The sequence below is a fragment of the Anaeromassilibacillus sp. An200 genome (assembly GCF_002160025.1).
GTDB classification, from domain to species: Bacteria; Bacillota; Clostridia; order Oscillospirales; family Acutalibacteraceae; genus Caccousia; species Caccousia stercoris.
In genome coordinates this window covers 1-57,671 of sequence record NZ_NFJU01000017.1, presented here as the reverse complement: position 1 = coordinate 57,671, position 57,671 = coordinate 1, and the positions used below count along the sequence as shown (strand labels likewise).

At 49.9% G+C, this 57,671-nt stretch carries 51 protein-coding genes and 1 tRNA gene (1 of these 52 running past the window's edge); 32 read left to right on the top strand and 20 right to left on the bottom strand.

The window, feature by feature from the left end; all coding sequences use genetic code 11:
• Together B5F35_RS09985 and B5F35_RS09980 are read left to right on the top strand one after the other, a co-directional pair.
• Positions 1 to 44, top strand: the 3' end of a protein-coding gene (locus tag B5F35_RS09985) for a hypothetical protein (RefSeq protein WP_087240510.1). The gene continues 223 nt to the left of window position 1, outside the view; the window shows 44 of its 267 coding nt (coding positions 224-267); its start codon lies off the left edge, out of view; it ends in the stop codon at positions 42 to 44.
• Between the two features lie 149 nt (positions 45 to 193).
• Complete coding sequence (locus B5F35_RS09980) at positions 194 to 1,156, top strand: ComEC/Rec2 family competence protein (protein WP_087240508.1); 963 nt, start codon at positions 194 to 196, stop codon at positions 1,154 to 1,156.
• Between the two features lie 74 nt (positions 1,157 to 1,230).
• Here the strand turns inward: B5F35_RS09980 and B5F35_RS09975 are convergent, their stop codons facing one another.
• Positions 1,231 to 1,914 (bottom strand): YjjG family noncanonical pyrimidine nucleotidase, encoded by a 684-nt coding sequence (locus tag B5F35_RS09975; RefSeq protein WP_087240506.1) that lies wholly within the window; start codon positions 1,912 to 1,914, stop codon positions 1,231 to 1,233.
• A 15-nt stretch (positions 1,915 to 1,929) separates the two neighbouring features.
• Positions 1,930 to 3,279: a D-alanyl-D-alanine carboxypeptidase family protein gene (locus B5F35_RS09970; protein WP_087240504.1), complete on the bottom strand. Its 1,350-nt coding sequence runs from the start codon at positions 3,277 to 3,279 to the stop codon at positions 1,930 to 1,932.
• Between the two features lie 309 nt (positions 3,280 to 3,588).
• Between B5F35_RS09970 and B5F35_RS09965 the strand changes: the two genes are divergently transcribed.
• The 3 genes from B5F35_RS09965 to B5F35_RS09955 all read left to right on the top strand — a co-directional run bounded on the left by B5F35_RS09965 (position 3,589) and on the right by B5F35_RS09955 (position 7,823).
• Positions 3,589 to 4,236 carry a metallophosphoesterase family protein gene (locus tag B5F35_RS09965; RefSeq protein ID WP_242969471.1) on the top strand — a complete coding sequence of 216 codons (648 nt, stop codon included), beginning with the start codon at positions 3,589 to 3,591 and terminating at the stop codon, positions 4,234 to 4,236.
• 75 nt (positions 4,237 to 4,311) lie between these two features.
• A complete protein-coding gene (locus B5F35_RS09960; protein WP_162611397.1) occupies positions 4,312 to 5,457 on the top strand; it encodes an exonuclease SbcCD subunit D in 1,146 nt (381 codons plus the stop codon).
• On the top strand, positions 5,454 to 7,823 hold the full coding sequence (locus tag B5F35_RS09955) for an AAA family ATPase (protein WP_087240500.1): 2,370 nt from the start codon (positions 5,454 to 5,456) through the stop codon (positions 7,821 to 7,823). Before B5F35_RS09960 ends, B5F35_RS09955 begins: the two co-directional genes overlap by 4 nt.
• A gap of 275 nt (positions 7,824 to 8,098) precedes the next feature.
• Here the strand turns inward: B5F35_RS09955 and B5F35_RS09950 are convergent, their stop codons facing one another.
• The 3 genes from B5F35_RS09950 to B5F35_RS09940 are packed head-to-tail and all read right to left on the bottom strand — an operon-like array spanning position 8,099 to position 10,960.
• Positions 8,099 to 9,799, bottom strand: coding sequence for a sensor histidine kinase (locus B5F35_RS09950; protein ID WP_087240498.1), 1,701 nt, complete (start codon positions 9,797 to 9,799; stop codon positions 8,099 to 8,101).
• The gene (locus B5F35_RS09945; RefSeq protein ID WP_087240548.1) at positions 9,792 to 10,232 is read right to left on the bottom strand and encodes a helix-turn-helix transcriptional regulator; all 441 of its coding nucleotides are present in this window, start codon (positions 10,230 to 10,232) and stop codon (positions 9,792 to 9,794) included. The genes B5F35_RS09950 and B5F35_RS09945 overlap by 8 nt, the downstream gene beginning before the upstream one ends.
• Positions 10,220 to 10,960, bottom strand: a complete 741-nt coding sequence (locus tag B5F35_RS09940; RefSeq protein ID WP_087240496.1) for a response regulator — start codon at positions 10,958 to 10,960, stop codon at positions 10,220 to 10,222. Before B5F35_RS09940 ends, B5F35_RS09945 begins: the two co-directional genes overlap by 13 nt.
• Positions 10,961 to 11,169: 209 nt before the next feature.
• Here B5F35_RS09940 and B5F35_RS09935 point away from each other — a divergent pair, with 209 nt between their 5' ends.
• From B5F35_RS09935 to B5F35_RS09925, 3 genes are all read left to right on the top strand, one after another.
• The gene (locus B5F35_RS09935; RefSeq protein WP_087240494.1) at positions 11,170 to 12,879 is read left to right on the top strand and encodes an extracellular solute-binding protein; all 1,710 of its coding nucleotides are present in this window, start codon (positions 11,170 to 11,172) and stop codon (positions 12,877 to 12,879) included.
• Positions 12,880 to 12,967: 88 nt separating this feature from the next.
• Positions 12,968 to 13,894 carry an ABC transporter permease gene (locus B5F35_RS09930; protein WP_206424037.1) on the top strand — a complete coding sequence of 309 codons (927 nt, stop codon included), beginning with the start codon at positions 12,968 to 12,970 and terminating at the stop codon, positions 13,892 to 13,894.
• 20 nt (positions 13,895 to 13,914) lie between these two features.
• Positions 13,915 to 14,796 (top strand): carbohydrate ABC transporter permease, encoded by an 882-nt coding sequence (locus B5F35_RS09925; protein WP_087240492.1) that lies wholly within the window; start codon positions 13,915 to 13,917, stop codon positions 14,794 to 14,796.
• Positions 14,797 to 14,943: 147 nt separating this feature from the next.
• Here the strand turns inward: B5F35_RS09925 and B5F35_RS09920 are convergent, their stop codons facing one another.
• The gene (locus B5F35_RS09920) at positions 14,944 to 16,314 is read right to left on the bottom strand and encodes a TrpB-like pyridoxal phosphate-dependent enzyme (protein ID WP_087240490.1); all 1,371 of its coding nucleotides are present in this window, start codon (positions 16,312 to 16,314) and stop codon (positions 14,944 to 14,946) included.
• A gap of 648 nt (positions 16,315 to 16,962) precedes the next feature.
• On the opposite strand from B5F35_RS09920, the gene rlmD reads away from it, so the two are divergent.
• The 6 genes from rlmD (at position 16,963) to B5F35_RS09890 (ending at position 25,789) form a co-directional block, all read left to right on the top strand.
• Entirely contained in the window at positions 16,963 to 18,630 is a 1,668-nt protein-coding gene (gene rlmD / locus B5F35_RS09915) for a 23S rRNA (uracil(1939)-C(5))-methyltransferase RlmD (protein ID WP_242969470.1), read from the top strand.
• A gap of 126 nt (positions 18,631 to 18,756) precedes the next feature.
• Positions 18,757 to 18,969 (top strand): helix-turn-helix domain-containing protein, encoded by a 213-nt coding sequence (locus B5F35_RS09910; protein WP_087240488.1) that lies wholly within the window; start codon positions 18,757 to 18,759, stop codon positions 18,967 to 18,969.
• 30 nt (positions 18,970 to 18,999) lie between these two features.
• Positions 19,000 to 19,959 carry a restriction endonuclease subunit M gene (locus B5F35_RS09905; RefSeq protein ID WP_242969469.1) on the top strand — a complete coding sequence of 320 codons (960 nt, stop codon included), beginning with the start codon at positions 19,000 to 19,002 and terminating at the stop codon, positions 19,957 to 19,959.
• On the top strand, positions 19,959 to 23,969 hold the full coding sequence (locus tag B5F35_RS09900) for an Eco57I restriction-modification methylase domain-containing protein (protein WP_087240484.1): 4,011 nt from the start codon (positions 19,959 to 19,961) through the stop codon (positions 23,967 to 23,969). The genes B5F35_RS09905 and B5F35_RS09900 overlap by 1 nt, the downstream gene beginning before the upstream one ends.
• A 52-nt stretch (positions 23,970 to 24,021) precedes the next feature.
• Positions 24,022 to 24,891, top strand: a complete 870-nt coding sequence (locus B5F35_RS09895) for a DUF4238 domain-containing protein (RefSeq protein ID WP_162611396.1) — start codon at positions 24,022 to 24,024, stop codon at positions 24,889 to 24,891.
• Between the two features lie 37 nt (positions 24,892 to 24,928).
• Positions 24,929 to 25,789, top strand: a complete 861-nt coding sequence (locus B5F35_RS09890) for a DUF2971 domain-containing protein (RefSeq protein WP_087240480.1) — start codon at positions 24,929 to 24,931, stop codon at positions 25,787 to 25,789.
• Positions 25,790 to 26,218: 429 nt separating this feature from the next.
• Here the strand turns inward: B5F35_RS09890 and B5F35_RS09885 are convergent, their stop codons facing one another.
• Together B5F35_RS09885 and B5F35_RS09880 are read right to left on the bottom strand one after the other, a co-directional pair.
• The gene (locus B5F35_RS09885; RefSeq protein WP_087240478.1) at positions 26,219 to 26,881 is read right to left on the bottom strand and encodes a sigma-70 family RNA polymerase sigma factor; all 663 of its coding nucleotides are present in this window, start codon (positions 26,879 to 26,881) and stop codon (positions 26,219 to 26,221) included.
• The gene (locus B5F35_RS09880; RefSeq protein ID WP_015534243.1) at positions 26,862 to 27,701 is read right to left on the bottom strand and encodes a helix-turn-helix domain-containing protein; all 840 of its coding nucleotides are present in this window, start codon (positions 27,699 to 27,701) and stop codon (positions 26,862 to 26,864) included. Before B5F35_RS09880 ends, B5F35_RS09885 begins: the two co-directional genes overlap by 20 nt.
• Before the next feature lie 233 nt (positions 27,702 to 27,934).
• Here B5F35_RS09880 and B5F35_RS09875 point away from each other — a divergent pair, with 233 nt between their 5' ends.
• Together B5F35_RS09875 and B5F35_RS09870 are read left to right on the top strand one after the other, a co-directional pair.
• Positions 27,935 to 28,555, top strand: coding sequence for a CHC2 zinc finger domain-containing protein (locus B5F35_RS09875; protein ID WP_015534242.1), 621 nt, complete (start codon positions 27,935 to 27,937; stop codon positions 28,553 to 28,555).
• The gene (locus B5F35_RS09870; RefSeq protein WP_087240476.1) at positions 28,530 to 29,903 is read left to right on the top strand and encodes a DNA primase family protein; all 1,374 of its coding nucleotides are present in this window, start codon (positions 28,530 to 28,532) and stop codon (positions 29,901 to 29,903) included. The genes B5F35_RS09875 and B5F35_RS09870 overlap by 26 nt, the downstream gene beginning before the upstream one ends.
• Before the next feature lie 155 nt (positions 29,904 to 30,058).
• On the opposite strand, the gene B5F35_RS18445 is transcribed toward B5F35_RS09870, so the two are convergent.
• Positions 30,059 to 30,427 (bottom strand): hypothetical protein, encoded by a 369-nt coding sequence (locus tag B5F35_RS18445; RefSeq protein WP_140401192.1) that lies wholly within the window; start codon positions 30,425 to 30,427, stop codon positions 30,059 to 30,061.
• A 63-nt stretch (positions 30,428 to 30,490) separates the two neighbouring features.
• On the opposite strand from B5F35_RS18445, the gene B5F35_RS09865 reads away from it, so the two are divergent.
• Genes B5F35_RS09865 through B5F35_RS09845 form a run of 5 tightly spaced genes read left to right on the top strand, consistent with a single transcriptional unit; the run spans position 30,491 to position 34,146 of the window.
• A complete protein-coding gene (locus B5F35_RS09865; protein WP_015534241.1) occupies positions 30,491 to 30,709 on the top strand; it encodes a hypothetical protein in 219 nt (72 codons plus the stop codon).
• Positions 30,710 to 30,711: 2 nt separating this feature from the next.
• A complete protein-coding gene (gene mobV / locus B5F35_RS09860; RefSeq protein ID WP_087240474.1) occupies positions 30,712 to 31,698 on the top strand; it encodes a MobV family relaxase in 987 nt (328 codons plus the stop codon).
• Complete coding sequence (locus B5F35_RS09855) at positions 31,682 to 31,879, top strand: hypothetical protein (RefSeq protein WP_087240472.1); 198 nt, start codon at positions 31,682 to 31,684, stop codon at positions 31,877 to 31,879. Before mobV ends, B5F35_RS09855 begins: the two co-directional genes overlap by 17 nt.
• Positions 31,863 to 32,213, top strand: coding sequence for a helix-turn-helix domain-containing protein (locus B5F35_RS09850; protein WP_347562491.1), 351 nt, complete (start codon positions 31,863 to 31,865; stop codon positions 32,211 to 32,213). Before B5F35_RS09855 ends, B5F35_RS09850 begins: the two co-directional genes overlap by 17 nt.
• Positions 32,200 to 34,146, top strand: a complete 1,947-nt coding sequence (locus B5F35_RS09845; RefSeq protein WP_087240470.1) for a recombinase family protein — start codon at positions 32,200 to 32,202, stop codon at positions 34,144 to 34,146. Before B5F35_RS09850 ends, B5F35_RS09845 begins: the two co-directional genes overlap by 14 nt.
• Positions 34,147 to 34,207: 61 nt before the next feature.
• On the opposite strand, the gene B5F35_RS09840 is transcribed toward B5F35_RS09845, so the two are convergent.
• From B5F35_RS09840 to B5F35_RS09800, 9 genes are all read right to left on the bottom strand, one after another.
• Entirely contained in the window at positions 34,208 to 35,254 is a 1,047-nt protein-coding gene (locus B5F35_RS09840) for a DUF2971 domain-containing protein (protein ID WP_087240468.1), read from the bottom strand.
• Between the two features lie 37 nt (positions 35,255 to 35,291).
• Complete coding sequence (locus tag B5F35_RS09835; RefSeq protein WP_087240466.1) at positions 35,292 to 36,440, bottom strand: hypothetical protein; 1,149 nt, start codon at positions 36,438 to 36,440, stop codon at positions 35,292 to 35,294.
• A 4-nt stretch (positions 36,441 to 36,444) separates the two neighbouring features.
• Complete coding sequence (locus B5F35_RS09830; RefSeq protein ID WP_087240464.1) at positions 36,445 to 38,901, bottom strand: N-6 DNA methylase; 2,457 nt, start codon at positions 38,899 to 38,901, stop codon at positions 36,445 to 36,447.
• Between the two features lie 11 nt (positions 38,902 to 38,912).
• Positions 38,913 to 41,441: a DEAD/DEAH box helicase family protein gene (locus tag B5F35_RS09825; protein ID WP_087240462.1), complete on the bottom strand. Its 2,529-nt coding sequence runs from the start codon at positions 41,439 to 41,441 to the stop codon at positions 38,913 to 38,915.
• A 39-nt stretch (positions 41,442 to 41,480) separates the two neighbouring features.
• Entirely contained in the window at positions 41,481 to 41,666 is a 186-nt protein-coding gene (locus B5F35_RS09820; protein WP_442856459.1) for a helix-turn-helix domain-containing protein, read from the bottom strand.
• 89 nt (positions 41,667 to 41,755) lie between these two features.
• Complete coding sequence (locus tag B5F35_RS09815) at positions 41,756 to 42,943, bottom strand: hypothetical protein (RefSeq protein WP_087240460.1); 1,188 nt, start codon at positions 42,941 to 42,943, stop codon at positions 41,756 to 41,758.
• A 35-nt stretch (positions 42,944 to 42,978) separates the two neighbouring features.
• Positions 42,979 to 43,356 carry a hypothetical protein gene (locus B5F35_RS09810; protein WP_087240458.1) on the bottom strand — a complete coding sequence of 126 codons (378 nt, stop codon included), beginning with the start codon at positions 43,354 to 43,356 and terminating at the stop codon, positions 42,979 to 42,981.
• A 20-nt stretch (positions 43,357 to 43,376) separates the two neighbouring features.
• Complete coding sequence (locus B5F35_RS09805) at positions 43,377 to 43,907, bottom strand: hypothetical protein (protein ID WP_087240456.1); 531 nt, start codon at positions 43,905 to 43,907, stop codon at positions 43,377 to 43,379.
• Between the two features lie 25 nt (positions 43,908 to 43,932).
• Positions 43,933 to 44,994: a DUF6076 domain-containing protein gene (locus tag B5F35_RS09800; RefSeq protein WP_442856457.1), complete on the bottom strand. Its 1,062-nt coding sequence runs from the start codon at positions 44,992 to 44,994 to the stop codon at positions 43,933 to 43,935.
• 33 nt (positions 44,995 to 45,027) lie between these two features.
• Between B5F35_RS09800 and B5F35_RS09795 the strand changes: the two genes are divergently transcribed.
• The 10 genes from B5F35_RS09795 (at position 45,028) to B5F35_RS09750 (ending at position 54,634) form a co-directional block, all read left to right on the top strand.
• Positions 45,028 to 45,990: a MobA/MobL family protein gene (locus B5F35_RS09795; protein WP_275532258.1), complete on the top strand. Its 963-nt coding sequence runs from the start codon at positions 45,028 to 45,030 to the stop codon at positions 45,988 to 45,990.
• Positions 45,984 to 46,178 (top strand): hypothetical protein, encoded by a 195-nt coding sequence (locus tag B5F35_RS09790; RefSeq protein ID WP_003525812.1) that lies wholly within the window; start codon positions 45,984 to 45,986, stop codon positions 46,176 to 46,178. Before B5F35_RS09795 ends, B5F35_RS09790 begins: the two co-directional genes overlap by 7 nt.
• A 113-nt stretch (positions 46,179 to 46,291) precedes the next feature.
• Positions 46,292 to 47,962 carry a recombinase family protein gene (locus tag B5F35_RS09785; RefSeq protein WP_087240454.1) on the top strand — a complete coding sequence of 557 codons (1,671 nt, stop codon included), beginning with the start codon at positions 46,292 to 46,294 and terminating at the stop codon, positions 47,960 to 47,962.
• A gap of 122 nt (positions 47,963 to 48,084) precedes the next feature.
• Positions 48,085 to 48,711, top strand: coding sequence for a DUF6037 family protein (locus B5F35_RS09780; RefSeq protein WP_242969467.1), 627 nt, complete (start codon positions 48,085 to 48,087; stop codon positions 48,709 to 48,711).
• Between the two features lie 466 nt (positions 48,712 to 49,177).
• Entirely contained in the window at positions 49,178 to 50,026 is an 849-nt protein-coding gene (locus B5F35_RS09775; RefSeq protein ID WP_087240450.1) for a hypothetical protein, read from the top strand.
• Positions 50,027 to 50,064: 38 nt separating this feature from the next.
• Positions 50,065 to 50,688 carry a GNAT family N-acetyltransferase gene (locus B5F35_RS09770; protein ID WP_087240448.1) on the top strand — a complete coding sequence of 208 codons (624 nt, stop codon included), beginning with the start codon at positions 50,065 to 50,067 and terminating at the stop codon, positions 50,686 to 50,688.
• 1 nt (position 50,689) lies between these two features.
• Positions 50,690 to 51,973 carry a GNAT family N-acetyltransferase gene (locus tag B5F35_RS09765; RefSeq protein ID WP_087240446.1) on the top strand — a complete coding sequence of 428 codons (1,284 nt, stop codon included), beginning with the start codon at positions 50,690 to 50,692 and terminating at the stop codon, positions 51,971 to 51,973.
• 8 nt (positions 51,974 to 51,981) lie between these two features.
• The gene (locus B5F35_RS09760) at positions 51,982 to 52,680 is read left to right on the top strand and encodes an ADP-ribosyltransferase (RefSeq protein ID WP_087240444.1); all 699 of its coding nucleotides are present in this window, start codon (positions 51,982 to 51,984) and stop codon (positions 52,678 to 52,680) included.
• Between the two features lie 65 nt (positions 52,681 to 52,745).
• The gene (locus tag B5F35_RS09755; RefSeq protein ID WP_087240442.1) at positions 52,746 to 53,198 is read left to right on the top strand and encodes a GNAT family N-acetyltransferase; all 453 of its coding nucleotides are present in this window, start codon (positions 52,746 to 52,748) and stop codon (positions 53,196 to 53,198) included.
• Positions 53,199 to 53,227: 29 nt separating this feature from the next.
• Positions 53,228 to 54,634 (top strand): S41 family peptidase, encoded by a 1,407-nt coding sequence (locus B5F35_RS09750; protein ID WP_087240440.1) that lies wholly within the window; start codon positions 53,228 to 53,230, stop codon positions 54,632 to 54,634.
• A 39-nt stretch (positions 54,635 to 54,673) separates the two neighbouring features.
• On the opposite strand, the gene B5F35_RS09745 is transcribed toward B5F35_RS09750, so the two are convergent.
• The gene (locus B5F35_RS09745; protein WP_087240438.1) at positions 54,674 to 55,522 is read right to left on the bottom strand and encodes a mechanosensitive ion channel family protein; all 849 of its coding nucleotides are present in this window, start codon (positions 55,520 to 55,522) and stop codon (positions 54,674 to 54,676) included.
• Positions 55,519 to 57,198 (bottom strand): phosphoenolpyruvate--protein phosphotransferase, encoded by a 1,680-nt coding sequence (ptsP, locus tag B5F35_RS09740; protein WP_087240436.1) that lies wholly within the window; start codon positions 57,196 to 57,198, stop codon positions 55,519 to 55,521. Before ptsP ends, B5F35_RS09745 begins: the two co-directional genes overlap by 4 nt.
• A 249-nt stretch (positions 57,199 to 57,447) precedes the next feature.
• Here ptsP and B5F35_RS09735 point away from each other — a divergent pair.
• A tRNA-Met gene (locus B5F35_RS09735) sits at positions 57,448 to 57,524 on the top strand.
• The last annotated feature ends 147 nt before the right edge of the window (positions 57,525 to 57,671 follow it).

Below are 57,671 nucleotides of genomic sequence, written 5' to 3'. Positions count from 1 at the left end.
TCCGCTTTAATCTGTACGGAGATAAGGATCCGCGCAAGGCCTGAGCAGAAAGGTTCCATTCCGGGAAGCTTCGGCATCCTTTTGGCGTGTCGCCGGGAGGGTGCCTTTCTTTTTTTGATTTTGGGATCGGCGGAGATTCGGGCGCTCTTTCGCGCCGCGCGGATCGGCCGCCGGGCATGAAGGGAGAAAGCGAATGGCAAAGGGAAGGCGGTATGCGCCCCGCAAAAAGAAAAAACAGCCTTTTTGGATCTCAGCGGTGGTGCTGCTTGCGGCGGCGCTTCTTGCGGGCGCACGGCAGCTGGGGCTCAGCTGGGAGGATCTTCCGGTGGTGGGAAGCCCCGCATCGTCCACCGTTCAGGCTGTGCCGGAGGGCACGCTGGAAGTGGTATATTTTGACGTCGGCCAGGCAGACAGCGAACTGATCCGCTTGCCGGGCGGGCAAAATATCCTGATTGACGCGGGAACGTCCGCCACGCAGGAGGCGCTGGTGGGGGAGCTGCGTTCCCTTGGGGTGGAGACGCTGGATCTGGTGGTTGCCACACATCCGCATGCCGATCATATCGGCGGTATGGCGGAGGTCATCGATCAGCTCGATGTGCGTCAGGTGGTGATGCCCCGTGTCGCGGAGAGTGAAACGCCCACCACCAAAACCTATGAAAATCTGCTGCAAAGCATCGCGAATGAGGGGCTTTCCATCACCCCCGCCGGGCCGGGCGCGGAGCTTTGGAATCAAAACGGCGCGGTGCTGACCGTCCTGGGGCCGAACGGAAGCGGGTACGGAAACCTGAACAACTATTCCGTTGTCCTGCGCCTCACCTTTGGAGAGGACAGCTTCCTGTTTACCGGAGACGCGGAGACGGAGAGCGAGGAGGAAATGCTGGCCAGGGGATACGATCTTTCCGCTACCGTCCTCAAATGCGGCCATCACGGCAGCGAAACCTCCACGTCGCAGGCGTTCCTCGATGCGGTTTCTCCCCAGTACGCCGTGATCAGCTGCGGCGTGGACAATGATTACGGCCACCCGGACGCCGTGACGCTGGACAAGCTTTCCGCCGCGGGGGTGGAAGTATTCCGCACAGATTTGCAGGGGACCATCACTGCTGTCACAAGCGGTTCGGGCGTCACCATAGCCGCACAGGGAAAACAGGGAACATAATAGGCAAGGGCAAAGAAAAGCAGCCCGCCGGAAAGGCTTTCACAAGCGATTCCGGCGGGCTGCTTTTTCGATTTTTACAGGCGGGACAAAAGCTCCCGCAAAGAGCGGATTTCCCATGTGGGAGCAGGAGAGGGAACGGGACGCCCGGCGGGATTGAACCAGCACGCGTCAAGGCCGAAGCCCTGCGCGCCCTTCACGTCCGACGTGGGCGAGTCCCCGATGACAAGCGTCTTTTCCGGCGCGAAGTTTTCGACGGCGTGGGAAACCAGCTCAAAAAATTCGCGCTTCGGCTTCTGCACACCCATCTCCTCGGAGATGAACAGATCGGAAAAATACTGCTCCAGCCCGGATTCGCGCATCCGCCTGCGCTGGACGTGGGACACGCCGTTGGTGACGACATACATGCGGTAGCGCCCGGAAAGAGCGGCGCAGACTTCTTCGGCTGCATCGATGGTGAAATGTTCCGCGGACAGCGCGTCGAGATATTCGCGGTTGAACGCAGCGCCGTCCCCCTCTATGGAGAACTCCCGAAACAGCTGCTCAAAGCGCGTCATGTGTATCACGGGCTTGAGGATCCGATCCTGCTCATAATCGCGCCAAAGCTGGGAGTTGATTTCCCGGTAGCGCAGAAGGGTTTCCTCCGAATAGGGGTATCCGTGGCGGGCGAAGATTTTCTCCATGGCGGCATGCTCGGCACGGTCGAAGTCAAGCAGCGTGCCGTCCACGTCAAAGAGAAGGATTTCATAGCGCTTTTCCATGAAGAGGCCTCCGAATCACATGTTCTTGTATTTGCGCACCTTGCGGAGCTTTTTCTTTTTGCGGTTGTAAATCAGCGCGAGAATCACATACACAAACAGAAGGAAAAGGATGATTCCCACGATGGTGAGGAACCAGGACGAGGTGACGATATCCTTCACCGTGCTTGCGCTCTTGAGCAGCTCACTGCGTTCCACACTCTCCCCGGCGACCAGGTTCAGGGTGGCGAGCGTCTGATCGGCATAGCTGTAAGTGACGGTGCCGATCACATCCCCTTTCTTGACGGGCGCTTCAATGTACTCGGGAATATCGGGCGTAGCCAGGATACTGCTCGAGGAAATGTCGTCCGGCAGGATGGTGGTGTAGCTTTCCTGCGGGACCAGCAGAAGCGTGTCCTTGTTCCAGGCGAAGCGCAGCTCGATTTCCGTTACCGCGTCGTCCGCGTCCGCGATGGTGCGGAAGCCAAGATTGTCGAACGCCCAGTTGTAGAGGTTGATGGAATCGGAGCACTCCCCGTGTGCGGTAATGCGGTTGCCGTTTTCGTCCACGCTCGGCGCGCCGAGGGCAACGCACAGATAGCTCAGGCCGTTCTTCTTGGCGGTCGATACCAGGCAGTAGCCTGCCTGATCGTGCGAGCCGGTTTTGATTCCCTGCGCGTACTGGTAATAATACTGCGGATCGAGCGTTTTGTGGATCAGCCGGTTGGTCGTGACCAGAAGGCGCTTTTCATCGGCGGCAGGACCGCCGGCCGGTTTGTAGTAGATATTGGTGGTGTTGGTGATGTCCATGAATTCAGGCAGCATCATGGCGTACTGGGTGATGACGGCCAGATCCCGCGCGGTGGTGTAATGCTCGTCGTCGTGCAGGCCATGCGGGTTGGTGAAGTGCGTATTTGTGCATCCCAGCTCAGCGGCCTTCTCGTTCATCATGTCAACGAATTTCTGTACGTCGCCGCCCCCCACAAAATCGGCGAGAGCCAGCGCGGCGTCATTGCCTGAGGGGATCATCATGCAGCGCAGAAGCTGGGAGACGGTCAGCACGTCCCCCACCTGGATGCCGGACAGGGAGCTGCCTGTCCCCAGCAGCTCGTCGCGGATTTTTTCGGAGATGGTAACGGTGGTGTTCTCCGGATCCTCCACGTTTTCATAGACCACAATGTATGTCATAATCTTTGTGGTGGACGCGGGCTCCCGGTGCTTGTCCGGGTTTTTCTCGTACACCACGGTGCCGGTGTCCAGATTCACCAGCTGGATGGCGTCGCAGGCTGTGTCAAAATCAATCTGGAAGGAGGCCGCGAACGCTCCCTGTGGGAGCAGCAGCCAGACCGTCAACAGGACGGAGAGAAAGCACACGATTTTTTTTTTCATGGAACTTTTTCCTCCACTATGTTATAATAATCCGGAAACGCACAGATGGTGTCCGTGCGTACAAAATGCCGAAGAGGTGGGCAATTCTAGTATAACAGGATTCGCAGGATTGTGTAAACCTGCAAATGAAAAGAATTTGTGAACCCATGGGCGCACATTTTGTCAAAGCATGAGTTTTCCACACGATTCTACAGATGGTGTGGAAAACTCAGTGGAAAACGTGGAAAATTGTATATTCATTTCATTTATAACAAGTTGTATAGCGGGACGGACAAAAGCCCCGCGGGGATGCAAAGGGGGACGATCCGTTTGATTTACATCACGGGAGACATTCATGGGGACAAGCGCCGGTTTGAGGACGCGAAGCGACTGCGCTCCGGCGATACGCTGCTGATCTGCGGCGATTTCGGTTTTCTCTGGGATGGGGGAGTGGCTGAGGAGCGTTTCCTCAAAAAGCTGGGAAAGAAAAAGTATGCCATTGCGTTTGTGGACGGCGCGCATGAGAATTTTGAGCTGCTGAACCGCTGCGAGGAAGGCGAATGGAACGGCGGACGCGTCCATTGCCTGGGTGGAAATATCTATCATCTGATGCGCGGCGAGGTGTATACCATTGAGGGAAAGACTTTCTTTGCCTTCGGCGGAGGGGAGACGCGCGAGCGGCAGATCTATCAGGATGCCGGAAAATGGTGGAAGGAGGAATTCCCCACCCTGGAGGAGATGAAGAACGGCGCGGCACGGCTGCAGGCCCACGGCAAACGGGTGGATTACATCGTGACGCACTGGCCCGCCCCCCGCATGGCCGGGAACCACGGCGATCGCAACGCGCTTGACGCCTATTTTGATACGCTGGCGCGTGAGATCGAGTATAAGCGCTGGTATTTCGGGTATCTGCACAGCGACAGAAAACGGACGGCAAAGAATTTTTCCGTTTTTCAGGAGATTCTTCCCGTGGAATAACGGGGACAGCAGAACAGCAGACGGCGGGACGGGCGCGGTATGTGTGCCGTCCCGCGTTTTGGATCAGGAGGGTTTATGAAGCTGGTACATACGGCGGACTGGCATTTGGGAAAGTATTTGTATGGGCGTTCCCTTTTGTCGGATCAGGAATATTTTGTGCGGGAGCAATTCCTTCCGTTTCTGCGGGAGGAGCGCCCCGATCTGGTGATCCTTGCCGGAGATGTGTTCGATCGGGCCATCGCCCCGTCCGGGGCGCTGCGGCTGTTTGATTCCTTCCTTTCCGGGGTGAGCGCGCTCGGCATTCCTCTGGCCGTGATCGCAGGGAACCACGATGGGCCGGATCGCATGGCAATCGGCGGCGCGCTGCTGCGCAAAAGCGGTATCTATCTGGCCGCCCGGCCGGAGGAGGTGCTGTGTCCCGTGGAGCTGACGTGCGGCGATCGGCCGGTGCGCCTGTTCCTTTTGCCCTATGGTGAGCCGGCGGAGATCCGGGCGCTGCTTGGAAATGAGGAGCTGCGCACCTTCCAGGAGGCATACGCCGCCCTGCTGGAGCGCGCCGCCGCCCTGGCCGCGCCGGATCGCCTGAATCTGCTGGCCGCGCATTGCTTTGCCGCGGGAAGCGTCACCTCCGCGTCGGAAAGCCCTGTGTATGTCGGCGGGACGGGGGAAGTGTCCACCGCCTGCTTTGCGCCGTTTTCCTATACAGCTCTGGGACATCTGCACGCACCCCAGCGGGCGGGAGAGCACGGGCGCTACGCCGGATCCCCGCTGAAATATTCGTTTGACGAGGCGAACCAGGAAAAGAGCGTCACCGTGGTGGAGTTTGACGGTGAGGAGCCGCGTATCTCCTTCCGATCCTTTCCGCCTCTGCGGGATCTGCGTGTGCTGACAGGGAGCTTTGAGGAATTGCTGGCACGCGCGAAGGCGGAGCCATGTGAAGATTATCTGCTGTGTGAGCTGACGGATAATGGGCCGGTTTATCTGCCCGCCGAACAGCTGCGCCCCTATTGGCCGAACCTGCTTGGCCTGTCCAGCCGCTGGCTGGCGGGAGCCGGGGAGGGGAGCGAGGACGGTCTGCGCGAGCAGCTCCGGCACAATGGGACGGACGCGTCCGCCGTTCTGCGGGAATTTCTCACGCAGATCTGCGGGTATGAGCCGGACGCAAACGATGAGGAGCTGTTCCTGACGGCTCTGCGGGGAGAGGAGGAGGAAGAAGCATGAAAGCAGAAGAATTGCAGCTCCAGGCATTCGGATCCTACCGCCGCCTGACCCGGATAGACTTCCGGGAGCTGGGGGAAAACCCCTTGTTTCTTATCACCGGATCGACCGGCGGGGGAAAGACGACGCTCCTTGACGCCATGTGTTTTGCCCTGTACTGCCGTGCGACCGGCGGGCGGCGCAGCTGGGGCAGCATGCGCTGCATGGAAGCCCCGGATGAGGAGGAAACGTTTGTGGAATTCACCTTCTCCCTCGGCCGCGAGCGGTACCGGTTCCGCCGCTCCCGCACCTACTACAAAGGGAGAGGGACCGGGGAGCGGAAGGTGCGGGAGGAGCATGCCGCGTACCGGTGGGATGGGGAAGGCTGGGAACTTCTCGTCAGCGGCGCGGAAAGCCGCGTGCGGGAAAAGGCGGAGGAGCTTCTGGGCCTGACATGCGAACAGTTTTCCCAGGTGGTCGTGCTGCCGCAGGGAGATTTCCTGCGCCTGCTGCTGGCCAATTCCAGGGAGAAAGCCGCCATGTTTCAGACGCTGTTCGGCGCGAAGCGCTGGGAACGTGTGTCCCGCCGTTTGCGGGAGCTGGCGGCCGCGAAAAAGGCGCAGGCGGATCGCCTGACGGCGGAGCGTGCTTCCCTTCTGGCCCGGGAGGAGGCGGAGACGCCGGAGCAGCTTTCCGAGAAGCTGGCCTCGTTTGAGGAAGAGGGGAAAGTGCTGGCGGGAGAAGCCGGAAAGCTGGAGAAGGAACTGGGACGTGCCACGGAGGCCTGGAACGCGGCCTCTCTGCTGGAGCGTCAGTTCCAGCTTGCGGCAGAGCTGGCGCAGCGTGCCGGGACATTGGAGAAAAAGCGTCCCGCCATGGAGCAGGCGCAGGCCCGCTTGACGCTGTGCCGCCGCGCATCGGCGTTTGCGCCGCACCTGCGCTCGCTGCAAGCGGCGGAGAAGGATCAGGCGGAGAACGGAAAAAGGCTGTCCCGTGAGATTACCACCCTGCGCGAGGAAGCGGAACGCCGCACTCGCGAGGAGCAGGATCTGCGCCGGAAACAGGAGGAAGCCGAAGCACGCTGCCGCAAGGGAGAAGAGTTTATCAAAGGGCTCAGCGGAGAAGCGGCCCGCCTGGCTCCGCTGACACAGCGTGTGCAGGAACTGACGCGCCGCAGCGCCGCCTCCGCGCTGGCTTCCGTTCTGCGCGAAGGGCAGCCGTGCCCGGTGTGCGGTTCTGTCCATCACCCGGCCCCGGCCGCGCCGTCTCCGGAGCTGGAACAGGCGCAGGCCGCGCTGGAACAGGCGCGCGCCGCCGCCGCGAAGCAGACAGCCGCTCAGCAGCGCCTGGAGCAGCGCAGGCGGGAGCAGAAGGAAGCTGCCTCCGCTCTGGAACAGTGCCGCGCGGCTCTGGCCGCGTGTGAAGCGCGCCGCGCTGCCGCGCAGGCTGCGTGGGAGGAGTCACAGGCCGCGCTGGCCCGCACGGCGGAGAGCCGCCGGCAGGCGGAGGAGGAATTCCGTGCCGCTCTGCCGCAGGAGGGAAAGGAGATCCCGCTTTCCGAACTGCTGCTTTCGCCGGATCAGCTGGAAGCGCGGGAACGGGAGATTCAGCAGTACCAGGCTGCCGTGGCGTCCTGCGAGGAGCAGAGAAAGCGCGCCGCCGCCGAGATTGCGGGGAAGGAGCGCCCCCATATGCAGGAAGCGCGGGCCGCGCTGGACGCGGCCCGCGCACGCAGGGAGGAAGCCGTCCGCCGCGCGGCGGCCCTGGCCCAGCGGCTGGAAAGCGGAAAGCAGTCTCTCAAGGCTCTCCGTGAACTGGAGGAGACCGCCGCGTCCGCCGCGCGTGACTATGAGCGAACGGAGCGTTTGGGTGCGCTGCTTTCCGGGAAAAACGCACGCCGGATTCCGCTCCAGCAGTTTGTTCTCGGCATCATGCTCGACGATATCCTGTCCGCGGCAAATCTGTTTTTCAGCCAGTTCAGCACAGGCCGGTATGCCCTGCGCCGTGTGCGGGAAGCAGGAGGGGGCCATGCGCTGGCGGGGTTGGATCTGGAAGTGCTGGATGCACAGTGCGGGTCTGCCCGCGCCGTGGAAACGCTGTCGGGAGGAGAGCTGTTCCTGGCTTCCCTTTCGCTGGCGTTCGGCTTGTCCAGCGTTGTGCAGGCCGTGTCGGGGAGCGTGCGTCTGGATTCTATCTTCATTGATGAGGGCTTTGGCACGCTCGATCAGGAGACGCTTGACACCGCGATGCGGGCTCTTTCCCAGGTGCAGGGGGCGGGCCGGACGGTGGGGGTGATCTCCCACGTCAGCGAGCTGCGCACGCGGATCCTTCGGCAGATCCGCGTTTCCCGTCTCCCGGACGGTTCCAGCACTGCTTCAGTGTTTGCCTGAAAAAAGCATAGAAAAACGAAAACCGGCCTTGCGGCCGGTTTTCGTTTTTTGGGGAGGAGTTGTATTGAAAAGGTGTGGCAGCGCCTGCCACAGAACGTATAAGCTTTGTTTGGAGGTCTTTCCCTCTTGTCTGCTATTAGTATAATACGGTTTTGCGAGGGTGTCAACCAAAGTCGGCCTCCTTTTCGCAAAATCTATTTCTTGGATAAAACGCGAAAATCCAACGGAAGAAATTAGGACAAAGTGCTAAAAATATTCGAAGTTATTGAGAAAGGTCAAACCTCAGCTTCCTGTGTTGACGGAGAAGCGGATACCGGCAGGCAGAAGGTAATCATGGTGCTCTGGTTCTGGATGCTGTTGATTTTCAGCGCGGATGTTTCCCCATAGGTTAGAATCAGGCGTTCATTGACGTTCTTCAGGCCGTAGCCGGAGGAGTCCGTGGAGGTGAGCGTGGGCAGCTTTTCCGGAGGGATTCCCACGCCGTTGTCCATCACGGTGAAATGGATGGCTTCCTCCACACGGCGGATGGTGAGGAAAAGACAGCCGCCGCCCTCCTGGCGCGGGAGAAGTCCATGGACGATGGAGTTTTCCACCAACGGCTGAAGCAGAAGGTTCGGCACGGTGATATCCGGCAGAATCGGGTCGATCTGTGTAATCACCTGGAATCTCCCGTCATGCAGCAGATGCTGGATCTCAAGGTAGGACATGACGTTGCGGATCTCATCCTGCAGCGCGATCTGCGAACGCCCCTTATTCAGCGTGGTGCGGTAAAAGGTGGACATGAGCTGGGACATCTGGCTGATATCATCCTGATGGGAAAGCAGCGCGCGGCTGTTGATCAGGGACAGGCAGTTATAGAGAAAATGGGGGTTAATCTGTGCCTGGAGGGCCTTGAGCTGCGCTTCCTTGAGGGTGATGGTTTTCTGGTAATTGTCCTGAATCAGTGTCTGGATTTTGTCCGCCATGGTCTGAAAATTGTTGGTGAGCACGCCGATTTCATCCTCGCAGTCGTCGTGCAGGCGGACGCTGAAATCTCCCGTCTGTACCACCTGCATGGTGCGGTTGACCTGGTCGATCCGCCTTGTGGAAAAGTCCGCGAACAGGCGGCTGAGAAAAAGGATCAGAAACAGGCACACGGCCATAATCCCCACCATGACAAGAAGAACCTGGGCGGCGGACTGTACGATCAGATATAGGGGCTTTTCCAGAAGAATGCTCCAGCCGTCCTCTTCCGCAGAGAGGCTGGTAAGCGGTGTGCCGGACAGAAACCCTGCTATTTTTGGATCCGTATAGTCGAAAAAGACGGTATCTCCATTGGAGATCCGCAGATGACAGTCGGATAGGCTGTCCAGAAAATAAAAAAAGGTATCGCCGGGGATGGTCATTGCCACACAGTTTTGGGAATATGCCTTGACGTATTTGGTATACGGTTCCGGGACAAGGCAGATCAACACCATCGCGCCGTCCTCCCGGATAAACCATTGAGGCTCCGCTGTCAAATCTTCCGCATCCGCGGTGAACCATGGCTCCTGCTCCAGATCGGAAAGCGTTCGGAGCTGCTTGCCATGGCGCAGCTCTTCCCGGCCGGTGTAGAGCGTGATCTGTTCAATCTCCGGATGCTGTGTGGTCAGATTGTTCAGAAAGACGTCGAAGGTATAGGAAAATTGCGCGTATTTATCGTATACCGTATCGTAGGTGCGGGACGCGGTGGAAATCACTGCGTCGGAATCCGCGGCGTTCTGCACCAAATTTCCGTACAGCTCAATCTGAAAGCTGAGAGAGTCGGAGGCCGTGCTGAGTGTTTCGCGCAGGGCGGTATCCTCCTGCCGCAGCAGACTGGAGGTCATCTGAGAAACGCAGAACACGGTTGTGATGGAGAGAGGAAGAATACTGACGGTCAGGCAGGTCAGTAAAAGCTTTCGTTTGTAGCTGAGATTCTGCACGCGCCGGATCAGCTTTTGGAGGCGCTCAGGCATGCGCGGCCTCCTGCCGGTAGCGGTCGGGGGAGGTTCCGAAGTATTCCCGGAAACTCTGGCAGAAATAGGAGTAGTTTGGATATCCCGTTTCCGTGCCAATGTCTATCACCTTCTTTGTGGTATTCCGCAAAAGCTCGCTGGCCTTTTCCATGCGGAACTGCCGGATGTACTGATACAGGCTCTTTCCCATCGCCTTTTTGAAGATGCGGCTGAGGTAATCGGGGGAGAGAAAAACGGTGGAGGCCAAAAGTTCCACGGAAAGCTCCTGCCCGTAGTGCTGATGGATGTAGTCAAGCACGATCACCAGCTCACGCCGCAGTCCGCGTGTGCTTTCCACGAAGGTTCCCGCCACCTTGCGCGCGAGTTCCTGCACCATATCAATGATCTGGGAGATGTCCTGCTGCAAATACAGGGCGGAAATCAGCTCATCCATGGTTTTTCCGCCGCACAGCAGGAAACGCCGCAGGTATCCTGCACACACCGGCAGATCCGCGCACCGAGCTCATGAGCGTCCTCCTGCTCGTCCCCTTTCAGAAAAATCAGCGCCTGCGGGGAAAGGTTCAGAGGTACGAACTCCTGTCCAAGCGTGCCGCGCAGGCCGTCGCACAGGCGGGAATAGCCTTTTTCCAGAAAGGCGCCCGGAAAATTCAGAAGCACCATGCGGCGGAAGCTTTGCAGCTGTGTGCGCAGATCGTCGCTCAGGGATGCGGGATCCATGCTGCCGTAAACAGAAAGCTGCAAAGCGGACTGGAGCATGGAAGCCTGATACATGCGGCTGGCGCTTCGTTCTTCTGTGATCTGTTCGATCACGGCATTGAGCGTATTTTCCAATTCCTGCGGCACCACGGGTTTGAGAATATAATTTTCCACGCCCAGATGCATGGCGGCTTTGGCATATTCAAACTCCGCGTAGTTGCTGAAAATAATGACGCGGGTTTCGGGGTAGAGCGCACAGGCTTCACGAAGAAATTCCAGACCGCCCATGACGGGCATCTGGACGTCGGAGAGGATCACATCTGCCGTCCATTCCTCCAAAATCCGCAGGGCGTCCACGCCGTTCTCGGCTTCCCGAACCTCAAAGGGAAGCCGAGCGTTTTGGATCAGGTACAGCAGACAGTCGCGCTCGTTTTTTTCATCGTCCACCATCAGAAGGCGAAACATCGCCCATCCCTCCTTTCGGCCGGTCAAATTCAGATTATGACTTTATTATAGCGGAAATGTGAAGATAAAGTAAACGGAATATTGATATGTTTGTCGGAAATTTGATGTTTTCTATTTTTGAAAAAACAGATATTCTATATATAGAACGAAACACAACGGACAGGAAGCCGTGTGGGCTCCTGTGAAAACAGTACAAGGAGGCAATCCATATGAAAGGAAAAGCAAGGAGAGCAGCAGCGCTTTTGCTGTCGGTGCTTATGATTTCCTCACTGGCCTCCTGCTCGCAGGAGCAGGATTTCACGGCTGGGATGAGCGAGGAAGAGAAGGCTGCGTGGGAAGCCGCCGCCAACGATCCCTATGGCAAATATCCTGAGCTTGTTACTTATACCACGGGCTACAACCTGACCAACCAGGGCTCCGATGTTCTGGCGGGAACCCCCTATGAGAACGATACAACGGAGAACAATGCCTACACCCGTTATCTCAAGGAGCTTCTCAACGTTCAGAACGAAAACTCCTTCGAGGCTGTTTCCGGTTCGGATTATGATCAGAAGGTTTCCATGGCGATTGCCAGCTCCACCATCCCGGACATTATGCATGTTGCGGACTATGCCACGCTGGTCGAGCTGGTGGAAAGCGATCTCATTGAGGACCTGACGGATGTATACAACAATCTTGCCTGCGATACCGTGAAGGCCGCTTATGAGAGCTACGGCGAGGAAAACAATCCGCTCAACACCGTAACCTTTGACGGCAAGATCATGGCAATTCCCAAGACCCAGCTCAGCGACGGCCAGGATTTCCTTTGGCTGCGCAAGGACTGGCTCGACAAGCTTGGACTGGATGAGCCCTCCACCATCGAGGATATGGAGAAAATCATGAAGGCCTTCATCGAGGAGGATCCCGACGGCGACGGCCAGGATGACACCATCGGCATGGTGATGCTCAGCGAGGTGTATGGCGGCTATCCGAACAACACCTTCGGCATTGATAATGTCTTTACCGCGTTTGGCGCATATCCCGGCGTCTGGATCGACAAGGACGGCAAGGCTGTGTACGGCTCCGTGCAGGAGGAAATGAAGGAACCTCTCCAGCTTCTCAACCGCTGGTACAACGAGGGCCTGATCGACAAGGAGTTTGCCACCCGCACCAACGATGATATTGTCGGCCTGATTTCCACCGGCCAGTGCGGCGCGTTCATCGGCCCGTGGTGGGCGCCCTTCAACCAGGCGCAGACCTCTACTTATGCTTCCGACGATGCCGAGTGGATCAACGTTTCCTGCCCGGTGGGAAGCGACGGCAAGCTTAATGCCATCAGCACCAAGAGCTACGCGGGATTTGTTGTGGTCCGCAAGGGCTACGAGCATCCTGAGCTCGCGATGAAGATTGTCAATGTCAACTCTGAGTATTCTAAGCAGGATAAGTCCGAAGCCGCGCAGGAGGTCAAGGAGAACCAGACGCTGGCTTATTTCAACTGGCCCCTGTACTGTGAAGTGCAGCCCGGCAACAACGCGGAGATCATGACCCAGCATGTGCTCGATGTGATGGACGGAAAGGCTGAGGCCGATTCTCTCACCACCGAGGAGCAGAGCTATTATGAATCCGCCGTGCGTTATCTTGAGGCGGAAGAAGCCGGAAACAAAGCCGATGCCGCGGATTATTCGCAGTATATGTCCCGTATCGTTTCCATGCAGCGCATGATTGACGAGCCTGCCAACTTCCTGGTGCCTTCCTTCTTTGAGACGACCGATTCGATGAGCACCCTGTGGGCGTCTCTCGAGAAGATGGAGATGGAAACCGTTCTGAAGATCATCACCGGTGAACAGGATATCTCCTCGTTTGATTCCTTCGTGGAGACCTGGACGAGCAGCGGCGGTGACAAGATCACCGAGGAAGTCAACGAAGCGATCGGCGGCTGAGCCGGACGCGATACCAAACGGTAAAAAACGCGCCTCCAAAGCAGAAGCAAACCCTGTTTTGGAGGCTGTTTTCCCGAAGGAGGGTATTATGTCGACTGGAAAATTAAAGACGGCGAGCGTGCGCCGCAGTCAGAAAAAAGAGCGTCTCACCTTTCATTTGATGCTCCTGCCCGGAATGATTGTGCTCCTGATCTTTGTGTTCGTCCCGCTGCTGGGCTCCGTTATGGCGTTCCAGGACTACAAGGTGGGCTTGGGATTTTTCCGTTCTCCGTGGGTGGGGCTTGAAAATTTCCGCATCATCTTTACGTTCCGCGACAGCGTGCAGGTGTTCTGGAACACGCTGATCATCGCTTTCGGCAAGCTGGTTCTCAACGCGATTGTGCCTGTTATCTTCTCCATCCTGCTCAATGAGCTTGGCGGCAAGATTTTCAAGCGCACCTTCCAGACCATTGTGTATCTGCCTCATTTTCTTTCTTGGGTGGTTCTCGCCACAGTTGTGACCAATATGTTCTCGCTGGATGGCCCGATCAATGCTTTCCTTGGCCTGTTCGGTGTGGATGGGATCCAGTTCCTGGCGGACAACAGCTGGTTCCGCACCGTGATCATCGGCACCGATGTGTGGAAGGAATTCGGCTATAACTCCGTTATCTACCTGGCTGCCCTGCTTTCGATCGATCCCGGCCTGTATGAGGCGGCCTCCATCGACGGTGCCAGCCGTTTCAAGCAGATCCTTCACATCACGCTGCCGTCCCTGATGCCCACCGTCGTTCTCATGGTGGCCCTGAGCCTTGGCAACATCCTCAACGCAGGTTTTGATCAGGTGTTCAATCTGTATAACCCCATTGTCTATGAGACGGGCGATATCATTGATACTTATGTGTACCGTATCGGTATGGTCGAACGCCAGTACAGCATCGGCGCGGCCGTTGGCCTGTTCAAATCCATCATCAGCTTTGTTCTTATCCTGGGATCCAACCGCTTGGCCAAGAGACTGACGGGCAGCGGAATCTTTTAAGAAGGGCGGCGAAGTGAATTATGGTTAAAAAGGTTACCGTTGGCACAAAAATCTGCCAGGCGCTGATCTGGCTGGTCGTGATTCTCATGACACTGAGCTGCCTTCTCCCGCTGGTCAACATGGTCGCCATCTCCCTGAGCAGCAGCAACGCCGTAGCTTCCAACCAAGTAGGCCTGCTGCCGGTGGAGCCGACATTGAGCACGTATCAGAAGCTTCTCAACGACACACAGTTCTGGGCTTCCTTCTGGATTTCCGTGCAGCGCGTTGTGCTTGGTTTGATCATCAATATGTTCTTTGTCATCACCATGGCGTACCCGCTTTCCAAGAGCCGCCTGCGTTTTCCCGCCCGTGAGGTTTACATCAAGATTGTTATTTTCGCGATGCTTTTCTCCGGCGGTATCATTCCGCTGTTCATGGTGGTCAGCCAGCTCAAAATGATCAATACCATCTGGGCTCTTGTTCTGCCGAGCGCCGTGCCGGTCTTTAACGTAATCCTGATGGTGAATTTCTTCAAGGGCGTTCCCGTATCGCTGGACGAAGCAGCCAGCATTGACGGCGCTTCTCCGCTGACGGTTCTCATCAAGATTTATCTGCCGGTTTCCCTGCCGGCTCTGGCCACTGTGGCCCTGTTTTCCATTGTGTATCATTGGAACGATTATTTCTCCGGTCTGCTTTACATGAACAAGGCTACCCTGTATCCGCTGCCGACTTACATCCAGCAGCTGACGGTGGATATCACCCAGGTGACCGACGCGGAGCAGCTCAAGCAGCTTGCGACCATGAGCAACCGCGCTTTCAACGCTACCAAGATTGTGGTTTCCACAATCCCGCTGCTTCTGATTTATCCGTTCCTGCAAAAGTACTTTGTTTCCGGCATCGTGATTGGCGCTGTCAAGGAATAAGAAGGAACGATTTTCTCTGCTTACATGACCATTCCGAAATTCGTTTCGGAAAGATGCTTCCCGTTTTTTGCATTCCTGTGGAAAGGACGGACCACCAGCTTTCGCCGGTGGTCCGTCCTTTTGTCATCTTATTATATTAGATATACGTCAGCCGATATTCGGCAGAGAGTCGAAACCGGGCTGCAAGTCTGCGTCGGTGGGAATGTAATCCGACATGGTGTGCTCCAGATAGGAGGTGTAGGCTGTCATATCAAAATAGCCGGTACCGGTCAGGCCGAAGAGAATAACCTTTTTCTCTCCGCTTTCGCGGCAGCGGATGGCCTCGTCGATGGCTCCGCGGATGGCGTGGGAGCTTTCCGGCGCGGGCAGGATGGTTTCGAGGCGGGCAAAGAGTGTTGCGGCCTCAAACACCTTGGTTTGCTCCACGGAACGGGCCTCGTCCAGATAGCCGTCGTGGTAGAGTTTGGAGAGGATTGGGCTCATGCCGTGATAGCGCAGGCCGCCCGCATGGTTCGCGGAGGGAATGAAACCGCTGCCGAGCGTGTACATCCGGGCCAGTGGCGTGACCTTGCCGGTGTCGCAAAAATCGTAGGCATAGCGTCCCCGGGTGAGGGAGGGGCAGGAGGCAGGCTCCACAGCGATGAAATGCGGATTCGCGTGGCCGAGCAGCTTATCCTGCATGAAGGGAGCGATCAAACCGCCAAGATTCGAGCCGCCGCCCGCGCAGCCAATGACGATATCCGGGTATTCCCCGATGATCTCCATCGCCTTTTTGCATTCCAGGCCGATGATGGACTGATGCAGCAGAACCTGGTTGAGCACACTGCCGAGCACATAACGGCAGTCCGGCGTGGTGGTTGCCTTTTCAATGGCTTCAGAGATCGCGCAGCCAAGGCTGCCCGTTGTCTCCGGATCGTTCGCGAGAATCGCGCGGCCCACGCGCGTGGTGTCGCTGGGGCTGGCTACCACATTCGCGCCGAAGGTCTGCATCACGGCCTTGCGGTACGGCTTTTGATTGTACGAGCCTTTCACCATGAAAACATCGAGGTGCAGGCCGAAATAGGAGCAGGCTTCAGCCAGAGCCGTGCCCCACTGTCCCGCGCCCGTCTCGGTTGTCAGGCTCTTGAGACCTTGTTCCTTGGCGTAGTAGGCCTGCGCGACGGCGGAATTGAGCTTGTGGCTGCCGGAGGTGTTGCTGCCCTCAAATTTGTAATAGATGTGCGCCGGAGTATCGAGATACTTTTCCAGATGATACGCGCGGCACAGAGGGGAGGGGCGGTAGGTTTTATAAATATCAAGCACCGGCTCGGGAATATCAAAATAGCGCGTCTCGCAGTCCGTCTCCTGCCGGGCCAGCTCTTTGCAGAAGATTGGATAAAGCTCTTCCGTCTTGATGGGCTGGAGTGTGGCGGGGTTGAGAAGGGGATCCGGCTGCTCCTTCATGTCGGCGCGCAGGTTGTACCATTGCTTCGGCATCTGGTCCTCGGTGAGAATCAGTCGATGGGGAATCTTTGTCATAACAATCGGCTCCTTTTCAAAATCAATTTGATGGAGATCCGGGCCGGGGAATAAAAAACGGCCCTTGCCCCTTGTTCAAAGGGACAAGAGCCGGTAGACTCCTGCGGTACCACCCAGATTGCGGCTATGCCGCCACTTGCTCCGCACGCCATCACGCACGCTTCCTTGGTAACGGGTGAAGTTCCCGTCAGCGGCTACTCAGGGACAACCCCCGTTCACCCTGCCCTCACAAGACCATTCCCCCGACCTGTCCTTGCCGCATTCCCAGCAGCAGCGGCTCTCTGCAAAGAACATTCCGTCCAGGTACTCTCCTTGCTCAACGGTTTCTAAATTTTATTTCATTATACCGATATTTCCCGCCTTGTCAAGAGGATTTTCGGAAATATAGCAAAAAATATTTTTATGTGCTTTTTCAGCGATGCGCTGCTTTAGTAAAGTATTACAAATATTGCCGGAAAAGGGAACAGCATGGTATAATAATTATTATCATAATAGGCTCGCTGAAGGCTTGACTAGCTCCCGCCTTACTCTGCGGCAGCAGCGCGGGACGCAAAATATACGCATTGCACACAGCCGGGCATCGGGCAAGCCCGATGCTTGCGCGAGTTGCCCGCCGCAGGCGATTAAACGGATGGAGAAGAGAAAACGATGGCAAAAAAGAAAAGAGAAATGGCGCTGGAGAAAAATACGATCTTTGAAGCGCAGGTAACAGGATATACAACCGAAGGGACAGGCGTGGTACGAACACCGGAAGGGATTCCGGTGTTCGTAGCGGGAGCGGCGCAGGGGGATACGCTGCGCGTGCGCGCGGTAAAAAGCCTTAAAACGTATGCTTTTGGGCGGATTGAGGAGATCCTTTCGCCTTCTCCCGACCGTGTAGAGGAAGATTGCCCGGTTTCACGCCGGTGCGGCGGCTGCGTATTCCGTCATATTTCCTATGAGGCGGAGCTGCGCGCCAAGGAGCAGCGTGTGCGCGACGCTTTGTCCCGTATCGGCGGCTTTTCCGATTTGCCGGTGCTTCCGATTCTGGGCGCACAGCAGCCGAACCGCTACCGCAACAAGGCGCAGTTCCCAATCGGCTCCAACGGGGAGGGCGGCATCCTGTTTGGCTTTTACAGCACGCACAGCCACCGGATTATTCCATGCAAAGACTGCCTGCTGCATCCGGTGGAATTCATCCGGGCCATGGAGGCGGTGAGCCGCTGGCAGGCGGAAACGGGCGAGACAGCCTACAACGAGGAGACAGGAAAAGGAACGCTGCGTCACCTCTACCTGCGCAAGGGTTTTGCATCCGGTCAGGTGATGGTCTGCATCGTGGCGAATGCCGCGTTCCTGCGCGGGGAGGAACGGCTGTGTGAGCTTCTGCGCGAATCGGTGCCGGGACTTTCCGGCGTGCTGCTGAACCAGAACACAGAGCGAACCAACGTTGTTCTGGGAAAGGAAAACCGTGTTCTGTGGGGAAGTGAGCTGCTGGAGGATACGCTTTGCGGCCTGCGATTTACCCTCTCGCCGCATTCGTTTTATCAGGTCAATCGCGATCAGGCGGAACGTTTGTATGAGACGGCCGCGCAGTATGCAGCCCTGACGGGGAAGGAGATGGTGCTGGATCTTTACTGCGGGGCCGGGACGATCGGGCTTTCGATGGCTGCGTGGGCCAAGCGGCTGATCGGTGTGGAGATTGTGGAGGACGCGGTGGAGAACGCACGCGCAAATGCTGCATGCAACGGCGTCACAAACGCGGAATTTTTCTGCGGCGACGCGCCCAAAGCCGCTGCGATGCTCCGCGCCCGCGGGGAAACGCCGGACGTGGTGATTCTCGATCCGCCCCGTAAGGGCTGCGGAGAGGAGCTGGTGGACGTTGTATCCTCCATGTCGCCGCGCCGTGTGGTATACGTTTCCTGTGATCCCGCCACGCTTGCCCGCGATCTGCGCTTTTTTGCCTCCCGGGGATATCAGCCGCAGGAGGCCCGCCCGGCTGATTTGTTCCCAAGGACTGCGCATGTGGAGACGGTTGTCTTGCTTTCCAAGGGAGAAATCGACTCGAAAAAGGTTCGTGTGGAGTTCTCGTTGGAGGATATGGATATGTCTGGATTCCAGAAAGGTGCGACCTATGAACAGATTAAGGCTTATGTGCTGGAGAAGTTTGAATTGAAGGTATCGTCTCTGTATATCTCCCAGATCAAGCGGAAATGCGGTCTGGATGTAGGGCAGAACTATAATTTGTCGAAGAAAGAAAACGCCAAAGTGCCAAAATGCCCGCCAGAAAAGGAAGCAGCGATTATGGATGCACTGAAATATTTCCAGATGATAATGTAGTATTTGAAATGGTCAGGATTATATAAGTCCTGGCCATTTCGAGGTCAAACCTTCGTTGAAATCATCACGGATTCGTGATATGCTTATCTATAATTTATACGTTGTTAAAAACCGTGGAGGGCATCTATGGCTGTACAATACAATAAGTTGTTTAAGATGCTGATCGACCGAAAAATGAGCAACAATCAATTGGCGAAGCAGGCAGGAATTAGCCTGAACATTATTACTCGTTTAAAGCGGGATGAATACATTGCAATGCAAACTATTGAGAAAATCTGCATTGCTTTGGACTGTGGTGTGGATGACATTCTCGAATTTATCTCGGAGTCTCAGAAATGAACTATCATTATGGCAGAGGGGAGGTTTATCGTGCAGTTTGAAGAAAAACTGGATGTGATTGAGGAAGATATTGTCCAATACAGCCAAGAATTGCTTAATATCCTCCTGAAGGATAGAACAACAAAAGAGAATATTATCTGGGCAACCAGTGACTATATCTCGCATGGGGAGCTATATGCAGCGACAGAGCAAATCTACGCAAGCCTGATCACTGGCGTTCATTCTAAGCTGATTCAGCCTCGTGTAGCAAAGGCGCATGAGCAAAAAAACAGTCGCACCAGAGACAAGGCAGAAGTGTTTACCCCTTCCTGGATCTGCAATGCCCAAAATAACTTGGTGGACGAGCATTGGTTTGGTCGGCCTAATGTGTTTAATATCCCGCAAGACAACACTTGGACGGCAACGGAACGAATCGTATTTCCTGAGGATAAGCAGCATACCTGGAAGCATTATGTGGATGCACGGAGAATTGAGATTTCCTGCGGCGAGGCTCCTTATCTGGTAAGTCGCTATGATACAGTAACCGGTGACCCCATTGAACTTCTCTCCCGGATCGGTTTTCTGGATCGCAAGCTGCGGGTTGTGACCGAAAATGCCTCCGACGAAAGCGAATGGTTGAAATGGGCGTATCGAGCTTACGAAAGTATTTACGGCTTTGAGTTTCAGGGCGATAACTTATTGCTTGCACGGGAAAATTTGCTGTATACTTTTATTGACTACATGCGGCATGCGCTAAAGCGTACTCCGACGCTCAATGAGCTAAAAAGGGTGGCCACCATCATTTCCTGGAATTTGTGGCAGATGGATGGCCTCACATACGGGCCGCCGCTTTGCGATATTCAAGAAGAAATGAATCAGCTATCAATATTTGATTTTATTGAATCTGAGTTCCTGACTGCTCAAAAGCCTGCAAAGTCTCGGTGCAAAATCAAGGATTGGCGATCCAAAGTGATCGTGGAATACTACTCTTTGGTGAAGGGGGAACGATAATGGAAACCGTATTTGGAACTTCTTTCGAGTACAAATTGATTTATGTTTTTGCCATCAATGATGAAGCCCACAAAGGGCTTTTGAAAATTGGTGATACTACGATTCAGTCAGACGCTTCCATTGATGCCCTGTTTCCCAACTGTAAGGCGCTGAATCAGGCGGCGCTGAGCCGAATCAAGCAGTATACGAACACAGCGGGTATTTCTGCCCAGCTGCTACATACCGAGTTGGCGGTCCGCCTTGTTAGAGGCAAGGATGGACAGCAGGTGTTGAAAGCTTTCCGGGACCATGATGTACACCGGGTGTTGGAGAACTCCGGCATTCCCAAGAAAAAGCTGAAGAACTCCACCAGCAGAGAATGGTTCGAGGTGGATCTGGCCACCGTTCTGAAAGCGATCGAAGCGGTGAAGAAGTGCCAGCCTAACCTGTCCGGCGCGGGAGCAGGCACAGGTTTTACCCCCATTGTGTTCCGCCCGGAACAGGAAGAAGCCATTGAGAAAACGCTGAAACAGTTCAAGACCGGCAGCCGGATGCTCTGGAACGCAAAGATGCGTTTCGGCAAAACCCTTTCTGCCCTTCAGGTAGTTAAGAAGTCTGGCTTTGCCAAGACCATTATTGTTACCCATCGCCCTGTGGTGGACGATGGTTGGTATGAAGATTTTCAGAAGATCTTCTATGATACCGATGACTACACCTATGGCTCCAAGGGCCACGGGGCTGCCATTGAAGATCTGCTGAACAGCGGCAAAAAGTTCGTCTATTTTGCGTCTATTCAGGATCTGCGCGGTTCCTCCACCGTTGGCGGCAAATTCGATAAAAACGATGCTGTGTTTTCCCTTGACTGGGATCTGGTCATCGTGGATGAGGCCCACGAAGGAACCACCACCGCCCTGGGCGATGATGTCATTAAAAATCTGGTCAAGGAAGGAAACAGCTACGATACCAAGTTCCTTGCCCTGTCCGGCACGCCGTTCAATATCCTCAAAGAATTTGACGACAACATTTATACCTGGGATTATGTGATGGAGCAGCAGCGCAAAGCGGAATGGGACAAGCTGCACTTTGGCGATTCCAACCCCTACGACGAGCTGCCGGAGCTGAAAATCTATACCTACGACCTGGGCAAAATCCTCACCGATAAAAGCTATGTAGAGTTGGAGGACAAGGCGTTCAATTTCCGGGAATTTTTCCGTGTTTGGACTGGGGATATCAAACACGATCATAAGGCTATGCCAGCTACTGCACAGGTTGGCGATTTTGTCCACGAAAGTGATGTCTGGAGCTTTTTGAACTTGATCACAAAAGATGACCCGGACAGCCACTATCCTTATGCCAATGAAGAATACCGCAACCTGTTCCGCCATGCCCTCTGGATGGTTCCCGGCGTCAAAGAGGCCAAGGCTCTGAGCAAGCTGATGAAGAAACACCCGGTCTTTGGCTGTGGTGTATTTGATGTTGTCAATGTGGCCGGTGACGGCGACGAGGAAGAACGCTCTGAAGATGCGCTCCAGAAGGTGCGGCAGGCTATCAACAGCGCCGGAAACGATGGTTACACCATCACCCTTTCCTGCGGTAAGCTGACCACCGGCGTCACCGTGCCGGAGTGGACGGCTGTGTTTATGCTGGCCGGATCGTTCTCCACTTCTGCCGCCAACTATCTGCAAACCATCTTCCGGGTACAGTCGCCCTGCAACAAGGACGGCAAGATCAAACGCTGTTGCTATGTGTTCGACTTTGCCCCCGACCGCACCTTGAAAATGGTAGCGGAATCTGCGGCTCTGTCCACCAAAGCGGGCAAGGCGAATGAATCCGACCGTCGAATCATGGGCGAGTTTTTGAACTATTGCCCGGTCATTGCGGTAGATGGTACGGTGATGAAAGCCTACGACACCAACCGCTTGCTCCAGCAGTTGAAGCGTGCGTATGCGGAACGGGCTGTGCAGAACGGTTTTGATGACACCAATCTATATAACGACGAGTTGCTACGTCTGGAAGAACTTGATATTGAGAAGTTCAATAACCTAAAGAAGATTGTCGGGACATCCAAAGCAGCCCCCAAAGCTAAGGAGATCGACATCAACGCCCAGGGTTTTACCGATGAAGAATACGAAGAGCTGGGCCGGATCGAGAAAAAGCCCAAGCAGGAGCGCACACCGGATGAAGAAAAGCGTTTGCAGGAGATGAAGGAAAAGCAGAAACTCAAAAACAATGCAATTTCCATCCTGCGGGGCATTTCCATCCGTATGCCGCTGCTGATTTACGGCGCTGATATTCCCATTGATGAAGATATCACCATGGAAAAGTTGGTGAACATCGTGGATGATTCCTCCTGGGAGGAATTCATGCCCTCCGGCGTCACCAAAGAGATGTTCAAGAGCTTTATCAAATACTATGACCCGGAAATCTTTGTGGCTGCCGGTCGTCGGATTCGCACCACGGTTCTCAGCGCCGATGCGCTTTCCCCCACGGAGCGGGTCAAGAAAATCGCGCAGTTGTTTGCCTGCTTCAAAAACCCGGACAAGGAAACCGTTCTGACCCCATGGCGGGTTGTGAATATGCACATGAGCGATTGCCTGGGCGGCTATGACTTCTATGATGAAACTCATGAGCAGATGGCAGAGGAGCCCCGTTTTGTGGATCGTGGCAAAGTGACCGCAGACACCTTTGCAAATGCCGGTGCCCGCGTGCTGGAGATCAACTCTAAAACCGGTCTGTATCCTTTGTATTTGACCTACAGCATTTTCCGCAGCCGGTGCGCCGCTTGCCCCGAAGAAGAACTGGATGATGCCAAATTGCAGCAGCTCTGGGATGCAGCCGTGCGGGAGAATGTGTTTGTGATTTGCAAAACGCCGATGGCCAAGCAGATCACCCAGCGCACACTTGCCGGATACCGGGATGTTCCGGTGAACGCCCATTATTTTGACGACCTGATCAACATGATGAAGAACAAGCCCCGGCAATTTGTTGACCGGGTGCTGAAGCCCAGCTATTGGAAACAGGAAGGGGTGAAAGCCATGAAATTTGATGCCGTAGTAGGCAATCCGCCGTATCAGCTTTCCGGTGGTTCTGGCGGTACCAATGACGCACCCATTTATCAATATTTTGTTTCATCCGCACAGAAGCTACAAGCTGACTACACTTCTTTGATTATTCCTTCAAGATGGTTTTCTGGCGGACGAGAGAACCTTTTGGCCGAATTTCGGCACGATATGCTTGCCGATGGTGGAATCAAGAAGATGTTTGTTTTTTCTGATTCGCATGACATATTCCCTTCTGTGGAAATCAAAGGCGGGCTTTGCTACTACTTGTCTCAAGACGGATATTCTGGAGAATGTGAATATACGCTTGTTAAAAATGGAACCCCTACAACGATTATGCGGAATCTAAATGACTTTGATGTTTTGATTCGTGAACCGTTGCTTGCCAATATTGTGAAAAAGGTGATGGCCGACAATCCCAGAACCGTTAGCGAGATCATTTCGGGAGATACGCCGTTTGGGATCCCAACCAATCCAAAAGGCAGCAAGAAAAATCCCATCGACTTGTATGATACGGAAAACAATGAACATAATACGCGACTATTCTATATTGAAAGTTCCGAAAGAAAAGTCGGCTATATTAATAGAACAAAAATCTCTAAAAATAGCGGAGACATTGACGCGATAAAAGTATTTATTCCAGAAGCATACGGAGCCGGAGAAACTTTTCCTCACCAAATCCTGGGTGTTCCAGAGTTCGGTGGGGCTAATTCCATTTGCTCGCAATCATATTTGTATGCATCTTTTGACAGTGAAGAAGAAGCAAAAAACTTCATTATTTACCTGAAAACCAAGTTTTTCCGATCTCTTGTTTTGTCCATAAAGATTTCTCAGCACGCTCCGAGCAAAACATACCGCTTTGTCCCCATGCAGGATTTTACAAAGCCCTGGACGGATGCTGAACTGTATAAAAAGTATAGCTTGACAGACGAAGAAATCGCCTTTATCGAGTCCATGATCAAGCCAATGTAAATGGAGGTGGAATCAAATCAGCAAACACAACAATCCAACCCGGCAGCATCATGTGCCAAAAGTATATTTGAAAAATTTCTGTGCGAAGGATGGCTCTATTGCTGTTCTTGATAAAACCAGAAATCGTGTATTCTCCACGGGGCTTGAGGCGGTTGCAGTAGAGAAAAATTTCTATACAGTAGATGGATTAGAAGATCCCTATTGTTGGGAAAAGGCCTATGCAGAGAGCGTCGAACCTATGATGAGCGTGTTATTACCCAAAATAATTTCAAGGGTTCATGTTCTGGTGCAAACTGGTCATTGCATCATAAACAAAGACGAAAAATCCCAGTTGGCCCTTATAATGGTGATGCAACTGCTTCGTGGCAAGCAAAGCCGCGCATATGAAAAGAAGCTTTTTGATGAACTGCTGCCTTCTACAATCGAAAAGGCTAAGAAAAAATTTGGCCCCTTAACTGATGAACAGCAGAAACGCTTAGATACTTTTGGTACTGATCCGCAGTTTTTTAAGCAAATCTCTATGGGATTAACTTGGGACATTGAACGGCTTACTCGCTATACCAATATTCTTATGTGGCATGATTTTGTCTTTTATCATATCTGCGGCGATATGGAGTTTGTGACAAGCGACAACCCCGTGATGTTTATAAACAGTAACACAGCCAATGCGCAGCCATTTGCCAATGGTTTGGCTCGCAAAACGACGCTCATCTATTATCCCCTTTCGCCCAAATTATTACTTTGCGCTATACATCCAAATGCTTTTTTCCAGTTCTTTTCGGATAAAGATGGGTGCCTGTGTCGTCTTGATGCCACCAAAGAAGAAAGCTTTATTGCGTCCATGAATCGCAAGCAGCGTGCCCAGTGCCACAATCAAGTCTTTGCATTGACTCAGACAACTTTAGAAAAGATAAAGCTGTAATGGGAACCCGGGGTTACGGCCACAGTGGAGGTGTTAAATGCGAAAACATTTGTATAGATTTATCAGTTTTGAAGATTTTATAAACCTTGTCATAAACAACAAGGACAGGTTTGTACGGCCATCGATTTGGGATGATGGGTATGAAGGCTACTTATTTTCCTCTTTGGATTCACCAGAAGACGTTCGCCACATTGTAAGTGAAATGTTCAATAATCTGTGCCCAAGAAACTATTATGCAATTCCTGACAATTATTTCCGAATGTGGCATAGTAAATGGTTTACTTATGCGCAGTGTTGGTCAGAGCATCCGGAAACAGACGCTATGTGGAGGTGTTATTCATACGGGAACAAAGCACTTAGAATCAGGACACGTGAAGATAAACTGCTTGCCCACGCCAAAAGCATTTTCCAAGAAAATGAAGATTTTGCTGTTTATCTCAAAAAAGTAAGTTACGACTTAAACAAAAAATCCAATATTGAGCAGCAAATTGCACAAATGGGAGACAGCAAATTGACCCATGAAACCTATTTTCATAAGCGGCCTGCATTTAAGCATGAAAGAGAAGTTCGTCTGCTAATAGCCGATAATAGGCTGTATATTAGAGAAAATCTGTCAAGCCTCGGTGTAAAATGGAACATTGCTGAACAGGTCACGGGCAAAAATGATGGAGAAATCATCGACTATTTAACCGAAAGGATCCTATCGCAAAGGATTGATTACGAACACAGCAATAGTGCAAATGTATGGATAGAAGATGCTGGTAACATATCCGCCTTTTTGGAAGGAGTGATGGTACACCCTTCTGCTCCAGAGTGGTATGTGAATATTGTCCAAGATATTTGCCTTCAAAAAGGCATTCGCTTTGATGGACAATCTCAAATCTATAAATTAAAATAATTTCATTAGTTCGGGACTCAACAACTTTCCTGTAAATGCTTTTGGGTAATTGGCGCAGTTGAATGTTTCCGTTCGATGGGGATTCCAAAGGGGAACAGCGTTCTCCTTTGTCTGGGGTGTTCAGAGGGGATAGTGTTCCCCTTTGACTGGAAGAATCCAAAGAAACCGGCGGTTTCGTGGCACACGACTTTCCCTCGGAAAGTCTAGTGTGTTATACCTTTGTGGAGCAGATGGTAGCCGGAATTGTAGCACGCCCCGGAAAGTGTGGCTACAGTTGCGGCGTTCTGGCGGGAAAGGTTGCCCCTTGCGGGGCAGCATAAGCGCCAGAAAAAGGCTGGCAGACGGTGCGGGCAAGCACTGTCTGCCAGCCGTGTCATTTGCGGAACAAAGGTATATCAAAGCCCCCGTCAGCCGCTGCTTCCCATCGTATCAGAACCACCACGGCAGCTTTCCGCGCAGGCTGTCCATCGCCTCGCCCTCCACCTTCTTTGTCCAGCTCTCGCTGAGATGGAAATGGAGCGCCGCGCCGATCAGCGGGTGCTCGATTCCATCGGTAAAGCCATAGCGGTACAGCAGATAGGTCTGCTCTCTGGCCGTCAGCTTGTCCAGCGCCGCATACAATTCTATCAGCTGCTCTTTTTGGATATAGATTTGCTCCGGCGTTTGGGTGTGAGGGTCGGCTATGGCTTCGATCCGCAGCATCCGTTCATCCTCTGAGAGAACGTCATCCAGATATACTCTCTGGAAGCCGGGGCCGTCTTTCTTATCCACCATCCGTTGCTCAAATAAACCGAGGGCGGCGCGGATGCAGTCCGTCATGGCGTTGCGGAGCGCCGGTGCTGCATAGGTCAGAAATTTCATGCCCCGTCCGGCATCAAACAAAGGGATCGTGTTCAGCAGGCCGATACTTCCCTCCTGCATCAAATCATCCAAATCAATTCCAATATCATTTTCATCCAGCCCCATGTTTCGGTATTGCTCCAGCGCAATTTTTCGGATGAATCCCAGATTCTTTTCCAGCAGAATGTCACGGGCAGCCGTATCCCCTTTCTGTGCCAGTCTGCACAGCTGCTCATTGCTCCGGGTCGGCATTTTGCTTCTCCTGCGCGTGGTCTAAGGTGGATTGGAGAAATTCCGTCAGCGCCTGACCGAACTTGTCTAATGCTTCCTTTTGCACACCGTCCATCCCCGCTGCGCTCTGGGTGACGGCGGCGGAAATCATTTCGGGCGTGATGGTCGGAGTATGAACATCCGCCCCTTTGGTGAGTTCGGTAAACATCTGCTGAGTGATGCCCTTGGTCAAGGACTGCGCTGCTGTGAAATCGTTGCCGATCTCTTTCTTCACTTCCCGCAGCGCCGCCATAAATGTGTTCTGTATCATCGTCAGGTCTGCCTGATATACGGGAACTTTCTGCCGGTTGACAGTTCTGGCCGCCTGCACCGCAGCGTCTGTTTTATTGTTTCGGCGCAGCATGGCGCTGAGAGTAGTAAGCATCTGGTTCTGTCCGGCGAAACCGGCGGCCAGCGTATCGTCAAAATATTGTTCAATCATATAGGTGACTTCTGCAAAGCGAGGGCTTTCCAAAAGGCGGTTGACGATCTCTGCATTGGCTTTTCCGGTGTACAGATTCCGCGCCGCCTGCACCGACAGGCCCAGTTCTTCAATATCAAAATTTGTCCGGTCGGGCGTGTTGACTTCCCCCAGCAGGAAATCTGTGGAGACTTCAAACACTTTCGCAATGCGGAGCAAATGTTCTGTGCTGATCTTATCAGTCTTACCGCTGACAAACCGGCTGATGGCGCTCTCGGTGCTGCCGATGCGGGTCGCCAGCTGTGCCTGGGTAATTTTATGTTCCTTCATAAGCTCCTGCATCCGCTGCCGGATATTGCCGGGCAGATAGGCTCCCTCCATGTGACGCACCTCTCTTCTGAAAACTCTCTTTATCCATTATACCTGATAAAACCAGCGCGGGCAAATGCTTTCCGCTGGCTTCGCCGCTCTGAGGTCTTGCATTTTTGCAAGATTTCAGGGCGGCGTTTTTTCATTTCTTGCACTTTTAGCGGATTTTTCGGTTTATAGGCTTTTTCCCCGTATATTCAGGCAGACGGGCAGATACCGTCAATAAATGATGGAGGGCATAGCCTATGAATTTGTTTGAAACTGTAAAATCTGCTGTTACTGTGAAGCAGGCCGCCGAATACTACGGCTGTAAGGTCAACCGGGGCGATATGATCTGCTGCCCCTTCCACGATGACCGGCATCCCAGCATGAAGCTGAACAGGGATTATTTCTATTGCTTTGGCTGCGGGGCTACCGGGGATGTGATCGATTTTGTGGCGCGGCTGTTCGGCCTGAGCAGCTACGAGGCCGCAAAGAAGCTGGCCTATGACTTTGGCATCGACCCGGACAAGCCCCCGGCAGCGATGGCTTTGAAAAAGCCCTATCCGCTGGCGCAGGCTTTCCGCAACGATGAGATACACTGCCAGCGGGTGCTCTGCGATTATCTGCATCTGCTGGAACGCTGGAAGGTCGAATATGCCCCGCAATCGCCGGAGGATGAACTGGATGACCGCTTTGTGGAAGCCTGTCATATGATCGAGTATGTAAATGATTTGTTGGACGTTCTCATGTTTGCGGAACTGAAGCAGCGTGTGAAAGCGGTGGATATGCTGCTGAAGGACGGCACTATCACCGCGCTGGAGCAGCGGCTCAGACGTCTGGAAAAGGAGGTGCAGCACCGTGGCGAAGAACGAGCAATCGCGTGAGGCCAACCAGCCCATCTGGTTTGACGGCAAGAGTATCAATGAAGCCCTGTTTTGTGATGATTTTCTCGGCAGACACAAAATCATCTACACAAACGGGGCTTTTTTCACGCCTGATGGCCGCGTGACCGATGAGCTGCCACTGCGTGGAGAAATTTTTGAGGAACTGAAATGCTGTGCGGTCAGCAATATCCCCCGCAAAATCAGCAATATCGTGGAGCTGATGAAGCTGGCGGCGCTGGTAGAGGATTTCCCGCCGGAGGCTGACCGCATTCATCTGGCAAACGGCACGTTGTTTCTGGATGGCTCCTTTACGGAGGGAAAACCGGACATCGTGCGTTGCCGCCTGCCGGTGGCCTATAATCCCGATGCGCCCACGCCGACCCGCTGGCTGGCTTTTCTGGATGGGCTTCTTTACCCGGAGGACATTCCCACTTTGCAGGAATATATCGGCTACTGCCTGATCCCCAGCAACAAGGGACAGCGCATGATGGTCATTAAGGGCAATGGCGGCGAGGGTAAGAGCCAGATCGGCGCGGTGCTGTCCGCCCTGTTCGGCAGCAACATGAAGGACGGCAGCATCGGCAAAATTTCCGAGAACCGTTTTGCCCGCGCTGATCTGGAACACATTCTGCTGTGTGTCGATGATGATATGCGGATGGAGGCCCTGCGGCAGACCAACTATGTCAAATCCATCGTCACCGCACAGGGTAAAATGGATTTGGAGCGTAAAGGCAAGCAGAGCTATCAGGGATGGATGTGCGCCCGGCTGCTGGCATTCAGCAATGGCGACTTGCAGGCTCTCTTTGACCGCAGTGATGGCTTTTATCGGCGGCAGTTGGTGCTGACCGCCAAAGAGAAACCTGCCGACCGTGTGGATGATCCCGACCTGGCAGAGAAGATGAAGGCCGAGGTGGAGGGCATTCTGCTGTGGGCTTTTGCGGGATTGCAGCAGTTGGTAGCGAACAACTTCAAGTTCACCGAGAGCCAGCGCACCAAAGAGAACCGGGAGGCCGTCAAGCGGGACAACAATAACGTGTTTGATTTTCTGGAATCCGAGGGCTATATCCGGCTGAAAGCGGATGCGTCCATCAGTTCAAAGGATTGCTACGACATTTACCGGATGTGGTGCGAGGAAAATAGCCTGACTGCACTCAAACGCCGCAGCTTCAGCGATGCGCTGGTGGCAGCCTGCGGTAAGTACAATCTGGAACACTGCAACACGATTACCAATTCGGCAGGACGCCGGGTATGGGGCTTTATGGGGATCGAGGCAGTGGCAAGGCCGCATATAAACGAGTTTACGGACGCTTCACAGTGTACGTACGTACCGGAAGACTGGCGGGATTGATTTCCGATCTGGTCGCCGGTACGTATGTACGCAGCGATTCACCCTGTTACCTCATATATTAGAGGCGCTTCATGCGGATAAAGTGGTCGTGCCCATTTTGGGTACGACCAGAACCATGTAAATATTCTCGGTTTTGTGATGTGAAGTGGTTGGTGTCATTTTGAACCCGACCACTTTAGCAGGACGAAGTAGGTGTGGTCATTTTGACCACACCTAAAGCGGTCAGCAAAAGAGGTGATTTTGCAGGTATCTTTTGAAGCAATCTCAAAACGGCGAAATGTTTCTCTGTTATCTGCACACAGTTCATCAAATAGCGACTCGTGGAACTGTGCACACGCTGCACTATCTCGCGCAGATACAGCCTGAACGATGAAAAACCCCACATTTTCGCGAAGTTGAATATTCCGCCGTTGACCAACGATACGCAGGAAGCCATTTCTATCGCAAAACAGCATTTGCACAAATTTCACCATTGACCAAAGCCAGTGTGCTCCCCAGCGTAGCCGGTTCTTTTTATGACGCAACAGAAAATCATGTTTTAGTTGTCAAGTGACAAAGGGCGTCACTTGCAAAAATGGAGGATTACCATGAAATCAAGTATTCGAAACGAAATCAAGGCGCAGATCATCCGCGCCGGTTACACCATGCAGGAAGTCGTTGACCAGCTGCACGATGAGTATGGGTGGAGCGACAGCGTATCCAATCTTTCCGGAAAATTGCAGCGGGAATCGCTGCGGTATCGGGAGGCCGTGGAGTTGGCTGACGTGCTGGGATATGACATTGTCTGGCAGAAACGGAGGGATTGAGTATGGAAAAAGCACAATACGCGATTATGCGATTTGCCAAATATAAGGGGCCTGAAATCGGCAATATCGAGGCCCATAACGAGCGCACAAAGGAAAAGTACGCCAGTAATCCCGATGTGGATACCAGCCGAAGCAAGTACAACTTCCATCTGGTCAAACCGCCCGGCAAGTACCGGGCCGAGTCAGAGAGGCAAATTGCCGCTGCCGGATGCCGTACCCGGAAAGACAGTATCCGTATGATCGAGACGCTGTTCACAGCCAGCCCGGAGTTCTTTAAGGGAAAGAAACGGGCGGAAATTCGGGCATTTTTCGAGGAAGCTCTGCACTTTCTGGAACAGCATCAGTCCAAAGAGACAATTATATCCGCCATGGTGCATATGGACGAGAAAACGCCCCATATGCACCTTTGTTTTGTCCCTTTGACGGAGGATGGCAGGCTCAGCGCCAAAGACATCATGGGCAATAAAAAGAAGCTGACCTGGTGGCAGGATGAGTTTTGGAAACACATGGTCAAGAAGTTTCCAGATTTGGAGCGTGGCGAGAGCGCCAGCCTGACCGGGTGCGACCATATCCCGCCCCGCGTATTTAAGGAGATGACCAGACTGACCAAACAGAAAAGCAAACTGGAGGATCTGCTCACTGGAATCAATCCCTTTAACGCCAAAAGCCGGGCGGAGGAAATCTGCAAGATTCTGGATACCTATATTCCCAGCGTGGAGAAGATGGACACACTGCTGCGGAAATATGGCGTAGCCTTCACGAAAACAGCATCCGAAAACAAAAGGTTGAAAACGAAAAATGCCGAACTGGAAGAATCTCTTGCATCGGCGCAGAAAGTCAGCACCCTAAAGCAGATCGAAGACCTCAAGCTGCGGCGCGACTATGACAGTGCCGTGGCGATTTTGGAACAGATACCGGCAGAAGTTTTGAACATCTATGTGCAGAGCAGCCATAGAGAAAAGGAGCGGCCTATTGAGCAAAGTTTATGATGATCCGAAATATAATGCGGCGTTTGACCGCTGTGTTGATGTGATGGCGCGGCTGTTGCAGAAGTATGGTCCGCAGCTATTGGGGCAGATGCAGGAGACTGCGAATGCTGGTTGCACACGTTCTGTGGTATCGGGAAAGCAACCCGTTTCGGTGTATCAGGAATTTGACAAAGCCGCTTGATATAAATTTGATTTACACGTTGCGTATTTGTTTGGCGTATGCTATAATAAATACGCAACGTGTATTTTTGCTTTATGGAGTAAAAGAAATGGACTGCAAAACCAAAATAAAAGAGTTGCGGGAAAGTACAGGCATGAACCGCAAGGAATTTTGTAAATATTTTCAGATTCCCTATCGGACTGTGACAGAGTGGGAACTGGATAACCGCCATGCACCGGAATATGTGCTCCGTTTGTTGGAGTACTACATTCAGAATGAAGGTCTGGCGAAGAAGAAAGTAACGGATGAATGTTCAGAGATGGAAGAAAGGGGCGACCCGTATGAAGAAAACTAAAACAAAATGCTATCTTTATACACGGGTATCTACTTCCATGCAGGTGGACGGATACAGTCTGGATGCTCAGCGTGATAAGCTGCGAAAATACGCTGAATACGAAGATATGGTAGTGGCTGGCGAATATTCTGACGAAGGCTTTTCCGGCAAGAATATTCAGGGCAGACACGAATTTCAGCGGATGCTGCAAGACATTCAGGACTGCAAAGATGGCGTGGAATATGTGCTGGTGTTCAAACTGTCTCGATTCGGAAGAAATGCTGCCGATGTACTGAATTCTTTGCAGCTGATGCAGGATTTCGGTGTCAATTTGATTTGTGTGGAAGATGGCATTGACAGTTCCAAGGATTCCGGCAAGCTGATGATTTCTGTCCTTTCTGCGGTGGCAGAGATAGAGCGTGAGAATATTCGGACACAGACGATGGCTGGACGGGAGCAGAAAGCCCGTGAAGGAAAATGGAACGGCGGCTTTGCCCCTTATGGATACCGTCTTGAAAAGGGCGAACTGTTGATTGCTGAGGATGAAGTGGACGTGATCCGCACCATCTTTGACCGCTATATTCACACCAACGATGGTGTCAGCGGTGTGGCGAAATATCTGAACCGGCAGGGCTTTGTGAAGAAGCTGCGGCAGAACGGCACCATTCCCGGTTTTTCCGCCAGCTTTGTGAAAAGTATCATTGACAATCCGGTATATATGGGGAAAATTGCCTATGGCAGACGCCGGACAGAGAAGAAGATTGGTACCCGGAATGAGATGCACGTGGTTGAACAGTCGGAGTTTCCCGTGTACGAGGGAAAGCATGAGGCTATCATTTCTGAAGAAGATTGGAATCTCGCGCAGGAGAAACGGAAAGTCAATGCTTATCGGCGCGAGAAGGTCAACGATCCTACCCATGCGCATATTCTGTCCGGCATTCTGAAATGCCCTTGCTGCGGCAAAAGCCTGTACGGGAATATTGCAAAAGCCCACAGCAAGGACAAAAAGACCCGCTATTACTATTACTGCAAGAATACGGTGACGCCAACAGGCCACGAGTGTACTTTCCGGCTGAACATTGAGCAGACCGAGATGAACCGCATGGTAGCGTCAATTATCTCTGCTATGGTCAGTGCCCCACGGTTTGCAGATGCAATCAAGGCGAAAATCGGTTCCGCTGTCGATACGAACGACTTAGAGAAGCAGCTGGAAGCATTACAAGCGCAGCTTCGGCAGACGTTAGGCACAAAGACCCGACTGGAACGGCAGATGGACGGTTTGGATGTGAATGACCCGTATTATGACCGGAAAATTTCTGATTTGCAGCGCCGCTATGACGAGCAATATGGTAGAATAGATGAGATTGAAGCCCAGATTGACGATGTGCAAAGCCAGATACGGAGTATTCGACAGAAGAAAATTTCCGGTGACAATATTTATCGCTTACTGTTGGCGTTCGATCAGGTCTATGAAGCCGCCTCCGAGGTGGAGCGGAAGGAGTTCATGCGGGCGTTCATTGAGCGGATCGAATTGTTCCCGGAAAAGCAGCCGGACGGCAACTGGATCAGGAAGATTATCTTCAATTTCCCCGTTCCTGTGAATGGGGCGGAAGTGAAAGAATTGCCCTTGGAAAACGAAACAATGGTCGAGACGGTTGTTCTTTTGTCCCAACAAAAGCCAGACGACACCATAGAGATCGACCTGGATTTGGATGAGCTGGACGCTACTGCCGCTGAGACCAAGGCAACCTACGAGGAAATCAAAGCTTATGTTTGGGAGAAGTACCATTTGAAGGTGTCCAACCTGTATGTCTCTCAGATTAAGCGCAAATGTGGATTAGAGGTTGGTCAGAATTATAACCTGTCCAAATCCGAGAACCCGAAAGTGCCAAAGTGTCCGCCAGAAAAGGAAATGGCGATAATGGACGCACTGAAACATTTTCAAATGATCTGATACTGAAAACACGGATGATTTGCCGTCAGGCGATCATCCGTGTTTTGCATTATTCAGACTCCTATACATCCTTGAGCAGATATGCGTTCAGCCTGTTTTTTTCATCGATGTAGGATTGATAGATATTTTTGACTCCGGCTTCTTTGGCCATGGAAATAATCAGATTTTTATCTACTGGGGATGTTCTCAATCCAATAATGACTCCAGCCGGAACACACTCTATCATTGCGGGGAGATTCATTTTGCAATTAGCAAGCATCCGCCATTCTTCATCATATTTGTGGCATTCCTTTTTAATCAAGCTATTTCGTTCGACTTCCCACGGAAGCGGTTTTAATTCCTTTTGCATGAAGTCTGGCAAAGGCACTCCTAATTGCTGCACCATATCTTGTCCCATAACAAACTTTGCAAAATTGGTTGCATCATGTGGAGTGTTGGAATAATATACTGGATAAATCCGTGTTCCATATTTATAGACGCCACAATTTGCGCACTTGTCCAATTTCCCACAATACGAACTATCCGCATCACTAAGGTCATACATAAGACAAAAACCCTTGTGCATATCGGCGTATTTTAACCACAGAGTTTCATTAAACCCATTTTCAGAAAAGCAGATGGACAGAATCTCGTCTTGTATTTTTGAGCGCAAAGTTAGTACATAGGACAAAAATTGGTTTGTAATTCCATTTGCAAATAATTGTTTTAACCCTTCGACATTCGTAACTTGCTGAATAAATTCTTGCGGGATGCCGGGTTGATTTTGAAAGGTTTCTTTCATCCCGTTCGCTAACGCTGCTAATGCCTCAGGGGAGCTATAGTTACTAACAAATTCTTGACGGATCTTCTCCACATCAATATGTAAAAAGGTGTCAAACGGATCATCATAACTGCTGGCTTTAGAGAAGAATAGTTTATTAGAGCGTAAAGCATCAAGATTATTGTTATTCACCGCACGATACTTATACAAAAATCTTGGATAGCGAATTTTCGCCATCAGTTGATTAACTTCATTTGGTATATCTTCGCCTGTAAATGAGCACAGCGTTTCCCAATAATCCTGCATTTCATCGTGGCTCATAGCTGTTTTTCGTTCTTCTGCTTCCAACGCAACTCCTCCTTATGTGATTGCTCTTTTTTGCGCCTTAATCAGCCGTTATATTCTCAATACAGTTTGGACAGATGTCAATTTCATTATCTTTCATAATAGCACCACATTGGCTGCAAAATGAAATGGTGCTTTCGTCAAAATCTTCTCCGCATGAAAAGCAATGGTATTTTTGTGCCTTTGTATCATGAGCCAGCTGCTCCGCACCGCATTCCAAGCACTCATAAACTGGAAACTCCACGCCTTCTTTTCCACATTCATAAGCACTGACACCAAGCTCATTCTCTACATACTCAACGGCATTGTCCTGATATTTATAATACAGATAGGCTTCATCTCTCAAATCTGTATAACTACTGGGTGAATCTATTCCCATGTTCTCCATGCAGTACTCGATAAACGTACAGTGTACTTTTTTAATAAATCTGTATTTACTTTTGAATTCTTCGTTCTCATTTCTAATACCGCTGATTCCTAAATGGCATAGGTATTCCAAATCGTGAAGCGATAACATATTATCTACGATGAAATCATAAACACCATCTACAACATCAGAATACTCCATCTCACAGTGACTAAGTAAATACTGAACATAGAGGTTTTTTGCTGGTCCTTTAAAAATTTCGTGCAACGCTTCCATGTGCTTGGTTATTGTCCGTATATTTTGAGACAGGGCATCGATAGAAATATTTCCTTGTCCTGTGGCATGAGCATAGTCATCTCTATCGCTTATGTACTTTGAGAGCGCTTTTATTTTTTCATCTTCCATCTCCAGCGCACGGAAGACTTTGAATATTTCTTTTTCCGGAATTTTGCTGAAATCATAAACACTTGCGTGATTTTCAATATCCGGTTTATCTGTTTTACCGTTATAAGCATTGATTGGGTAAAAAAGATCTTTCATTCGATCCGGATTTGTCTGAAAGGCATGATCAACGCAATAGTAGGTGTAGCTCATAAAAATGAGGTGCGCATAGAAAAAAGAAACCTGATAGTTACCTTTCTCATAGTTATCTACGACTGTCTTCTCCAAATCATAAAGGTATTGGTCATAAGTGCCACTTCCTACATCCACTTTATCAGTCGGAAAATACTCTAAGAGGCGAACTAAGAATGATGGATCATATTCTTCATCGGCTGGCTGAAAAGCACCATATAGTGCGTCCTTAAACGTTTCATCGTACATAGTGCTATTCCCCCCAGACTTCGCTAATTCTATCTGCTAGTTTTTGTTTAAAGATGTCTATGAGCCGTTTGTTTTGTTCTACAATAGATATTTCTTCTTCAATCTCTCTTATAATGCTTTCTTGAATCTCCACTGCCGGGCAAGGAATATTAAATGAGCGAATGTCTTTTAGTGAAATAAAATGTTGAGTACCACCACGTTTGGTAGCCTCAATATATTTGGCAAACAAAGAGCTGTTCAGCACAAATAATACATACTTTGCCTTCACTTCTTGACCCGAGAATTTTATTAGTGCAACATTTTTTATCGCAAAGGTTGGTTCAATATCAACAATAACAGGGTTACCTATTGTTCCAATCATAGGCATAAGAATATCGCCTTTATCCACCTTGGATCGTTGATTAATTTTATCATAGTCTTCCTTTGAAATGAAATTTACATCATCTAAAACAATTGTTCCATTTTTGATATTTTTAGAAGTTACTAATGGAAAACCATCCGGAATAAACTTTGGACTGTCATGTGTGCCATCTCTTACATCACAGATTTGAGCTAAAGGTTTTAACTCCCAACAGGAATCAATTTTAATGTTGGGTCTGTAGTTGTCGATAACTTGTCTAGCTCCATCAATAATTCTTTGATAGCTCTCAAGTTCAGCAACAATTTCTTCCTGTACTGATATAGGAGGAAGCGGAATTTTTATTTGCTCAATTTGTTTTCTATTGATTGAAGAAAAAGCAGCACCGTTATCTCCTTGTATCTCATCTTCCATTTGTTTTAAAACATAAAACAAATACTTATATTGTATTTTGGAGCTGCATCGAATAGCTGCTAAACCCCTCCCAATGCAAATATCCTCGGTTACAATATTAACCGGTCCAACAGGTGCTCTTACAGACATAACAATGTCATTTTTAGAGCTCGTTTTTGTAACCATTGTCGTCCACTTTTTAGGTTTACCCAGATAAATTTCCGTGAATTCAGTTTTTCCCTGATAAAAAGGAACACCTTCAGCAATATCATTATAAAATTTTCCTTCAGGAGATTGTCCTGAAATCACCTCACACACTTCTCCTAATGTAACAATTGGCCAAGTGCTAGAAATTGGCTGTTCTTCTTTGTACCGATCTCCAGCCAAAATATAATCCTGTTTTGCAATTTCATTTTTACTGCCAATAGTTACAAGTGGGTGATGAAGAATTTCATCATCTGCTGTTTGCAGATCCAGATCAGCATGATACTTCTTGACTATACGAATAATTTCTGGAATTTCGCTACCTTTTATTTCACGGCGCTGTGCTCCCAGGTCGAATCCGTCATTGTTCAGTTTTACAAAAAGGATTTCATCTTTTAACCTGGCGAAAGACTTATCAATGAGCAAAATACTGGTTTTAACACCACTGTACGGGTTGAAAACACCGGCAGGTAGTGAGATTACCGCATACAGCAAGCCGCCGTCTACCAGATATTTCCGAAGTTCTTTGTAAGCATTGGCAGACTGGAACACAATACCCTCCGGAACAATGATGGCTGCCCGGCCTGTTGGGTTGAGGTGCTCAGCAATGTAGTCCACAAACAGCACTTCGGAGCGCTTAGCTTTTACCCGATAGCGGCTGTGGGGCATAATTCCGCCCTTTGGCGTCATGAAAGGCGGATTTGCAAGGATGACATCATAACAGTCATCCCATTTTTCTTCACTGGTTAGGGTGTCATATTCGCTGATTTTGGGCTTTGTAAAATGGTGAAGGTACATATTTACCCGAGACAGACGTACCATATCGGGAGAAATATCGTACCCTGCAAAGTTTTCCGTCAAACGCTTGCGGTCATCGGCGGTCAGCGTGCTTTTACCGTCCTCATCCTTATTCTGTGCCAGAATATGGCGATAGGCACTGATCAGAAAACCGGCTGTACCGCAGGCAGGGTCCAGAATAGTCTCGTTTTTCTTCGGGTCTACGATTTCCACCATCATGTCAATGATGTGGCGGGGCGTGCGGAACTGGCCGGCATCTCCCTGGCTGCCCATGATGGACAGCAGATATTCAAAGGCATTGCCCAAATCCTCGCTGTTGTCATACGAGAAGTCGCTGACTTCTTTGAGGAACATATTCAAGGTATCCGGGTCCCGATAAGGGATATATGCTCCACGGAAAATATCCCGGAACAGCTGCGGAAGGTTGGGGTTCGTAGCCATTTTTTCAATGCCTTCCGCATAGAGAAAAGCCCTTTGCTGCCCGCTGTTTTCGGGCTTCATAATTTCCGTCCAGGCATACTTCTCATATTCACCTGTAAAAAACTGCCGTGTGCCGCCAAATTCCAAACCTTCTATATCCATGTCATCCATGAATTTATAAATGAGCGCAATGGTAATCTGTTCAACCTGCGCCTTGGGATCGGGCACCTTGCCCACCAAAATATCACGCAGCGTATTGATCTTGCGCTTTACGTCAAATGTCAACATTTTCTTTCCTCCTACATAAAGCGGGATACATTGACGTTATCGGCAACGTAATCTACCACGCTTTGCATACTATCCAGCCCCAAATGCTTCAGATCAGCCATAGTGTATGTGCTGATGTCCGTTCCAAGCAGCTGGAATTTTCGGTCTTCGATGGCTCTGCGCACATCTTTGTCCGTTACATAAGTGGCAAAGAACTCTTTTACATCGGCATACTTTTCTGACGGAATACTGTGCGTCAGGGCATATCCCTCGAATTCATCCTCTACCAATTCCTTTTTACTCTTAAAGAAGGGCAGGACACCAAAGATTTTGTCCAGAATTTCCCGGGCCGTGATGCGGCGATCACTGCCAATGGAGCGCCGCAGCTTGTCCCAGGTGTAATACTCGTTGGGCTGATTCATAATGTGGTCATCAATATAGCGGATGACAGCGGGATAGTTGCCCTGCTCATACTGTTCTCTCGCAACCGGATCTTCTTTGACAGTCTCCTCGAATTTATCAAAGTACATCCGGTCAATCTTCATGCCTTCAGCACCGATTTTGGTCTCTACCAGTGTTTTCAGCGGGTCAGGAGCAAAGTTTTCATACCCATCCGGATCAACAGGTGGAGTACCTGGCGACACGCTGCTGCCTTGGAAGCGGGGCAACTTTAAGACCTCATCATAATCAAACTTTTCTTCAAAATATTCGCAGTTTCCAAAGAAGTCGAACAGTTTGAATGTTTCCTTGGGGTACTTATGGACGATTTCCTGACCGCCGTTTCGCTCTTTGAAGATGAAATCATGTTTTCGTGTACCACGTCCCTTAATCTGAATAAAGTCTGTGGGAGAGAAGATAGGGCGCAGTAACCCGATGTTCAGCAAATCTTCGCAGTCATACCCGGTTGTCATCATGCCCACTGTGACACAGATTCTGGTCTTGGATGATTTATACCCTTCCAGGAAATTGGTTGTTCCGCTCAGATTATTGTTCTGAAAGTTGATTGTATAGGTTTGTGCGTTCATAATGTCTGATGTGATCTGCATAGCAAAATCAGAACAGTATTTGCCGGGGAACATCATATCCGCATACACGTTCAGCAGCTGTGTGATTTTTGCTGCATGTTTGCGGCTTACGCAGAAGATGATGCCTTTGCCAATTTCTCCGGTAATCGGGTCACGGAGCGCATTGTCCATAAAAGTTTTAACAAACATCTTGTTGGTTTCTTCGGAGAAAAACTTCTTTTCAAAGTCACGGGCAAAGTAGGTTTCTTCCTGTTCTTCGTCCGCTTCATCCCCTTGCGAAATCACGGCATAACCTTCATCTGCCAATAGTTTTGTTGTAATATCAGTTCTGGCGTCCACTACTGTAGGATTGATCAAATAGCCGTCACGAACTCCATCCAGCAGTGAATAGCGGTATGTTGGGTCGCCGCTTTCACAGCCAAAGGTTTTATAGCTGTCCAGAAGTTGCCGTTTTTCCCATGCCCGTGGATCAGTAGCTTTCAGCCTTTCTACATCAATATTTTTGATATAGTCTTTGGGCGTAGCCGTCAATCCCAGCTTATAGCCGAGAAAATATTCGAATACGGCACGGCTGTTTCCATTGATGGAACGATGACACTCATCTGCAATGATAAGTGAAAAGTCGGTAGGCTTAAAGAAACGCTTGTATTTATTGCTGAACATAAGTGTTTGTACGGTGGAAACGACAACCTCCGCTTTCCGCCAATCATCTACGTTCTCCTTGAAGATAACTGTGTGATAGTCAGGAACAAGATAATTCTGGAAGTTTTTCTTAGCCTGATTTTCAAGCTCGATTCTATCCACCAGGAAAAGCACCCGATTCGCATTTCCGCTGCGCAAGAAAAGACGAATTACGGCAGCGGAAGTGAGAGTCTTACCTGTACCGGTTGCCATCTCAAACAGAAATCTCTGATTTCCACGTCGCACAGATTCCTGCAAAGCTTTCAACGCATTGATCTGATACTGACGGAGAAAACGCAGTCCATTATCATATAAAAATTGCTGACGAGTTTCGGGATTTATGTACTCGGGTGCCTCCATATATCGAGGATTTTTGATTACGGCAATATAATCCGCACCAATTTCCTCAGAATATAGTTTTGCTGGGTCAGCGTTCATGGCTTTGCTTTCCCGAATGCTTTCATAGCTGGGGAAAGCCGTGATAAGCTGCGGATTTCCCTTGTAAATATTCCAGAAATAATGCTGATTTCCGTTGGAGAGAATCACATACTTGAGATAAAGGGACTTGGCATATTCTCTGGCCTGCTCCTTGCCGACGAGGGGATCTTTATCCTCTGCTTTTGCTTCCAGCACAATAAAAGGCTTACCTTTATCATCGAGGAGCAGAAAATCCACAAAGCCATTCTTCACCTTATCAAAATTTTCGCCCAGACCTGTCAAATCAGCTTTGGACATTTTGACATTGGGTTCCAGCTGTATGTTTGCAGGTCCGTTTTTATCATCAAAGAAACGCCAGCCAGCTTCTTCTAACAGATGATTGATTTTAATTCTTGCACTTGCTTCTTTCTTTTTCAAAACAGCAGCCCTCCCTCTGTTTATGACTGCGATTGTAATTTATAAACTCTGTGATTGATGTTTATAGGTGTTTGTAGGTTTGCTGACATCGGCAGGTATCAGCCATATTCTGTTGATCTGCACAGCGCCTTCTATGCGATTATTTTTACAAAGGATTTGGACTTGTCGGGCACTTATATTCCACTTCTGTGCGGCTTCCAGTGTCGTAATATAGCCATTCAGCATTGAACGTACCTCCAGTAAAAGCAAACAATTACTATCTCCATTATATTCGTTTGAACGAACTTGTTCAATACAGAATCACGAATTATACTCTACAAAAAGAATGGAATTACGAGTTCTTTTAAGTTAATTAGCATGGAATTGTTTTGCATGTAGCAAATCGCTTTTTTAGCAAATATTTTGCTTATCATTCGATCCCATTCCGCAAGTTGCTGAATTTCTGCAACCTGGTTCACAAAATCAAAATATATTTCGCCCCATTCGCCATCGAAGTCTACCTGATACAGATAGATTGCGGTGGCGATTTCTTTTTTCTTCCTGGTAACGTCTTTGCGCTTTAGATGAACAGCGTGCAGAGCGCCGTCTTTTACCAAAGCGACTGTCAGTTTGTCCAGAGCCTTACGATACGCTCGTTCCGCCCCGCTGGTTCCGCTACCCTCAAACAGGGTAGCCAGTTCTTCAAAAGAAGCACGACTGTTCAAAGGACTTACCCTACCACATCGCATACAGATAGCATTGCGCTTTTCCAGTAACGTTTGTTCTCGATAGTCGAGAGCATCAAAGGCTTTTTGAATGGCTTCGGCTTTGATACCATTCCAGAGGATTTCGGCATAGTCCCAGTGATCGTCTCGGCTGACATCTTCGCCGGTTTCCTCACTGTCTTCATCTTGTCGGGAAACATAGAATGATTGGCGACTGCGAAGCCATTTTGCCGCCTTCAGATATTCAGCAGCCGTTTCCTGCTTACAGTTCTTTTCAGCCGCATATTCGGAGATGGTTTTCTGTGCATGTTCTCCCGATGTGCGATATTTCCATGCAATTCCTCGAATTTTCTTGTATTGATCCAGAGAATCCACAGACCAACTTTCTTCCAGCATACGGCAAGAAAGAAGGGCATCTGTGATAAAAGGATACAAATATGTTGTAAAGTCAGCTCCTATGCTGGGATCATAATCTAAAAAGCGCTCAATCACAGCCACAACGCAGACCATTTTATAATCAAGGAAGCGCTCCGGATCATATCGCTCATTGCCGTCGCTGCGCCAAAAGTTATAAATCCGTCCATTGAGCATCTTTTCATAGTGATGCAGAAAGAAAGACAGGTACCTCAAATTATTCTGTTGCTGTGCCTGGATGATATAGTCATTCAAATTAGATACTTTAGGCGGCTCCGGTTCTAACTGTAAGGTGCGCTCTGCTTCCATGCGAGACAAGTTTTCACCGGTATAAAATCCATATTTTGAGGAATATCCCTTCAAGTTCCATTTGTATTCCGGCATCGGCGCACCTCCTTTCAATCATGCACTTTCAGTTTCTAACTTATTTTAAGTGCAATAAAATACACCGGGAAATCAAAGCCGTCTCTGGTAAGAATCATTGACGCTATCCGTGTCGCAGCATTAGGATGAACTAACGGAGAAAAATTTTCCTTTATCTGAAGTGGAAAATCATAGTGCAGAATATGCTCAGAATACCTTTCCCAAAATGCTTCAAAATTTGCTGAATTAACATAGGCTACAATAAAAGTAGCGGTACCTAAGGCATTATAATTCGTTATTGATTTACTGATATGTCTGTCTATATAATCGGCATTTACGCTATTTAATTTCATACCTTCAAATATGCCGATTTCTTTCCCGTCCTTAGTTAACAGGATATCAACCTCAGCAGCATCTTTGCCGCTCGCAGACACACCGTGTCGAGATTGATCTTTTACTTCGAGATACCCCTAGCAAAAAACATATCCCTAAAATAATCGTTGATACTATTTTCTGAACTTTCAGCGTTGAATAAAGCATTCCAACATACACGTTCTCCTATTTGGACTAAATCATTGAGAACATTTTTGGCTGTTTGAATATCACAATTTAATCTTTCCTCATTAGACGAAGGACTTTCTACATCTTCCAATGAAACATCCGCATCAAAATAAACAACGTTTCTAATGAGGAATCCAGACTCGCTTGGTTTAAGAGCTTTTCCAATAGCGTCTTTTAATTTTTTATCTGCACGTTTTAATACGGAAATATCCTTGTCTGTACCCTCAAATGTAAAGTCAAGAGCTCTTTTGTTCCAGTTATCCCCTCTTAGACCAGCATAATATGCTAAACCAACATCTTCATACTCATACTTGCAGTGCTGAAATGCTTCTGCCAATTGTCTATTGGCTAATTGCAAAAGGTACTGAACAACACGCTTTTCAAAATTTTCTGGAAGAATATATGTAAAATCAAATTCACCCATATTAGATACCTCATACATTAAGTTGTTACTTTTGTTTTACTTCTCGTAATAAGGATTCCTGTTCCATTTCCGACTCATAACACCCTTTGGCATAAGACACGTTGCTCAATGCCCGCAGCATTTTATCTTTGGCCAGTTTTTTCATACGTTTGGCAATGTCAGCATCGAGAGTCCCACGCTTGACATACCGGTTAATGGTGTTACAGCGGCGTTCACAAATCTGCTTGATAGGATGGTCAGCAGCAAGTTCACGCTGTGACCTTCCTTGCAGGTTTCCAATTTGGCGGCAAGTTCGATGGAGCTTATCCCCTGGAGCAAGATTACCACAGTATTTGGTATGCCGGGCATTGGTGGTCAAAAACCAACGTCCGCAGATGGGGCATTTCTTCGGCGCATGGCCTACACAAAGCCCTTCAAAGAGGTCGGAGCGGAACATCCCCACAAAGGACACATAGTGCATCCGCTTGACCAGTTGCGGCGTGTTGCTGCCGGGCTGTATCGCAGGTACATACTGCACGGAAGCGTTAGTCAGGGACATCCAGCTTCCATCCTCTTCCGACAAGCTGGGATTACTGGAGAAAAAGTCCCCAAAGGAAGCAGCATATCCGCTGGGCGACCGTTCCTGTTCTGCGGTATTGAGCGACTCCGCAAACTGGAGCATAGTATCCTGGAACTGTTCCAGAGAATAGCCCAAATGTGCCAGCACTGGGACAACTCGCAGAAGTGTCAGTGCCTTTTGATATTGAGGGTCTAGAGCATTCATCAAATTTCCGGAAGCAAGAGATTGGGCATACGCCATGGCATTTTCCAGATATTCATTCGAAAACACCTTCTGGATATGTGCTGTTATCCGCTTTTCATCCAGATAGGAAAAGGGAGGAATATCTTTTAGTTTATGGACAATTTGCAAAGCACTTTCTCTGGCTGACGTAAACAATTCTGCATTGGCCATACCAAGCTGCATAGCTCCCATAAATAGATTCAAACTCCCACATAATTCCGTAATCTGTTTAATCAGAGCAGCGGGAATATTGAGAGCATCACATCCTATGGTACCGGACGGAAAGTTTTTTCCCTCATAGCTCACAGTGTCCTGCCAGAAATCTAGCGACAGTATCTGATGTTGTACCACGTCCATCCTGAAACTTTGGAACTGTGGCGAGCACAATGGGCCAATATGGTAAACGCAAAATTTGAACAGAAGGGCTTGTCTTGCCGTATCGACCACCGTTCTTATGAAGATCAAGCACTGGATATTCTGCCTACTGTTCATGAAGGACCTGTGGTACGCCGGATGGAGCAAAAAGGTATCCGTACCGAAAAAGGTGAATTGAACCGCTGGATCAAGGCAACCAATCGTATTTTGAAAAATCTCAAACAGCGGATTGCTGACTTAAAGCTGTGGATTGAGGTTCTTCGGGAGGAATTGGGAAAACAGCAAACCAGTCAGGATTTGGTTCGGTTGATTCAGGACTATTATGGCGAACGCAACCGAGGCACCCTGCATCTTCCCGCCTACGCCAGACAAAAGGCTCGTGTCGGGAATTTGAAACAGTTGAATGAAACCGTGAATTATTTATCCGAACACAAATTGTTTACCGTGGAAGATCTTCGCAAGGAGATGGAGCAAATGGAGGATGCTCGCCACATTTTGCAAGAGGGCACCAGAGAAAAACAGGAGCGGATCAAAGCTCTGAAAGAATTGCTGCGTCATGCAGAGGCATACGAGGAGCTAAAACCCCTTCAAGAAAAACTAAATACTTTCAAATTCAAAAAACGTCGGGAGCTGTTCAAGCAAGAGCATGAAAGTGACTTCCGGCGTTTTTATTTGGCCAAACGCAAGCTCAAAGAAGCTGTGCCTGACGGCGAACCATCGGTAGATGTTTGGAAGAATGAAATGAGTCAATTGGAACAGGAATACCGCCAGCAATCAGCACAGGCCAGCCTGCTTTGGAAAGAGAGCAAGAAACTACGGGAATTGCAGGTCCTGGTAGATGAAGTGTTGCGCAAACAAGGGCAGCGTGAACAAGAACAGCAGCATTCGGATCGTCATCAGGACAAACAGGAGGAGCGCCTATGGTAAATGCTGATTTTGAGAGGTGCACCGACTTTTTGGCCAGAATGATTGAAAAATATGGCGGAGAGTTGGATCTTCCCAAAACAGAAGAAAATGATATGAATGATACAACAAAACAAGGTACACAGGGGTCATCAGGTATGAATCCCAAAAAGTTTCCAACAAGTTCATTGACTGCGGACAAGACAGCATGATAAAATGAAGTTGGGACAACAAATAACATGTTTTAGTAATTCATAAAACCAAAATATTGTGTCGCTGACAGTGGCACAATTTACATAACGATGCAGGATGGAGGCAACGTAAAATGAAGAAAAAGGAGTGTTATATCTATACGAGAGTTTCTACTTCCATGCAGGTAGATGGATACAGTCTGGATGCCCAGAAAGACAAACTTCGCAAGTATGCAGACTTTCAGGACATGGTAATTGTCGGTGAATACTCTGATGAAGGAAAATCCGGAAAAAGTGTAGAGGGACGTCCTGAATTTTTGCAAATGCTGCGGGACATCGAAGAAGGAAAAGATCATGTTTCTTTCGTGCTGGTATTCAAGTTATCCCGTTTTGGCCGTAATGCCGCTGATGTATTGACCTCACTGCAAAAGATGCAGGATTTCGGTGTGAACCTGATCTGCGTGGAAGATGGAATCGACAGCTCCAAAGACAGCGGAAAGCTGATGATTTCGGTGCTTTCTGCTGTTGCCGAGATTGAACGAGAGAATATTCTGGTGCAGACCATGGAAGGCCGCCGTCAAAAAGCCCGTGAAGGAAAATGGAACGGCGGATTTGCTCCTTACGGCTATAAACTGGTAGACGGAGAACTGGAAATCGCTGAGGATGAAGCAGAGATTATCCGCTTGATTTTCGACAAATACATCAACACGACGATGGGTGTCAACGGAATTGCTGCATGGCTGAACCAGCAGGGATACCAAAAGAAAAAACGTCAGAACAATACGCTAAATGCGTTTGCAGCGTCATTCATCAAGGGCGTTTTGGATAATCCGGTTTATTGCGGAAAACTTGCTTATGGCAGACGGAAAAATGAGAAAATCCCCGGCAAACGCAATGCTTACCATATCGTCAAGCAGGATTCCTATATGCTGTATGATGGTATTCATGAAGCGATTGTGTCAGAAGAAATCTGGAACACTGCACACGACAGGCGATTAAGAACTGGGGTAAAGAGAGAAAAGACCTACAGCCTGGAGCACGAACATCTTCTTTCTGGTATTCTCTGCTGCCCCATTTGTGGTGCCGGTATGTATGGCAATGTCAACCGTAAGAAGAAAAAGGATGGCTCCCGATACAAAGACTATTTCTACTACACTTGCAAGCATCGCCGCTCTGTTGATGGGCATGTCTGCACATATAAAAAGCAATGGGGCGAAGATAAGGTCAATGCAGCGGTGGCAGAAGTAATTAAAAAGCTGGTACAAAATCCGAAATTTGAAGCTGCTATTCGGCAGAAAATCAACACCCGTATTGATACCGGAGAGTTGGAACAGGAAATCGAAAATCTCCGCAAGCAGCTTCGGCAGGTATTAGGGGCCAAAAACAAACTGGCACAGCAGATGGATAGTCTGGATGTGACAGACCGCTACTATGACCGGAAGTATCAGGATATGCAGGATCGTTTGGATCATTTTTATGACCAGATCGACGAGATTGAAGATTCTATCGCTCAGGTGGAAGTGCGGATTCAAAACATTCGCCAGCAAAAGCTGGGTAGTGACAACGTGTATCAATATCTGCTATACTTTGATAAACTGTATGATAAATTTACAGATGCTGAAAAGAAAGAGTTTCTGAGCAGCTTCGTGGAACGTGTTGATATTTATGAGGACGAACTGCCGGATGGACGATTTTTGAGGCATATCAGATTCAAGTTCCCAGTGTTCTATAACGGTCAGGAGATCGACGAAATGAGTTGGGACAAAGAAAGTACAGTCGAGACGGTTGTCTTGCTTTCCATATAATAATGTACTTAGAGTAAATGAGCTTTGGCGGGGGAAGTGTTGATTGATACACATCATGAAAAGACTAAAAAAGTGGATCTTTTTGTGACTGTATCTTTACAAATGGAGAGGGGAAAGAAAAGTTGGGAAAATTAGGAAATTTAAATAATTTAAGGCTTCTTAAAAATGATATGAAGAGTAAGCAATGGAGTATATGTGACTTTCTTTTTCGATATAAAGGAATTGAATATATTGTGCTTGTTAAGAGATTTGTGGAAACAAAAAAAGTAAATGAATATGCGCTTGTAAAGTTAGAATTTATGAAAAGTGATAACATAGATGATAGTCTACAGGTTGAAGCAAATAGCTATAGATTATTAATTGACGCTAAAACTTTAAGAAGCTATTTTGGTATAGAGTATGCATATAATTTAGGTGATATTTTAGAACAATTTTCACAAAGACTGGGGAGCTCCATTCCAACAAAACTACCAGACATGAAAAAGATAAACGACTTGGAGAAAAAAGCGATGATTTCTTCTCTTAGTAAGAGTGATTCTGAAGATCCCAATAAGATTTATTGTACTGGAGTAAAAAGAAATCCGGAAGGTCAGAAGAGAAGTGAATTTAATTCAGATAAAACAAAATTGTTGAGAGAAAACTTGTATAACAGTTTTGCTGACGATACAAGTATTAGTTTCTGTTATTCAACAGATATTAGCAAAGAAAAAGATGATGTCACAATATTGAAAAATTTTGCAAACAAGTGATTTGGGTTTTATCTTTATTAGAATAAGTTCTTTGAAATCTATATTAGATTTAGCCTGCTCTTTGTCTTTTCTTGAAAACTTATCTTCTGAAAAATTTTTGAAGATTTCAATATTTAAAGTATTGTCGCAAAATCACCCCATAGAGAAAACAGGCTGGCTATCTGGCAGATAGCTTTTTCCAAATCTTTGCGAACGGACACAAAAAAGAGGCTGTTATAAATTGATTATTTGTTTTTTGGAAATCGCTGCCACTTAAATCGTGAAGGAAAACGAAACGCTGCTTTCTGTATTCCGCACTGAGCAGCTGCCGGTGTGCAGATCAATGATGCTTTTTGCAATGGCAATTCCAGGTCTAGCAGTGTGGAACGGCTGAGCCGGCCTGCGCGACTTGCTCACCGCAAGTATGGTGTAATAGAAGAAATTGCCAAGTTAAATACGGAGCGCAAGATCAGGGGAGGCTCATGCAATGCAATCCTGCAAAAATGGCAAATGGGCAAAGCAGATTTTTTCCATGCGCCGCGAGGATGGGCTGTGGGGAAATTTTCATACGCTGAGCCGTCCGGTTCCAGGCAAAAGCTATACAACGGAACAGGCGCTCCGAAGGCTTCTTTTTCTTGGATACACAGCGGATGACGAGGTCATACAGATAGCGCTGAAACGGATGGAGCAGTGTATCAAGGGAGAGCGGAAAATAGACTCCTATTCTGAAAAGAAACACGATTGGCCCTTCTTTGAAAAGCTGATGCTGTCCGCATGGCTGCGTATCTTTGATGCGCAGAATGAAACCGCGCTGTGTGTGGCGCTGGAATGGGCGCAGGTTGTCGAAAAAGCCTTCGCCGGCGGCTGCTACAACAGGGAAGATGATGTGGCGGCTTTTACGCGGTGGTGGGGACGAAAGCCCAAAAGCGGATTTGAAACAGGGTTTGGGATGTTCTATCACGCCGCTTTGCTTTTTGGAGTGCTGCCGCCGAAAACGGAAGAGCTCTTTTTGGACTATTACTTATCAAAACCGGACGGCATGTTTTACATCTATGACAAGCCGCTGAACAGGCCGCCGGAGATATTCGCTTCCCGGGAGGCAAGCTGCTATTTGGCGGCGATCGAAGTGCTCAGCCGGTACGGTCAGGCAAAGGGAAAGCTGAAGTTTGTGGTGGACTGGCTCTATGCGAATCAGGATGGAAACGGGCAATGGGATTTTGGAGAAAAAGCGAAGGATGGCATCTATTTTCCCTTGTCCGATCGTTGGGATAAAACCGCAAGGCTTACCGACAGTACGTTTCGGGTCCGAAAGATACTGTGCCAGCTGCTGAATTGAGGCGCTGTTTTTTGGTGCGAAAAGGGAGGATTGCGTTGATGGAGAGAGATACCTATCTGAAAAATCCTTGCGGGGAATCGTCGCTTCCTTACTGGAAAGCAAAGCAGGTCGTGATTCCTGACGGGATGAAAATTGTACATCAGAATCAGTTTGAAAAGGACGCATACACACAATTCGTTGACGAGCCGTATTTTCGTCTCAAACATGATTTGAAAAATGTATCAGCGCCACAGCTGCCGCAGGGGTATTCGCTGTGCGACGCATCCGTGCGCGATTTTGCAGAACATATCAATGCCTGCTACCGTGGTATCCAAATCAGCGAAGCGGAATTGCAAAGCTATACAACCCGGCCGGTGTACGTCCCTTCTCTGTGGCTGGCTGTCAGAAACAATCAAACCGGTGAAATTGCGGCCACTGGTATTGCGGAATTGGATGGCGAATGCAGGGAAGGCATTTTGGAGTGGATCCAGGTATCGGAAAACGAGCGCGGATGCGGCTTGGGATGTTACCTTGTGATGGAATTGCTGTGGCGGATGAAGAATATGGCCTGGTTTGTCACAGTCTCCGGTGAGTGTGAGAATTCGACTCATCCGGAAAGCCTGTACCGCAAATGTGGATTTACAGGAAACGATGTATGGCATGTTTTGAGAAAGAGGGTTTGATATGCGCATAGAATATGGGACGCCTCGGGATATTGAGGCATGGATGGCGTTGGTAAAAGAAGTCCGATGGAATTTTCCCGGTCTGGAGACACAGGAAAAGCTGGACGAGCATCGGGATACCGTGCTGAAATTTATGGACAGGCAGCAAGCCATCTGTGTAAAGGAAGGGAACAAAATTGCCGGTGTGATGTTGTTTTCCCAAAACTATAATATGATATGTTGTCTTGCCGTCTCGCCCGACTGTCGGCGGCGGGGCGCTGCTTCCATGCTGATGGAGGAAGCTCTCCGTCATTTGGACAGGGCGAAAGAAATATCGGTGTCCACTTTCCGGGCTGAGGATGAAAAAGGGCCTGCTCCCAGGGCATTGTATGAAAAATTTGGATTTATCGCGGATGCACTGATTGAGGAGATGGGCTACCCAAGTCAGAAATATATTTTGTATCCAGCAGGCTCGGAGCGAAGGAATAGACAAATTGCGATTAACAGGATGGTGCATGAAATTGGCAGGATTCTGCAAGGAAATCAGCCGTCCATCTATTTGTACGGTTCTTCAGTTTTGGATGATTTCAGGTTAGGATGGAGCGACATTGATATTCTAGTATTGACAGAGGAGCCGATCACGGAAGAACAGGCACAGGAGCTTGTGGGATTTCGGCAGGCAATACTGAAAAAGGAGCCGGAAAATCTGTATTACCGTTCCTTTGAGGGAGGAATGCTGACACAGGAGACGTTTCTTTCCGGAAAAACCGGTCGGGTTGTGTATTGGGGAACCAGTGGCGAACGAGTGACAGATGCCTATCGTTTTGACAGTTTTGGTATGTTGGAGTTGGTGGAAAACGGTGTTTTGCTCTATGGTCATGACATCCGGAACCAATGGCAAGCGCCTGCGTTCAGCGAGCTGTATTCTGATGTTAGAAACCATTATGAAACGATACGGAAGTATGTGCAAAAGACGGAACGTAGCTTCTATTCCTTCGGTTGGATGCTGGATATAGCCCGGTGTATTTATACGCTTCGCACCGGCCGGATTATCGCAAAGACCGACGCAGGGTTTTGGGCGCTGGAAAACAATCTCTGCCCTGATCCGGATGTTCTTAGAAAGACGTTGCAGATTCGCAGACATCCGCTGGAATACAAGAACGAAAAGCAGATTTTTGATTACGCGGAAACACTGGCGGGGCCGGTACAACGCTTTGCGGATGTGCTGGAAAAGGAACTGGAGAAAACCAAAGGATGCGTGAGAGATGAAGCCGGGAAGAATGCAGATTTCAGAACTGAGGGATAAAGCAAAAAATGATGTGCTGTTTTAGAAAGTGGATTCAAACCAAAACAAATGAAAAAGTTTATGGAAAATTGGGGTGTCCTATGATAAATAAAACAGAATATGTGGAATTGACCAGTTGCGAAGAAGCGCGTGATTGGGGAATGAAGTATTACGAAAAGTGGGGAAAGCAATATCAAAAAACGATGGATGATTTGGAGTTTTTCGATAAGACAGTAGCAAAATGCTTTGTTAACCCTATAAAACTTTATTGTGGTTATATGTATGAGGAGATAAATCCGTTTTTGAGATATGGAGTGGATAAAGAATCTCATATATATCGTGAATTGAGTGATATTTTAACAATTATTTTATACAGTGCGCCCAGAATTCCACATAACTTAGTGCTGTATAGGATGGTTTGTGATGACTTTGCCAATCAATTTGAAAAAAAGTATAGAGAAGAAACGGAATGCCATGTATTGGAAAAAGGTTTTATGAGTACAAGCTTGCTAAAAGAAATTGCTCATGAAGATTCTTATTATGCGCACTGGAACAATATGCTGAAAATATATGTTCCTGAAGATACCGTAGGAATTTATGTGAATGCTGTTGTTGAGCGAAGTGAAGAAGAAGTATTATTACCGCCTCACATGACTTTGAGATTGATTGAGTATCCACATTATGATGAAAGTATCCAGAAAAAAGTTTTTGAATGTCAACTCATCTAAGCTTTCATTCAGAATGTAAAAGATCCGCTGTTATAAAAAAATTTTAGACAAAAAGGAGCTCTGAGATGGAAACGTTGTCTATTATCACGCTGCGGGAAAAGCCGAAGCTCATCCAGAGAGCCGCCGCATGGTTCCACAGCAAATGGGGCGTACCCGAGCAGGCTTATTTTGCCTGTATGCAGACATATCTGAGCGGAGAATCGGAGTATGGCTGGTATTTGTGTATGGATGGAGAAAAAATCGTGGCTGGAATGGGAGTGATAGAGAATGACTTCCATGACAGAAAGGATCTGGTGCCCAACGTGTGCGCGGTCTACACAGAGGAAGCATACCGCTGCCGGGGAATTGCGGGGAAATTGCTTGGCTATGTGGTGGAGGATTGCAGGAAAAAAGGGATTTCTCCGCTCTATCTGGTGACGGATCATATCGGGTTTTATGAGAAATATGGCTGGGAATTTTTGTGTATGGTACAGGGAGAGGGAGAACCGCAAATGACAAGAATGTATCGGCATCTCTGACATCGGAAGTGTAAAGGAGTGTAGAGTCTATGTTTTCCACGAAAAAGCCTTTGAGTCTGCAAAAGAAGGTTCTGGGGATTTCTTTGCTGTTTGTGTCTGTGCTGGTGCTTGGCGCGGCGATCGTTCCGCGTATGCATGATGCCGTGGAGTCTTCTTCGGACGAGGAAACGCTGGAAAGCCGAATCACCGCGGAGGCTATCGCATCTGTTTATGATTCTCTGCACAAGGAGGATCCCTACGAGGGAACTTTGGACAGGGACAGTATGGGAGCATCCAGAGGGCTTGATGAAGTGCTTACTGCCGAGGAGGCCCGGGAGGATCTGGACTATATGATGGATCGCCTGCGGGAGCGTCATCCGGCCTGGCTGGATGGTTCCGGCAAGCATATGCTGGTGGAAACGCAGTATGAAAAGGAGCTTTCCGCTCTGGGGGAGTCCATTTCAGTGCTGGATTTTTACCGCATGGCGGCCCGCATTGCAGGCGTGCTTCATGACGGCCATACCTCGGTTTCGTGGAACTCTTACAGTGCACAGGCACGAGCTGTCATCGATCAAAACACTGTCCCTCAGGACGCCGGACGGCCGTTGTCCATCAATGGGGTTCCCGCTGAGGAAGTGTTGGAAGTTTATAAAGAAATTACCTCCTATGAGATAGACGAGTATGCCGAAGCGTGTTTCTGGGACTATATGATTTGGAGAGAGTCTAAACTGCGTATGTGTGGGGTGGATACTTCCGACGGAGTGGATATGGCGTTCCAAGCGGAAAACGGGGAGGAAACGATCCACTTTGATTTTGTTCAGCCAAAGACCACGAATACCTTTGCGATACGGGAGACATATTCCATTGATGAGAAAAACAGCGTTGGGATTTTCACACTCCCTGCCTGCACATACGATGAACACTATCGGAAGATGCTGGACGCATTCTTTGAAAAGGTGTTTTCCTCCGGCGTGGAAAATGTGGTGGTGGATCTGCGCGCCAACCAGGGAGGCGATTCCAGGGTGGCAAACGAGTTTTTGACTTATCTGGATGTGGACGAATATCGCAGCTGGCCTGCCGCAGTCCGTTATGGCTGGTTTTTAAAGCGTTATGACGATGTGGTAACGGCAAACGAAAAAAAGGATAGTGTGTTTGACGGAAACCTGTATGTGCTGACAGATGTGTATACCTATAGCTCCGGTATGGATTTTGCCATGCTGGTAGCGGACAATCATCTGGGAACGCTGATCGGAGAGCCGTGCGGAAACCTGCCGGACAGCTATGGCGATATTCTCCGCTTTCAACTGCCCCATTCTCAGCTGAAACTGATAGTTTCCTATAAAAAATGGTGGCGTATCGATCCGGAGAAAACCGGTGAGCCTGTTACACCGGACATTTTGTGCCCTTCTGAGGATGCGATGGAAAAGGCGTATGAGCTGATCCGCAGCCAGTCATAGGCTTGCGGAGGCGCTCATACGCCTTTTATCTTTTTCATATCAGGATTTCTTTTCTGTGCCGCCGTCGGGAAAATGAACGTCGAGCTGCGGGAAGGGGATCTCGATCCCTGCTTCGTCAAACGTCAGCTTGACACGTTCCTGCATGGCGTAATAAACCGGCCAGTAGTCATCCAGCGCGCACCATACCTTGACCACCATGGACACCGCGTTGTCTCCGTGCTCCCCGACCGCAATGAGCGGAGCCGGATCCTTTCGAATCCGTTCTTCCTCCTCGCACAGGCGGGTCAGAACCTCTTTCACCTGCTTGAGATCCGCCCGGTAAGAGACGGAATAGGTCAAATCCAACCGTCTGGTTTTCATTGCGGTGTAATTGATGAGGGTACATTTCATCAGCGTCATATTGGGAATGACGATTTCCTTGTTGTCAAAGGTGCGAAGAGTACTGAACATCATTTCAATTCGCTCCACCACGCCTTCCGCGTTTTCAGAGGGGATGGAAAGATAGTCTCCGACACGGAACGGCTTGGTCAGGACAATCTGAGCGCCGCTCGCCACATTGCTCATGCTGTCTTTCATGGCAAGGCCAACCGCCAGTCCGGCGGTACCGAGCGCCGCGATCAGCGAGGTCACATCCACTCCAAGCTGAGCGATTGCCATAATGGCTACAATGACCTTGATCAGAATGCTCAGCAGAGAGGACAGAAAGGTGGTCACGCCCGCGTCAACCTTGGCGCGTGTGATCGCCCGGTGCAGCAGGCGGGTAACGATTTTGGATCCCCACCATCCCGCCGCGAAAATCAGCGCGGCGATGGCAAGACGGGGAAGTATGGACAGCAGCCAGGTGAGAAAGCTGCTCCAGAAAAGAGAGAGTTCGGGGGTTCCGTTCAAATTGATTCCTCCTTTTGCATGGACGGTTCCGCCGATGTCTGCGGTTTCTTTCCTACCGTGAGAGAGCGCACCCGTTCACGCAGGGGAAGAACCATGGAAGGCGGAACGGACAAGGATGCAACACCCAGAGAAAGGAAGAAATCCGTCATGGTGAGATCCGCGGCAAGATCCCCGCAGATCCCCACAGGAATTCCTGCTTTTGCGGCGTTTTCCGCCGTCATACGGATTAATCTGAGCACAGCCGGATGGCGTGCATCGTAGAAAAGATGGATGGCACCGTTCTGCCGATCGGCGGCCAGGGTGTATTGTGTCAGATCGTTTGTACCGATGCTGAAAAAGTCGGATTCAGCGGTAAGTTCGTCGCTGAGCAGGGCGGCTGCAGGGGTTTCGATCATGGCGCCCAGCGGGACCTTGGGATCAAAGGCGGTCCCGTCCGCGGCCAGATCGCGGCGGATCAGGGCGGCAGACTTGCGGATTTCCTGCATTTCCCAGACGGAAGCGATCATCGGCACCATGATGGAGATCGGGCCGAAGGCCGACGCGCGATACAGCGCACGCAGCTGGGTGCGCAGCAGATCGCGGCGTGTCAGACACAGCCGGACGGCCCGCAGGCCCATAGCCGGATTTTCCTCCTGAGGAAGATCGAGATAGGATGCCTGCTTATCCGCGCCGATATCCAGTGTGCGGAAAGTGATGGGCTTGCCCTGCATGGCCAGAACGGCCGCGCGGTACAGGCGGAACAGCTCCTCCTCACCGGGACAGGCGGAAGTGCTCAGATATTGAAATTCCGTGCGGAACAGGCCCGCGCCTTCCGCATCGTTTTCCACCGCCGCTTCACAGTCCTCCACAGCTCCCACATTGGCAAAAAGATGCACGGAAATGCCATCTTTGGTCACAGATGGCTTTCCTTTATATTGCAGGAGCTGCTGGCGGCGTTCATTGAGGTCCATAGTCTTTTCGTGAACCATCTGACAGATGGAATCGGTGGGTTCAATCCACAGTGTTCCCGCATTGCCGTCAACGGCAGCGTGCTTTCCGTGCATGTCCTCCACGACAGCGTCTCCCAGCCGCACAATAGCTGGAATCCCCATGGTTTTAGCCAAAATGGCGGTGTGGGAATTGCGGGAGCCCTGTGCCGTGACAATGGCAATCAGTTTCTTTTTGTCGAGCTGAACCGTTTCACTCGGATGCAGATCCTCGGCGGCAAGAATGACGGGGTAGGGAAGGGAGAGCGGTTTCTCCTCCTCGCCGCGCAGGATGCGCAGAAGGCGGGCGGAAACGTCCTGCACGTCCGCCGCTCTCGCCTGCATGTAAGCGGAATCCATCGCAAGAAAAGCGTTGGAAAAAAGGCGGGAGACTTCCTCAACGGCGGCTTCTACGCCGGTCTCCCCCTGATTGATTCTGTCCTCCACGGCTTGCAGGTAATCCTGATCCTCCAGCATCATGCGATGTATCTCAAACACCTTTGCACACTCCTCGTCAGCGTCGGACACCGTATCCAGAAAGAGCTGGCGCAGTTGCTGATCCGCTTGCCGCAGCGCGGCCCGAAAGCGTTCCCGCTCCTGCTGCGGGGTTCCTATCGGGCGCGGCGGACCGGCGTAAACCTTGCGGTGATAGCAGAAGAGGGTTCCTTCGGCTGTTCCGGGGCTGGCCCCAATCCCGTTGAGCGTAATCATTCCGATCCCCCCATCTTTTTCCCGGTTCTGACTAAGAGGAAAGGCCGGGAAAAGTTGCGTTTCTTTGTATTTTCTTTTTCAAGTATAGCAAAAATGGATATGAAAATCCATTCTTTTTTAGTGGAAAAAGCATCATTTCAGGAAGGGTAAAAAAACTTTTTGAAAATGCTTGACATTTCCAATGAAAAGTCATATAATTATTTACGCGCTAAGGGAAACGACGTTTGAGAGATTCCTGAGCGGAAATATCGCGGAGTGGAGCAGTCCGGTAGCTCGTCGGGCTCATAACCCGAAGGTCGTAGGTTCAAATCCTGCCTCCGCAACCACCAACCGGTCAATCAAAGGATTGACCGGTTTTTTTGCATTAATATGCTTTAGCGAAACGACAACCCCCGGCTAGGCCGGGGAGAGTAAAAGAAATTATATAATGAAAAAACCTTCTGGTAAAATAAAGTTGCGGTCGGTCAACTGCA

What these genes read in the sequence shown, in the direction of transcription:
- B5F35_RS09760 (WP_087240444.1), top strand. Translation starts at nt 51,982, where the DNA reads ATGATGTGCTGTTTTAGAAAGTGGATTCAAACCAAAACAAATGAAAAA.
- B5F35_RS09940 (WP_087240496.1), bottom strand. Translation starts at nt 10,960, where the DNA reads ATGTTTCGCCTTCTGATGGTGGACGATGAAAAAAACGAGCGCGACTGT.
- B5F35_RS09935 (WP_087240494.1), top strand. Translation starts at nt 11,170, where the DNA reads ATGAAAGGAAAAGCAAGGAGAGCAGCAGCGCTTTTGCTGTCGGTGCTT.
- ptsP (WP_087240436.1), bottom strand. Translation starts at nt 57,198, where the DNA reads ATGATTACGCTCAACGGGATTGGGGCCAGCCCCGGAACAGCCGAAGGA.
- B5F35_RS09945 (WP_087240548.1), bottom strand. Translation starts at nt 10,232, where the DNA reads ATGGATGAGCTGATTTCCGCCCTGTATTTGCAGCAGGACATCTCCCAG.
- B5F35_RS09845 (WP_087240470.1), top strand. Translation starts at nt 32,200, where the DNA reads ATGAAGAAAACTAAAACAAAATGCTATCTTTATACACGGGTATCTACT.
- B5F35_RS09970 (WP_087240504.1), bottom strand. Translation starts at nt 3,279, where the DNA reads ATGAAAAAAAAAATCGTGTGCTTTCTCTCCGTCCTGTTGACGGTCTGG.
- B5F35_RS09975 (WP_087240506.1), bottom strand. Translation starts at nt 1,914, where the DNA reads ATGGAAAAGCGCTATGAAATCCTTCTCTTTGACGTGGACGGCACGCTG.
- B5F35_RS09900 (WP_087240484.1), top strand. Translation starts at nt 19,959, where the DNA reads ATGGAAACCGTATTTGGAACTTCTTTCGAGTACAAATTGATTTATGTT.
- B5F35_RS09875 (WP_015534242.1), top strand. Translation starts at nt 27,935, where the DNA reads ATGAATTTGTTTGAAACTGTAAAATCTGCTGTTACTGTGAAGCAGGCC.
- B5F35_RS09770 (WP_087240448.1), top strand. Translation starts at nt 50,065, where the DNA reads ATGGAGAGAGATACCTATCTGAAAAATCCTTGCGGGGAATCGTCGCTT.
- B5F35_RS09785 (WP_087240454.1), top strand. Translation starts at nt 46,292, where the DNA reads ATGAAGAAAAAGGAGTGTTATATCTATACGAGAGTTTCTACTTCCATG.
- rlmD (WP_242969470.1), top strand. Translation starts at nt 16,963, where the DNA reads ATGGCAAAAAAGAAAAGAGAAATGGCGCTGGAGAAAAATACGATCTTT.
- B5F35_RS09930 (WP_206424037.1), top strand. Translation starts at nt 12,968, where the DNA reads ATGTCGACTGGAAAATTAAAGACGGCGAGCGTGCGCCGCAGTCAGAAA.
- B5F35_RS09865 (WP_015534241.1), top strand. Translation starts at nt 30,491, where the DNA reads ATGAAATCAAGTATTCGAAACGAAATCAAGGCGCAGATCATCCGCGCC.
- B5F35_RS09885 (WP_087240478.1), bottom strand. Translation starts at nt 26,881, where the DNA reads ATGCCGACCCGGAGCAATGAGCAGCTGTGCAGACTGGCACAGAAAGGG.
- B5F35_RS09805 (WP_087240456.1), bottom strand. Translation starts at nt 43,907, where the DNA reads ATGGGTGAATTTGATTTTACATATATTCTTCCAGAAAATTTTGAAAAG.
- B5F35_RS09950 (WP_087240498.1), bottom strand. Translation starts at nt 9,799, where the DNA reads ATGCCTGAGCGCCTCCAAAAGCTGATCCGGCGCGTGCAGAATCTCAGC.
- mobV (WP_087240474.1), top strand. Translation starts at nt 30,712, where the DNA reads ATGGAAAAAGCACAATACGCGATTATGCGATTTGCCAAATATAAGGGG.
- B5F35_RS09880 (WP_015534243.1), bottom strand. Translation starts at nt 27,701, where the DNA reads ATGGAGGGAGCCTATCTGCCCGGCAATATCCGGCAGCGGATGCAGGAG.
- B5F35_RS09890 (WP_087240480.1), top strand. Translation starts at nt 24,929, where the DNA reads ATGCGAAAACATTTGTATAGATTTATCAGTTTTGAAGATTTTATAAAC.
- B5F35_RS09925 (WP_087240492.1), top strand. Translation starts at nt 13,915, where the DNA reads ATGGTTAAAAAGGTTACCGTTGGCACAAAAATCTGCCAGGCGCTGATC.
- B5F35_RS09765 (WP_087240446.1), top strand. Translation starts at nt 50,690, where the DNA reads ATGCGCATAGAATATGGGACGCCTCGGGATATTGAGGCATGGATGGCG.
- B5F35_RS09795 (WP_275532258.1), top strand. Translation starts at nt 45,028, where the DNA reads ATGTTGTACCACGTCCATCCTGAAACTTTGGAACTGTGGCGAGCACAA.
- B5F35_RS09980 (WP_087240508.1), top strand. Translation starts at nt 194, where the DNA reads ATGGCAAAGGGAAGGCGGTATGCGCCCCGCAAAAAGAAAAAACAGCCT.
- B5F35_RS09920 (WP_087240490.1), bottom strand. Translation starts at nt 16,314, where the DNA reads ATGACAAAGATTCCCCATCGACTGATTCTCACCGAGGACCAGATGCCG.
- B5F35_RS09815 (WP_087240460.1), bottom strand. Translation starts at nt 42,943, where the DNA reads ATGCCGGAATACAAATGGAACTTGAAGGGATATTCCTCAAAATATGGA.
- B5F35_RS09820 (WP_442856459.1), bottom strand. Translation starts at nt 41,666, where the DNA reads ATGCTGAATGGCTATATTACGACACTGGAAGCCGCACAGAAGTGGAAT.
- B5F35_RS09775 (WP_087240450.1), top strand. Translation starts at nt 49,178, where the DNA reads ATGCAATCCTGCAAAAATGGCAAATGGGCAAAGCAGATTTTTTCCATG.
- B5F35_RS09755 (WP_087240442.1), top strand. Translation starts at nt 52,746, where the DNA reads ATGGAAACGTTGTCTATTATCACGCTGCGGGAAAAGCCGAAGCTCATC.
- B5F35_RS09790 (WP_003525812.1), top strand. Translation starts at nt 45,984, where the DNA reads ATGGTAAATGCTGATTTTGAGAGGTGCACCGACTTTTTGGCCAGAATG.
- B5F35_RS09955 (WP_087240500.1), top strand. Translation starts at nt 5,454, where the DNA reads ATGAAAGCAGAAGAATTGCAGCTCCAGGCATTCGGATCCTACCGCCGC.
- B5F35_RS09960 (WP_162611397.1), top strand. Translation starts at nt 4,312, where the DNA reads ATGAAGCTGGTACATACGGCGGACTGGCATTTGGGAAAGTATTTGTAT.
- B5F35_RS09835 (WP_087240466.1), bottom strand. Translation starts at nt 36,440, where the DNA reads ATGTACGATGAAACGTTTAAGGACGCACTATATGGTGCTTTTCAGCCA.
- B5F35_RS09910 (WP_087240488.1), top strand. Translation starts at nt 18,757, where the DNA reads ATGGCTGTACAATACAATAAGTTGTTTAAGATGCTGATCGACCGAAAA.
- B5F35_RS09750 (WP_087240440.1), top strand. Translation starts at nt 53,228, where the DNA reads ATGTTTTCCACGAAAAAGCCTTTGAGTCTGCAAAAGAAGGTTCTGGGG.
- B5F35_RS09830 (WP_087240464.1), bottom strand. Translation starts at nt 38,901, where the DNA reads ATGTTGACATTTGACGTAAAGCGCAAGATCAATACGCTGCGTGATATT.